This window comes from Petroclostridium sp. X23, from assembly GCF_030013905.1.
Classification (GTDB): Bacteria; Bacillota; Clostridia; order SK-Y3; family SK-Y3; genus X23.
This window is the reverse complement of record NZ_CP124862.1, coordinates 1,960,829-2,018,499: the sequence shown is the minus strand read 5'-3', so window position 1 is coordinate 2,018,499 and position 57,671 is coordinate 1,960,829. Positions and strand designations below refer to the sequence as shown.

Annotated in this window: 45 protein-coding genes and 1 pseudogene (2 of these 46 running past the window's edge); 39 read left to right on the top strand and 7 right to left on the bottom strand. The window is 39.4% G+C overall.

Annotated features, from left to right (window positions below; all coding sequences use genetic code 11):
• The 11 genes and pseudogenes from QKW49_RS09725 to QKW49_RS09675 all read left to right on the top strand — a co-directional run.
• Positions 1-4,925, top strand: the 3' portion of a protein-coding gene (locus QKW49_RS09725; RefSeq protein WP_282867352.1) for an S-layer homology domain-containing protein. The gene continues 3,691 nt to the left of window position 1, outside the view; only the last 4,925 of its 8,616 coding nucleotides appear in the window; the start codon falls outside the window, past its left edge; its stop codon occupies positions 4,923-4,925.
• Between the two features lie 367 nt (positions 4,926-5,292).
• On the top strand, positions 5,293-5,550 hold the full coding sequence (locus QKW49_RS09720; RefSeq protein ID WP_282867351.1) for a hypothetical protein: 258 nt from the start codon (positions 5,293-5,295) through the stop codon (positions 5,548-5,550).
• A gap of 21 nt (positions 5,551-5,571) precedes the next feature.
• A complete protein-coding gene (locus QKW49_RS09715; protein WP_282867350.1) occupies positions 5,572-5,769 on the top strand; it encodes a helix-turn-helix domain-containing protein in 198 nt (65 codons plus the stop codon).
• A gap of 49 nt (positions 5,770-5,818) precedes the next feature.
• Positions 5,819-6,457, top strand: a complete 639-nt coding sequence (locus tag QKW49_RS09710) for a class I SAM-dependent methyltransferase (RefSeq protein ID WP_282867349.1) — start codon at positions 5,819-5,821, stop codon at positions 6,455-6,457.
• A 25-nt stretch (positions 6,458-6,482) separates the two neighbouring features.
• Positions 6,483-6,770: a hypothetical protein gene (locus QKW49_RS09705; RefSeq protein ID WP_282867348.1), complete on the top strand. Its 288-nt coding sequence runs from the start codon at positions 6,483-6,485 to the stop codon at positions 6,768-6,770.
• Positions 6,771-6,814: 44 nt separating this feature from the next.
• Positions 6,815-7,279: pseudogene (locus QKW49_RS09700) on the top strand (GTP-binding protein); the annotation flags it as partial.
• Between the two features lie 41 nt (positions 7,280-7,320).
• The gene (locus QKW49_RS09695; RefSeq protein WP_282867347.1) at positions 7,321-7,557 is read left to right on the top strand and encodes a hypothetical protein; all 237 of its coding nucleotides are present in this window, start codon (positions 7,321-7,323) and stop codon (positions 7,555-7,557) included.
• A 50-nt stretch (positions 7,558-7,607) separates the two neighbouring features.
• Entirely contained in the window at positions 7,608-9,953 is a 2,346-nt protein-coding gene (locus QKW49_RS09690; RefSeq protein WP_282867346.1) for an anaerobic ribonucleoside triphosphate reductase, read from the top strand.
• Between the two features lie 99 nt (positions 9,954-10,052).
• Entirely contained in the window at positions 10,053-12,362 is a 2,310-nt protein-coding gene (helD, locus tag QKW49_RS09685) for an RNA polymerase recycling motor HelD (RefSeq protein ID WP_282867345.1), read from the top strand.
• A gap of 22 nt (positions 12,363-12,384) precedes the next feature.
• Entirely contained in the window at positions 12,385-14,043 is a 1,659-nt protein-coding gene (locus tag QKW49_RS09680; RefSeq protein WP_282867344.1) for a ribonuclease J, read from the top strand.
• A 28-nt stretch (positions 14,044-14,071) separates the two neighbouring features.
• The gene (locus tag QKW49_RS09675) at positions 14,072-15,352 is read left to right on the top strand and encodes an MFS transporter (RefSeq protein ID WP_282867343.1); all 1,281 of its coding nucleotides are present in this window, start codon (positions 14,072-14,074) and stop codon (positions 15,350-15,352) included.
• A 683-nt stretch (positions 15,353-16,035) separates the two neighbouring features.
• Here QKW49_RS09675 and QKW49_RS09670 read toward each other — a convergent pair.
• A complete protein-coding gene (locus QKW49_RS09670; RefSeq protein WP_282867342.1) occupies positions 16,036-16,755 on the bottom strand; it encodes a DUF554 domain-containing protein in 720 nt (239 codons plus the stop codon).
• Between the two features lie 542 nt (positions 16,756-17,297).
• On the opposite strand from QKW49_RS09670, the gene QKW49_RS09665 reads away from it, so the two are divergent.
• The 13 genes from QKW49_RS09665 to QKW49_RS09605 all read left to right on the top strand — a co-directional run bounded on the left by QKW49_RS09665 (position 17,298) and on the right by QKW49_RS09605 (position 33,188).
• Positions 17,298-17,825 (top strand): methylated-DNA--[protein]-cysteine S-methyltransferase, encoded by a 528-nt coding sequence (locus tag QKW49_RS09665; protein ID WP_282867341.1) that lies wholly within the window; start codon positions 17,298-17,300, stop codon positions 17,823-17,825.
• 824 nt (positions 17,826-18,649) lie between these two features.
• Positions 18,650-19,744 carry an ABC transporter substrate-binding protein gene (locus QKW49_RS09660; protein ID WP_282867340.1) on the top strand — a complete coding sequence of 365 codons (1,095 nt, stop codon included), beginning with the start codon at positions 18,650-18,652 and terminating at the stop codon, positions 19,742-19,744.
• Between the two features lie 43 nt (positions 19,745-19,787).
• On the top strand, positions 19,788-21,527 hold the full coding sequence (locus QKW49_RS09655) for a sensor histidine kinase (protein ID WP_282867339.1): 1,740 nt from the start codon (positions 19,788-19,790) through the stop codon (positions 21,525-21,527).
• A complete protein-coding gene (locus QKW49_RS09650) occupies positions 21,505-23,109 on the top strand; it encodes a response regulator (RefSeq protein ID WP_282867338.1) in 1,605 nt (534 codons plus the stop codon). Before QKW49_RS09655 ends, QKW49_RS09650 begins: the two co-directional genes overlap by 23 nt.
• Positions 23,110-23,806: 697 nt before the next feature.
• Positions 23,807-24,952 (top strand): ABC transporter substrate-binding protein, encoded by a 1,146-nt coding sequence (locus QKW49_RS09645; protein WP_282867337.1) that lies wholly within the window; start codon positions 23,807-23,809, stop codon positions 24,950-24,952.
• A gap of 179 nt (positions 24,953-25,131) precedes the next feature.
• A complete protein-coding gene (locus QKW49_RS09640; RefSeq protein WP_282868102.1) occupies positions 25,132-25,881 on the top strand; it encodes an ABC transporter permease in 750 nt (249 codons plus the stop codon).
• On the top strand, positions 25,878-26,693 hold the full coding sequence (locus QKW49_RS09635) for an ABC transporter permease (RefSeq protein ID WP_282867336.1): 816 nt from the start codon (positions 25,878-25,880) through the stop codon (positions 26,691-26,693). Before QKW49_RS09640 ends, QKW49_RS09635 begins: the two co-directional genes overlap by 4 nt.
• Complete coding sequence (locus tag QKW49_RS09630; protein WP_282867335.1) at positions 26,669-27,430, top strand: ABC transporter ATP-binding protein; 762 nt, start codon at positions 26,669-26,671, stop codon at positions 27,428-27,430. Before QKW49_RS09635 ends, QKW49_RS09630 begins: the two co-directional genes overlap by 25 nt.
• A gap of 17 nt (positions 27,431-27,447) precedes the next feature.
• Positions 27,448-28,200 carry an ABC transporter ATP-binding protein gene (locus QKW49_RS09625; RefSeq protein WP_282867334.1) on the top strand — a complete coding sequence of 251 codons (753 nt, stop codon included), beginning with the start codon at positions 27,448-27,450 and terminating at the stop codon, positions 28,198-28,200.
• Positions 28,201-28,260: 60 nt separating this feature from the next.
• On the top strand, positions 28,261-29,703 hold the full coding sequence (locus QKW49_RS09620; protein ID WP_282867333.1) for a lactate racemase domain-containing protein: 1,443 nt from the start codon (positions 28,261-28,263) through the stop codon (positions 29,701-29,703).
• Between the two features lie 13 nt (positions 29,704-29,716).
• Positions 29,717-30,592 (top strand): NAD(P)-dependent oxidoreductase, encoded by an 876-nt coding sequence (locus QKW49_RS09615; RefSeq protein WP_282867332.1) that lies wholly within the window; start codon positions 29,717-29,719, stop codon positions 30,590-30,592.
• Positions 30,593-30,791: 199 nt separating this feature from the next.
• Positions 30,792-31,499, top strand: a complete 708-nt coding sequence (locus tag QKW49_RS09610) for a sulfite exporter TauE/SafE family protein (RefSeq protein WP_282867331.1) — start codon at positions 30,792-30,794, stop codon at positions 31,497-31,499.
• Positions 31,500-32,021: 522 nt separating this feature from the next.
• Positions 32,022-33,188 (top strand): response regulator, encoded by a 1,167-nt coding sequence (locus tag QKW49_RS09605; protein WP_282867330.1) that lies wholly within the window; start codon positions 32,022-32,024, stop codon positions 33,186-33,188.
• Between the two features lie 92 nt (positions 33,189-33,280).
• Here QKW49_RS09605 and ilvC read toward each other — a convergent pair whose 3' ends face one another.
• Both ilvC and QKW49_RS09595 read right to left on the bottom strand, forming a co-directional pair.
• A complete protein-coding gene (gene ilvC, locus QKW49_RS09600; RefSeq protein ID WP_282867329.1) occupies positions 33,281-34,267 on the bottom strand; it encodes a ketol-acid reductoisomerase in 987 nt (328 codons plus the stop codon).
• A 415-nt stretch (positions 34,268-34,682) separates the two neighbouring features.
• Positions 34,683-35,393, bottom strand: coding sequence for a FadR/GntR family transcriptional regulator (locus QKW49_RS09595; protein ID WP_282867328.1), 711 nt, complete (start codon positions 35,391-35,393; stop codon positions 34,683-34,685).
• Between the two features lie 272 nt (positions 35,394-35,665).
• Between QKW49_RS09595 and QKW49_RS09590 the strand changes: the two genes are divergently transcribed.
• A complete protein-coding gene (locus tag QKW49_RS09590) occupies positions 35,666-36,556 on the top strand; it encodes a DMT family transporter (protein ID WP_282867327.1) in 891 nt (296 codons plus the stop codon).
• Position 36,557: 1 nt separating this feature from the next.
• Here QKW49_RS09590 and QKW49_RS09585 read toward each other — a convergent pair whose 3' ends face one another.
• Together QKW49_RS09585 and QKW49_RS09580 are read right to left on the bottom strand one after the other, a co-directional pair.
• Positions 36,558-38,195 (bottom strand): LuxR C-terminal-related transcriptional regulator, encoded by a 1,638-nt coding sequence (locus QKW49_RS09585; RefSeq protein ID WP_282867326.1) that lies wholly within the window; start codon positions 38,193-38,195, stop codon positions 36,558-36,560.
• Positions 38,196-38,220: 25 nt separating this feature from the next.
• The gene (locus QKW49_RS09580; RefSeq protein ID WP_282867325.1) at positions 38,221-39,612 is read right to left on the bottom strand and encodes an extracellular solute-binding protein; all 1,392 of its coding nucleotides are present in this window, start codon (positions 39,610-39,612) and stop codon (positions 38,221-38,223) included.
• Between the two features lie 365 nt (positions 39,613-39,977).
• On the opposite strand from QKW49_RS09580, the gene QKW49_RS09575 reads away from it, so the two are divergent.
• From QKW49_RS09575 to QKW49_RS09565, 3 genes are all read left to right on the top strand, one after another.
• Positions 39,978-40,382 (top strand): hypothetical protein, encoded by a 405-nt coding sequence (locus tag QKW49_RS09575; RefSeq protein ID WP_282867324.1) that lies wholly within the window; start codon positions 39,978-39,980, stop codon positions 40,380-40,382.
• A gap of 26 nt (positions 40,383-40,408) precedes the next feature.
• Positions 40,409-40,918, top strand: a complete 510-nt coding sequence (locus QKW49_RS09570) for a DUF6591 domain-containing protein (RefSeq protein ID WP_282867323.1) — start codon at positions 40,409-40,411, stop codon at positions 40,916-40,918.
• 165 nt (positions 40,919-41,083) lie between these two features.
• On the top strand, positions 41,084-41,254 hold the full coding sequence (locus QKW49_RS09565; protein WP_282867322.1) for a hypothetical protein: 171 nt from the start codon (positions 41,084-41,086) through the stop codon (positions 41,252-41,254).
• Between the two features lie 232 nt (positions 41,255-41,486).
• On the opposite strand, the gene QKW49_RS09560 is transcribed toward QKW49_RS09565, so the two are convergent.
• On the bottom strand, positions 41,487-42,386 hold the full coding sequence (locus tag QKW49_RS09560; RefSeq protein ID WP_282867321.1) for a LysR family transcriptional regulator: 900 nt from the start codon (positions 42,384-42,386) through the stop codon (positions 41,487-41,489).
• A 505-nt stretch (positions 42,387-42,891) separates the two neighbouring features.
• Here QKW49_RS09560 and QKW49_RS09555 point away from each other — a divergent pair.
• From QKW49_RS09555 to QKW49_RS09530, 6 genes are all read left to right on the top strand, one after another.
• Positions 42,892-44,490 (top strand): argininosuccinate lyase, encoded by a 1,599-nt coding sequence (locus tag QKW49_RS09555; protein ID WP_282867320.1) that lies wholly within the window; start codon positions 42,892-42,894, stop codon positions 44,488-44,490.
• A complete protein-coding gene (locus tag QKW49_RS09550) occupies positions 44,490-45,932 on the top strand; it encodes a lyase family protein (RefSeq protein WP_282867319.1) in 1,443 nt (480 codons plus the stop codon). Before QKW49_RS09555 ends, QKW49_RS09550 begins: the two co-directional genes overlap by 1 nt.
• A gap of 51 nt (positions 45,933-45,983) precedes the next feature.
• On the top strand, positions 45,984-47,339 hold the full coding sequence (locus QKW49_RS09545; protein WP_282867318.1) for an ABC transporter substrate-binding protein: 1,356 nt from the start codon (positions 45,984-45,986) through the stop codon (positions 47,337-47,339).
• Positions 47,340-47,421: 82 nt separating this feature from the next.
• Positions 47,422-48,306 (top strand): branched-chain amino acid ABC transporter permease, encoded by an 885-nt coding sequence (locus QKW49_RS09540; protein ID WP_282867317.1) that lies wholly within the window; start codon positions 47,422-47,424, stop codon positions 48,304-48,306.
• A gap of 4 nt (positions 48,307-48,310) precedes the next feature.
• A complete protein-coding gene (locus tag QKW49_RS09535) occupies positions 48,311-50,113 on the top strand; it encodes a branched-chain amino acid ABC transporter ATP-binding protein/permease (RefSeq protein WP_282867316.1) in 1,803 nt (600 codons plus the stop codon).
• Positions 50,106-50,822, top strand: coding sequence for an ABC transporter ATP-binding protein (locus QKW49_RS09530; protein WP_282867315.1), 717 nt, complete (start codon positions 50,106-50,108; stop codon positions 50,820-50,822). Before QKW49_RS09535 ends, QKW49_RS09530 begins: the two co-directional genes overlap by 8 nt.
• Before the next feature lie 181 nt (positions 50,823-51,003).
• Here the strand turns inward: QKW49_RS09530 and QKW49_RS09525 are convergent, their stop codons facing one another.
• Positions 51,004-52,293: an IS110 family transposase gene (locus tag QKW49_RS09525; RefSeq protein WP_282866218.1), complete on the bottom strand. Its 1,290-nt coding sequence runs from the start codon at positions 52,291-52,293 to the stop codon at positions 51,004-51,006.
• Positions 52,294-52,707: 414 nt separating this feature from the next.
• Here QKW49_RS09525 and QKW49_RS09520 point away from each other — a divergent pair, with 414 nt between their 5' ends.
• From QKW49_RS09520 to QKW49_RS09500, 5 genes are all read left to right on the top strand, one after another.
• The gene (locus QKW49_RS09520; protein ID WP_282867314.1) at positions 52,708-53,547 is read left to right on the top strand and encodes a phosphoenolpyruvate hydrolase family protein; all 840 of its coding nucleotides are present in this window, start codon (positions 52,708-52,710) and stop codon (positions 53,545-53,547) included.
• A 64-nt stretch (positions 53,548-53,611) separates the two neighbouring features.
• A complete protein-coding gene (locus QKW49_RS09515) occupies positions 53,612-54,439 on the top strand; it encodes a phosphoenolpyruvate hydrolase family protein (protein WP_282867313.1) in 828 nt (275 codons plus the stop codon).
• A gap of 1 nt (position 54,440) precedes the next feature.
• Positions 54,441-55,646 (top strand): Tm-1-like ATP-binding domain-containing protein, encoded by a 1,206-nt coding sequence (locus tag QKW49_RS09510; protein ID WP_282867312.1) that lies wholly within the window; start codon positions 54,441-54,443, stop codon positions 55,644-55,646.
• 3 nt (positions 55,647-55,649) lie between these two features.
• Positions 55,650-56,552, top strand: a complete 903-nt coding sequence (locus tag QKW49_RS09505) for an NAD(P)-dependent oxidoreductase (RefSeq protein ID WP_282867311.1) — start codon at positions 55,650-55,652, stop codon at positions 56,550-56,552.
• Positions 56,549-57,671 carry the 5' portion of an MFS transporter gene (locus QKW49_RS09500; protein ID WP_282867310.1) on the top strand. Its footprint extends 83 nt past the window's final position, so 1,123 of the gene's 1,206 nt are visible here — the first part of the coding sequence; the start codon lies at positions 56,549-56,551; its stop codon lies beyond the right edge, outside the window. Before QKW49_RS09505 ends, QKW49_RS09500 begins: the two co-directional genes overlap by 4 nt.

Sequence of the window (57,671 nt, the reverse complement as noted above, 5' to 3'; positions counted from 1 at the left end):
AGACTAAGACCGAATGGATTGTTGCCTTCGGATTTGAGGATAGCTGGGAAAAAAGCCTTTCCGACGGTAGTGATGTTGAAGAAGGTGAAGATGATTCCGGAAATTCTGCAGCTGAAAAACTCAAGGATGCCGCCAAGGAAGATGCCAGCGAAAGTGACATGGCAGGCACCAATGAAAAATCCATTAAAAAAGATGATAAGAAAAAGAAAAGTGCAAGTGTCACATCGGATATAAAGTTTGGGATTTCTACAGCCCTCTATCTTCGTATGATTGTGGATGAAGATCCGGACTCTGATGAGTTTGGGAATGCATACTTTGATGAAATGATTATGTCTGCAACCATTTCCGGAGGCTATCACAGAAGGGTCGAGAGGATGACACCCATAGGGGTTACGCTGGCTGTGGATATGACGCTGGATGGAACCATTACGGGGATTATCAATATCCAAAAATACAAAAAGAATTTCTATTTTGACGGAGAAGGTAAAATAGACTTTTCAAACGCCGGAACAGATAGTCTGGATCGTGATTTTACCACTTACGGAAAGCTTATTGTCAAACCGCACCTAGGGATATCCGCCTCGGCAAGTGTCGAAGGTGGTTCAGCAACGGTTGATGGTGATGCGTATTTTGACCTGGTATTTACTACCGGAGGATCAGGTAGGGGAGATGTTACAGTAACGTGCACAACCACACTTGAGATCATGTACTTTAGTTATGAGTGGCCTATTGTTGAAGAGAAATACAAGCTTTTCGGCGATGGCTTAACCAGCTTAAATACAGACAGCTTGCTTGGCGATATAAGCTACCTGTATGACAGTGCGGAGAAATACCAGGTCAGATCCAGGGAATATCTGGACAGCCGTGGAGGATGGCAGGGCAATAAAAAAGAAATGCTCATGAGTTCATCGGGCTATGGTCTGACGCCGTCCAATGAGCAAATACTCCAAAACGGTATTTATCCGTATCCCTATACTCTCCTTGCGACAATAGGAGAAAATCAGCAATTGCTGGTTTTCTTGGATGATGATGTAACTCATGACGACAGAAACAGTACCCATCTGTTTTATTCCATCTATAGTGGTTCTTCATGGAGTATGCCCCAAAGGGTTGATAACGATGACACACCGGATGGTCTTCCATGGATCAGTGATATGGGCGATAGGGTACTGGTAGCCTGGTCAAGTGCGGTTACGGCTATTGACGATGAGGACATGGTTATGGAGGTGCTGAACAACCGTAATATTAAAGCAAGGTTTTTTGATAAGGATGCTAAAGCCTTTGGTGAAGTACAGGAAGTAACCCATGAGACAGCACAGGACAGATACTCGGATTCCGAGCCTTGTATAGCATATCGAAAGGATGAAGCGGGTCAGGAAGACTTGATGATTGTATATAAGAAAACCGAGTACAGGGCAACAGGAAGTAACGACAACCAGGATGCAGTGGTCGGGGATGTTATAAATCCGTATTATTCCGCCTTTGCCTACCGCTTTTACGATTTTGACAGCAATACTTGGGATGAGAGCGGCGATACGGGGAACGGCTACTATGGACAGGGATTTCTTAGTGTTGCCGATTATGTGTATGCCGATGAAAGCGATATCCTTATAACGGGGGACGACCCCTGGGCAGGCTGCTGGTCAAGGACGCCATATGCGGATGAGGTAGGAATAGGGCAGTTGCCTGGCAATGATCCTCTTATTGTTGACAGCAAAGCAATCGGATATAAGGATTATGCAGTCCTTCCCTATATCCTGGACATGGATGAAAATCCCCAAACAACAGAGGACAGAGAGTTGTTTATTCACCTGTACAGCTTTAAGGATAAGGTTTTCTATCCTGCAATTCGCTGCACCGACGACGCTGCTGCACTGTATGATCTGGAGTTTGTAAAGGTGGGGGATGATGTCTTTTTATACTATATATCTAACGGCGATATTATATCCATGGATATTGGGATGCTTATACAGGAAGGCCTGCTGGAATATGAAATTGACGGCAAAAAGGTGTTTGTATTGAATAAGCTGGCAGGGGTGTACAGTGAGCCCGAAACGGTTGTCCATCACCGGTATGATTCCAGAACCGATGCACTCGGCAATGAAATAATAGAAAATGACATGCCCATTGACGAGTTTATGGTCAAGGCGGACGACCAGAATGTATATGTCATGTGGGGTGAAGGTGACGTGACTTATAGAGATGGGGTTGAACCAAATTCGGATGAAGCCGCCCACCCGGAAAATCGTTACAGGGAGCATCACATCTATGCAGCGCGTCAGACCATCGGTGAAGAGACAGCAACGCAGATTTACGAGGAAGACGGCGTTACGCCCATGACCTATCCTGCTGTGGATGAAGATGGGAATACAATTGATTATACACAAGTGAAGGATATGAACGGTGAATCCGGAAAGGTAAAAGCAGGTGACCCGATTATTATAAGGAAAAAGCCGGTTCAGTGGTCGGACCCAGTAAAGCTTACGGAGGGCAAGGGCGCCAACTATAATGACTTGGATTTTGAAATGCTGCCCGATGGAAACCTTAGAGCTGTTTTTGTAAAAGGATTCTCCGAGGTAGTGGATGTGGCAGGACAGTTGAAGGCGATGGAAAACGTCAACAAACGCAGCCTTATGACTGCTGATTTTGATGTGGATATAAAGAAAGCGGAGGTTGAAATGAAGCCTGTTCCGATGCCAAAGCCGTATGGAACCGTACCTGTTGAAATCAGTGTACGGAATCTGGGACTTAGCGCGTTGAAGGATGCTGTAGTTGAGGTTTGCCAGGTATCCGGCGGCGAGTCCATGAAGGTAATTGAAGAAGCGCTTCCCTTAAGAGGCGGTGAAGAAAGAGAGATATCACTGATTTGGCAGGCGCCGGACGACCCTTCCGACACCAGGCTTCAGGCAGTGGTGATGGACGGAGATGAAGAATTATGCAGAGCCGAGCAGGACATTACCGCAAAAAGCGCGGTAGATGTTCCGGAGGCATACGGGGAATTCATAGGCAGAAATAGGTTGAAAGTAACAGGGACTGCGGTAAATAACGGAAATATTGCCGCTGATGATGCGGAGATACTGGCAGAGGTATCGGGCAATGAGATCGGGTCCTTTGAGCTTGCAGGTTTGGACGTGGATGAAAAGAAGAATTTTGAGTTTTATGCCGACATAAGTTCCGACATGTTTGAGAAAATAGTGGGAGAAGACGGCTCCGCAGCCGAGATTCTGAAATTGACAGTACATTCGCCAAGCGGGACAGGTACGGTAATTGATTGCGGACGCTTTGCCGACAAGCAGGATATGGATGCCATAAACAATATCAGCAGCTTTGAGATCAGAAATGAAGGTGCAACCGTGTCGGACGGCGTATCCTTGAAAAGGGGGAGCAGTATGGAAATCGAGCCATACCTCACCTATGTGGATGAGAACCTGCAAAAGCCACGGATTGTCTACATTTCAAGCGATGAAGAGATTGCGAACGTCAGCGGCAGCCTGCTGACCGGCAGAAAGAAAGGTACGGCTACAATCACAGCTTATGCTCTTCCGCAGATCAGCGAGATCGTCTTATCACAAAACGGCATGAGGAATGTTGACAACCTGGAAACACTGCCTGAGGCGGCGATTAAGACCCGGAGTTTTGTAGTCAATGTAGTCCGGGAATCCAATAACGAAGGAAATTATGAAAACAGCGGAAACAACACTTCTTCCGCTGCTGAGCCGGCAGAAACGCCTGCGGCAGGCGAAGCCGTAACAATAGCAACAACGGCTGCAGCGGTAACGGATAGCTCAGGCAAAGCTGCAGCGGCAGTAACTGCCGCACAGATCAGCGAGGCTGTGGGCAAAGCGCTGAAGCAATCGGCAGAGCAAGGCCAAACCGGGAATGCAGGTATTGAAATAAAGGTAGAAGCACCTTCAGATGCCAAATCGGTTGAAATCGGCATCCCCGCCGCAGCACTAAAAGAAATATCGGAAAGCGGGATAAACGGTTTGAATATCTCGTCACCGGTTGCAAGTATTACCTTTGACCGCAAAGCACTCAGCGGGATAGCTGCGCAGGCTTCGCAGGATGTAAAGATAACGGCCTCAAAGGTGGATATGCCGGCTCTTACGGATGATGTAAAGCGGATTGTGGCCGGGCGTCCGGTGTTCGACTTCAGCGTGGCCATTGGAGGAAGAAAGATATCACAGTTTGACGGCAATGTGACAGTATCGGTACCATACACTCCAGGACAAAACGAGGATGTCAATGCCATTGTTATCTACTATATCAATGATAACGGAGAGCTGGAGATTGTCACCAACAGCACATATAATCCCCAAACAGGGATGGTTACCTTTAAGACAAACCATTTTTCGCAATATGCGGTAGGCTATAACAAAATAACCTTTCATGATGTGCCGGAATCGGCATGGTATGCGGAAGCGGTAAGCTTTATAGCTGCAAGGAGCATAACATCGGGTACGGAAAGCAGTAATTACAGTCCAGGGGATAAATTGACCCGCGGGCAGTTCTTAACCATGATGATGAGGGCTTACGGCATAGCTCCCGAGCGAAATCCTGCCGATAACTTCACCGATGCGGGCAATACCTACTATACCGGATACCTGGCAGCAGCCAAGCGTTTGGGAATATCCAACGGTACGGGAAACAACATGTTTGAACCGGAGAACGTAATCACCCGGCAGGAGATGTTTACCCTATTGTATAGTGCCCTAAAGACAATCGGTCAGCTTCCGGAAGGCAGCGGAGGGCAAACACTTAAAGATTTCGAAGATGCGGATCAAACAGCGTCATGGGCAAAGGATGCTGTAGCCTTGTTTGTCGAAGTCGGAATCATTAGAGGGAGCGACGGACGGCTTGACCCGGAGGTAGTTGTAGACAGGGCGCAGATGGCCCAGGTATTGTATAATCTGCTGACGGAGTAAAGCAAACATAGGGATGACACAGATTCTGTTTCATACAGAGAAATCCTTGGATTTTACCGTGTTCTGCCTGGAAAGCTATAAACAGGCACTTTGCAAAAAAAGTTCGACTAAAATCATCTTACTTGGAGATAGTTATCTCCAAGTAAGATGATTTTTTTTGGCTAAAAGAAAAAGAGGTTTTACAAAAGCGAAATATGAAAAGTGGCTAAAAGAAGGGAGAGAAAAAGGAAAAGGTGAACCTTTCAATATATATGATTATATATATTTATACTAAAATATAAATGGTTATAATAAACTTGACTATACTAATAGTGATAGGTTACAATTATAGCAGTTAATAGATCGTATAAAGCAAGGAGTATGTATTATGGATAAAGAGTATAATATTGTTGAAAAGATCCTTATAGAGAAAGAAAAGTTGAATAATGTAAATATTCAACATGTGGATTCGAAAATTAAGATGATTGTATTAGACCTCCTAAGAACACAAAATATATTGTGTGAGGCTGGTACAGTGGATTCACTGGACTGTGACCAAGTGATATATAAATTGCATAATATTGCTTGTATTATAAAAGCCGCTGTTGAAAGAGAGCAAAACTTTGCTATGAAAAGTCCAATTTGATTAAACAGGAGGAAAGATAAAATGGATAATTCTTTTATGGATAAGGAAATTTTAACGGTAAGTCAGGTGGCAGAATATTTACAGTTGAGTGAAATGACCACATATAAACTGGTTCAAGAAGGTAAGATACCGGCGTTTAAGATTGGTCGTCACTGGCGTGTAAAAAAAAGTGATTTGAATGCGTTTATCGAAAGATTGAAAAATGGTGAAAGATTATAACACTGGCATTTGAATTGTTTTGTTTCTGTTCTGCTATTTAGACGAGAGAATGAATAACAGAAAGGAAATAAAAATGGTACTAACAGATGAGCGAGTAATTCCCAAATTAATGAATCCTAAAAATGGGCTTTTGAAAGAGCACATTCAAAGATATAAATTTGCTTCCGGATTTGCAAAGGGTAAAGTGCTAGACATTGCATGCGGCGTGGGATACGGAAGTCATATTTTATTAAACGGAAAGAATAGAGAGTTGATAAAACATATTGTAGGCGTAGATATTGATGAAGATACTATCCAATATGCTAGAGAAAATTATGCCCATGATAAAGCGGCTTATTATAAAATGAATGCGTTGTCTCCTGATTTGGTAGACGAATTAGGTCAGTTTGATACTATTATTAGTTTTGAAACAGTAGAACACTTGGAAGAAGACATCATCTTTATTGATAATTTATATAGGCTTTTAAAGCTAAATGGAAAGCTAATCATTTCTACTCCCTTCGGAAGAGGGCGAGGAATTCAATGTTCCAATCCATTTCATATCCACCAATATAAAGAAGAAGAGTTCATTGAACTGTTAGAAATATTTGATAGCGTTAAAATGTATCATCAGCGGGATGAAACAATAGAAATACCCATAGAAGACAAGAAGTATTATTTGATGGTTGCTGTATGCAGCAAGCTTTAAATAGACAAGGAGGTAGAAATGGTATATGCAAGATGAAAGCGTAAAACAGTCCTTGTTATTATGGGCGGAATATATAAGACAAATGCAAGAAAGTAGAGAATGCCAAGAAACTCTCAAAAAAAATATCAAAAAGGTGGAAAGATATTTGGGAAAAGCAGGGGTAACCCAAGTAAAATTGCAGTCCACTATATTGAATTACTACACATTAAAGTATACACAAGATGATGAAGATAAAATCATTCAGTTTGATATAGAAGAATTGGAACAAGCCAGTTTCAAAAATACCCCGGATTTCATTGAGAATGAAAAATAGTTGATGATAATTTAGAAACATATATTAATGGAAAAAGGTTGAGTATAAATGTCGAAGATAAATGAGTTAGCAAATGAAGTGAAAGAAGAAAGACTTTTGCGATTATTTCTCACCCCGATGCAGGAAAAACAACTTTGACAGAAAAACTACTGCTGTATGGTGGAGCAATACGGCTGGCCGGAACAGTAAAAGGCAGAAAAACCAAGAAGTACGCTGCTTTCGATTGGATGGAGATTGAGAAGCAGAGAGGGATTTCGGTCACTTCCAGTATTATGCAGTTTGATTATAATGATTGCCGGATAAATATTTTGGATACACCGGGATATCAGGATTTCAGTGAGGACACCTATAGAACATTGGTGGCTGCCGATAGTGCAGTAATGTTGATTGATGGGGCGAAAGGGGTAGAGGAGCAGACTAAAAAACTCTTTCATGTATGCCGGATGAGAGGCATCCCCATTTTTACTTTTGTCAATAAACTGGACCGGTACTGCAAAAACCCTTTTGAATAGTTGATATTTAGGTTGGATTAAACGAAAGGAGCACACAAATGTCAGTGAGAGATAATTTGATACAATGGGTAAAATACAACTATATCATTCTTAACAATTTACCCTTTGATAATGAGTCTATTTTAAAATTTAAAAACGTTCGGGATGAACTGAAAAAACAGGGTGTAGAATCAATACTTATTAGTGAAATAAAAGAAGATAGTTACACTATCTCATATATTGAAAATTTCTCAAAAAAAGAATACATCATATATGTATCTGATTTTCAAATTTAAAAGTTTGATAAAGAATGCATAGAAAATGATAGAGAGGGGGACGAGATTCGATGATTGAAAAGATAAAAAAACGTGACGGAAGAATCGTGGATTTTCATCCCGATAAGATCACCAATGCCATCTTCCGGGCGGCTAAAAAGGTAGGCGGAAATAAGGTAGAGATAGCAAAACAGCTCACAGACAAGGTTGTTGAATATATAGAAAATAAACTAAAGGTTGAGATACCTGAAGTGGAGCAGATTCAGGATGCAGTAGAAAAGGTACTGATTGAAAACGGGCATGCGGCAACAGCGAAGGAATATATACTATACCGTGCCGAAAGAACTCGCATTAGAGAAAAAAATTCCCGTCTGATGCAATTATATAAAGGGATCACATATGAGGAAGTAAACGATGATCACATTAAAATAGAAAATACCAATGTAGACGGAGATACGGCCATGGGAACTATGCTTCGATATGGGTCGGAAGGTGCAAAAACATTCAATGAAATGTTTATATTAAAGCCGGAGCATACCAAAGCCCATAAGGCAGGAGACATTCATATACACGATATGGATTTTTTAACATTGACCATGAACTGCTGCCAGATTGATGTCCAGAAACTATTTAAAAACGGTTTTAGCACAGGCCATGGACATCTGCGGGAACCTAATGATGTAGCCAGTTATGCCACGCTGGCAGCGATAGCTATTCAGGCAAACCAAAATGACCAGCATGGAGGGCAAAGCATTCCTTTTTTTGATTTTGGTATTGCACCGGGAGTGGCTAAAACTTATATAAAACTATATAAAACCAATATGGCTAAATTTTTTTATACAAATAATTTATTTACAAAAGATAACTGTATGCAGATTGTAGAACAAGTGATAGACCAAACAGTAGCGCAGTCCGGTTTAAAACCTTCTATAGAGCCTGATTGGGAATATTATAAATCGGAAATGGAAAACTTTCTTCCATATATAAAAGATAAGAATGTCATTCAAGCAGCACAAATGTTTGCACGAAAATGGACACCAGAGGAAGTGGATAGAGAAACGTTTGAGGCTATGGAAGCCTTTATAAATATTTTGAACAGTATGCGTTCAAAGGCCGGGACACAAATCACTGTTTCTTCTATTAACTTTGGCACAGATACCTCTCCTGAAGGAAGAATGGTAAGCAAAAATCTGTTATTAGCCATTGAAAAAGGGTTAGGAAATGGTGAGACCCCCATATTTCCAATTTCCATATTTAAAGTGAAGGCAGGAGTTTCTTATCATCAGGGTGACCCAAACTATGATCTGTTTAAATTGGCATGCAAAGTGAGCGCTAAGAGATTGCTGCCTAATTTTAGTTTTATGGATGCTATATTTAATGGGCCATATAGTAAAAAGGGAATAGAATCCGAAGTAGCCTATATAGGCTGTCGAACAAGAGTGATTGAGAATATCTATGAACCTACTAAAGAAATTACTAGCGGCAGGGGAAATTTGACTTTTACTTCTATCAACCTGCCTCGAATCGCCCTTATGAGTAAAGGGAATGTTAATAACTTTTTTGCAGTGCTGGATGAAAAGATAGACCTCGTCATAGACCAGTTATTAGAGCGTATGGAAATACAGTCAAGAAAAAAAGTGAAGAATTTTCCATTTTTGATGGGACAAGGAGTATGGATAGATTCAGAGAAGTTGGAATGGGAAGACGAAGTAAGGGAAGTGATTAGACACGGTACACTTGCTCTTGGGTTTATAGGGTTGGCGGAAACGCTTACTTCTTTAATGGGCAAGCATCACGGTGAGTCAAAGGATGCGCAAGAATTAGGGCTGAAAATTGTAAAACATATGCGAAAAAGAATGGATGAAGCCAGTACCAGGTGTAGCCTTAACTTTTCACTATATGCCGTACCTACAGAAAGTCTATCACAAAGATTTGTAACAATGGATAGAGAGAGATTCGGGATTATTCCGGGCGTAACCGACAAAGCGTATTATACGGATTCATTTCATATTCCTGTGTCTTTCAATATATCGGTGTTTGATAAGATACAAAAAGAAGCGCCTTACCATACACTGACCAATGGTGGTCACATCGCCTATGTAGAAATGGATGGAGATTTTTCTAAGAATCTGAGTGCTTTTGAAACAGTAGTAAGGGCGATGTATGATGCGGGCATAGGCTATGGTTCCATTAACCATCCTGTAGACAGAGACCCTGTTTGCGGCTATACCGGTGTTGTTGGAGAGCAGTGTCCAAAATGCGGAAGAATGGATGGCGAACAGGGGATAAAGTTTGAAAGGATACGAAGAACCACTGGAGATCTCAGCGGAGATATATCCCGATGGAATGATGCCCAAAAGATAGAAATTAAGGATAGGGTAACGCATAGTTTGCGCAGGGAGTTTATTTTCCTATAGATTACTAAGAAAAATAAATACCTTTTATGTAATTAAATTTAAGTTGATTATCATTTATATTTATATTTATATTGCTGCACTTTGAAAGGAATGAAAACCATGCCGTTAAGAGAGCATCCGGCCTATCAACAAGAGGTAAAAAGGCTTGATGAAACCATAAAATATATAGAAGATGCGATTACCGCAACAGAAGAAAACAGAAAAACACATAAAGAAGAAATAAAAGATGCTTTTGTTAATTTAGACTATTTAGACAGCAGTCAAAGTTATGTCAGTATTCTTGTAAACGCAAAACTTTTAGATGAATTGGAAAAGAATTTTGATAGTCTTGTGAAATCAAGAAAGAAACCATATTTTGCCCGTATTGACTTTAAGCAGGAAGGACATTCGAAAACAGACAACTTCTACATTGGGAAAATGTCCTTATCCAGAGCAGAGTGGGATATTCCAATGATTGTGGACTGGCGGTCTCCTCTTGCCAGTGTGTATTACGATGGACGGTTGGGGGAGGTGTCCTACCAAACCAATGCCGGAACAGTAAAAGGTGAATTGTCTCTTAAAAGGCAGTATACCATAGAAAACGGTGAATTGGAAAATATCATGGACATTGATATAACTGCCACCGATGCTTTTTTGCAGGCATCCCTAGAAGGGAATAAGGACAATCGGTTAAAGGATATTGTATCTACTATTCAGGCAGAACAAAATGCCATTATTAGGGCAGATATTGATAAACCGTTAATTGTCCAGGGAGTTGCCGGAAGTGGTAAGACGACAATCGCCCTGCACCGTATTGCTTATTTGATATATACTTACGAAGAAAACTTTGACCCGGAAAACTTTATGATTATTGCTCCTAATAGGCTGTTTCTAAACTATATCTCCGAAGTGTTACCGGAATTGGGAGTAGACAAAGTAAAGCAGACTACTTACATTGATTATATTTTTGAACTAATAGGCGGTAAGTATAAACTAACCAATGCCGATGAAAAATTAGTATCCATTATTAATCATAGTCACGATGGAGAGACTGATGGTCGCCATCGGCTTTTGAAAAAAGCAGCAGCATTTAAGGGGTCAATGACCTTTAAAAATATCATTGAAAGATATATTCGAGATGTTGAGAGAAGTTTTGTTCCAGATGAAGATTTTTCCTTAGAAGGATATACGCTCATTAGTGCAAACGAAATCAAAAGGCTGTTTATTAAGGACTATGGTTATCTGCCCTTATATAAAAGAATTGATGAAATCAAGAAAAATTTAACCAATCGTGTGAAAGCCAACAAGCCTAAAATATTAGAAGAGATCGAACAGTATTATGATAAGCAGATAGAATATTTAAGAGACAATGAGCCGGAAACCGAAGAAAGACGCAAGAGAATTGTAAAGTTGATAGATACAAGAGACCATGCTCTTGAAGTCATAAAGAAAAGTGCAAGGACGGTTATAGCAAAATATATTGCAAAGTTTCCGAAAAGGGATTTGTTTGACTATTACAGAAACCTTATTACAAAGGAAGAAAGCCTCACAGAATATAGTAATGGGAAATTAAGTGCTGAGTTTATAGGGTATATATGCAAATACTCAGAAAATATTCTAAGCAAAAAGCATATGGAGCTGGAAGACTTGGCAGCATTAGCCTATTTGAAGCATAGAATCTTTGGTTTTGAGAAGAAGATTGATATTAAATATGTGGTCATTGATGAAGCGCAGGATTTCAGCCATTTTCAGTTTTATGCATTAAAAGAGATAGTAAATACTCAATTATTTACTATACTGGGTGATTTATCACAGGGCATACATGCGTATAGAGGTATTAAAAATTGGGACTTTGTCTTAACAAAAATATTCGACCCACAAAAGAGTCAGTATTTGACACTGGAGCAAAGTTATAGAACGACTGTCCAGATTATGGACATGGCCAATGAACTTATTAAAATGTGTCAGATTGAAGGCTTAATCTTGGCAAAGCCGGTAGTTCGTCATGGAAAAAAGCCGGAAGTTTTTCAGTTGGATTCGAGAAATGAAATTATAGACGGAGTATTGGGGAAAATAAAAGAATTGAAGAGTGAAGGATATCGCTCTATAGCAGTTATCGGGAAAACACTGAAAGAATGCATCAGTATTCAAAAGTACTTGAACAAAAACAAAGCGTTGGAAGTAAAACTCCTAGACGGAAAAGAAAACAGTTATGAGCATGATGTAGTGGTGGTACCGTCTTATCTGGCAAAAGGGCTTGAATTTGATGCGGTGATCATCGTAAATATCGAAGACACCTATACCGAAGATGAATTGGATTTAAAACTGTTGTATGTTGCAATGACAAGAGCGCTGCATAGAATGTATGTTTTTTGTAAGCAGGATACCATTCCTGTTCTTGGGAAAATAGAACCTAAAAAAGAAAAATGAAATTTGGAGGATTATAATTGTAATGGCAAACAGAAAAAAGAAACTAAAAATAATACCGCTTGGCGGTCTGGGCGAGGTAGGTAAGAATATAACGGTATTTGAATACGATGAAGATATCATTGTAGTGGACTGCGGAATTGCCTTTCCGGAAGATGAAATGATGGGGATTGATTTGGTGATTCCGGATGTCACCTATTTGAAGAATAAGAAGGATAAAATAAAAGGAATCATTTTAACCCATGGACATGAAGACCATATTGGTGCGCTTCCTTATGTTTTAAAAGAGATCAATGTGCCGGTGTTTGGTACAAAACTTACACTTGGACTACTGGAAAATAAACTGGAAGAACACGGCATGCGTTCTGATACTACACTGCAAACGGTTGAACAAGGGCAAACCATTCAACTAGGAGTATTTAATGTTGAATTTATTAATTCTTGTCATAGCATAGCGGACGCGGTAGCATTGGCAATACACACTCCTGTGGGTATTGTCGTGCATACATCAGACTTTAAAATAGACTATACCCCTATTCAAGGAGATCCCATTGATCTGGCACGGTTTGCCGTATTGGGTAGACAAGGGGTATTGCTCTTGATGTCTGATAGTACCAATGTAGAGCGTGAAGGATATACCATGTCTGAAAAGACGGTAGGCAAAGCCTTTGATAAGATATTTGCAGGAGCCGAAAGCCGGATCATCGTTGCTACTTTTGCATCCAATATTCATAGGGTACAGCAGGTTATAGATGGGGCAGTGAAATATGAAAGAAAAGTAGCCATCATTGGGAGAAGTATGGTCAATGTAGTAAATGTAGCACTGAAATTGGGATACCTAAACGCACCCGAAGGAACTATCATTGATACTAATGAACTCGGCGGATATCGGCCTGAGAAGTTGATGATTATTACAACAGGCAGTCAGGGAGAAACCATGTCTGCTTTAACCAGGATGGCAGCGTCAACCCACAGGCAGGTAGAAATTATGCCGGGTGACTTGGTAGTAATATCAGCAACGCCCATCCCTGGAAATGAAAAAACAGTTTCAAGGGTAATTAACCAGTTGTTTGAAAAAGGCGCGAATGTCATCTATAAGGCGCTTGCAGATATCCATGTATCAGGTCATGCTTGCCAGGAAGAATTAATGTTAATGCAAAGTTTGGTAAAACCCAAATTCTTCATGCCGGTGCACGGGGAATACAGGCACTTAAAACAGCATGCACTACTTGCACAGAAGGCAGGGCTAACGGAGGAGAATACTTTTGTTATGGGTATCGGGAAAGTATTGGAGTTGGATGAAGCCAGTGCAAAGATCACAGGCAGTGTGCCTTCAGGAAAGATTCTCATAGACGGTCTTGGTGTAGGAGATGTGGGAACGATCGTACTGCGGGACAGGAAACTTTTATCACAGGATGGCCTGGTCATTGTTGTGGTAACCATTGAAAAGGAAGGTGGAACTTTGATCGCCGAACCTGATATTATCTCCAGAGGGTTTGTCTATGTAAGAGAATCTGAACAATTAATTGAGCAAATGCGAAAGATTGCGTATGACGCCCTTTCACAGTATGAAGGTAAAGACTGGGGAACCATGAAGTTTATTGTAAAGAATGTGCTAAAGGAATATCTGTACAGTAATATAAAAAGAAGTCCGATGATACTGCCAATTGTTGTAGAGATATAAACAAAAATGAAAATAGGGGAAAGAACTGATGTATTTAGATAAATTAACTTTTGTACCAACGAAAAGATTTTATTATGGTTGGGTGATTGTTGCGGCCGCAGCAATTACAATGTTTTTTTCAGGACCGGGGCAGACCTATTCCATCTCGGTTTTTATTGATTCTTATATTAAGGATTTTGGATGGAGCCGTTCGCTTGTTTCTAGTATATATTCGACTGCTACATTGATAGCCGGATCATTATTATTTATAGTAGGAAGATTTATAGATAAGTATGGGCATAAATACATGGGGGTTGTGATAGCATCCTTGCTAGGGATTGCTTGTATGTGGAGCAGTTTTGTCATAAATCCGGTTATGTTATTTATCGGATTCTTTATGCTGAGGTTATTCGGACAAGGGTCAATGACACTTCTGTCTTCTACACTGGTACCACAGTGGTTTGTCAAAAAGAGAGGATTGGCACTAAGCCTTATGGCGTTAGGATCTGTTACCAGTTCTGCCGTACTGCCACCGCTTAATACCTATATCATTGATACTTGGGGATGGAGTGTGGCATGGAGGTTTTGGGCTGTACTTTTATGGCTTGTATTTGTACCCATATCTTTTTTCTTTATTCATAGCAGGCCTGAAAATATCGGATTATTACCGGATAACAGAATTAAAAAACCCGACAATAAAGATACAGCAGTAGATACTGAAAGAAGTGAAGTGAAAAAACATAAGGAAATATCATGGACACTTCAAGAGGCGATGAAAACAAGGGCATTCTGGTTCATGATGTTTTGCCAGATGGTTCCTTCCATGATTAATACAGGAATTACTTTTCATTTCATCTCCATATTAGGTGAAAAAGGATTGTCCCATACGCTTTCAGCACTAATATTAAGTATAGTAGCTATTATAGGATTTCCTGCAACTTTTTTTGCAGGATATATGCTCGACCGCATACACGTTCATTTTGTTGAGGTATCTGTATTTGTTATTCACCTGATAAGTCTGTTAGTGTTAGTATATGGGCAGTCATCACAGATGGCAGTGCTTTTTGGAATATTAATGGGCGTAGTATCAGGCCTTCAGGGTGTAACCAATAATGTAGTATGGGCAAGCTATTTTGGAAGAAAGTATTTAGGAAGTATCCGGGGATTTTCCATGTCTTCTATTATTATTGGGTCGGCTTTTGGACCATTGCCTTTCGGTATTGCCTTTGACGTGTTTGGGGGATATACCGGAATTATTATGATAATGATGATTTTCCCCGTGTTGGGTGCGATAGCCGCAATGGTTTCACCTGCCCCAAAGAAAAAGTAGGATGTATTTAATATTTGCAGTTAAAAAAACTAGACTAGCATACAATATTATGTTAATATACATTGGTGTTATATATTAAGTAAAAGGAGACGATACATGACAGCATTTTTAAACAAAAGATTATTAGAAAATACGAAGATTGAGTTGCTTTCTTATCAACTGATCAATAACTCAAAACAGATTGTCGAAGTTAATATAATACAAGATCCGAAGTATCATATTGCGGATGATATTTTAGATTAAATATAAGGTGTTATTTTATAATACAGCAGTTTACAAGTTTATTAAGCAACCTCCTCTAAACCAAGGAAGGTGTTAACAGCATTTTTAACAGTAGAATAAATTTTGTGATTTTCGAGTCGTTTGACGAAACTCTCAAAAATTAATTCCTGCGTTAGTTGGTCGGCAACAGCGTGTTTCACTACTTGGGGACTTTGGAATTTATAGTCATGGAACCGTGAGTGAAAAAACGGTAATATCGGCATAAAAGCAAAGGCAATAGCAAGCAAATTCGCATACCGTTCTATCGCTTTTTGGTTCCGTACCATATAGTTGCCAAAAGACCAAAAGAATTTATGTTTATAAAAATTATTCATCACAAAAATGTTTGTATGTTAATGATTATATATTTTCAGAATATTAAGGTTAGGCTTTGAATGATTTACATCCTTCAGAGCCTTTGTTTATACGATGAAAGCAGTCCAAAGATAGGATACGGGCATCACAATCAATACTGCAGGCAACATGTTCCCGATAGGGAAAGCCTTAATCCCGCTGATACGAAAACCTGTCGCCAGCATGATGATGCCCCCTAAAGCCATAAAGTCGGCAATCATCTCCGATGTAATCATGGGCAGTATAAATGAAGCACTGAAGAACAAACATATCATTATGATAAATTGGGGTATACAAATAGTCATAACAATATATCCAAGGGCAGCTGCAAAAATCCCGGCTGTGAATAAGTCCAGCAGTGCCTTGGTAACCAATATCGAATGATCACCGGTTATTCCTTCTGTTAGCGCTCCAAATATGCCTGTTCCACTAACACAAAATATGACCACTATTGCAACAAACTTTTCCATAAACTCATCTTGATTGTCTATGTTTCCCTTAGTGGGAAACAACCGCTCAATGGGTTTCCGTATACGGTGGGCACACCATTCAATTCTTTCTTCCAATTTTATTAGCTCGCCGATAACACTGCCAAGGATTAATGAGAGTACCACTGCAGACAATGTATTTACTTTCCCAATATAGATCACTCCCATGGCCATTGCCGCAGCACCAAAGGTTAAAGGCAGTGCTGTACGTATTCGCTCCGGAATCTTATTTCCTAGAAACGCCCCAAGAAGACCTCCAAAAAACACTGCCAGGCTATTTAATATAATTCCTATAGGCATTTTTGCCCTCTCCTTTCATCCTCTAAAGCGTATATTTCCAAAAATCGCTTATCTAATATTATAACGAGAACTATCTTATCAAAAATAAGCAAGCTATTCAACCGTTAACTTATATTTTCATTATCAGAAGATCACTATAGTACTAAATTTTATGGAACGATTAAAGTTCCCAAAATTGAATGCTGAACCATAATATTAAGAACATATAATGTGCTATGCCGAAATTTTGAAAAGGATTTTAGGGATGGAGATATTAAGGCAGGCAGCAGATCTACGTGCATGACTTTGTGAAGCGTGTGGTTATGAAAAATTAAGTGATTTGGCTGCTGTGGATATTTATGCTAAGGAGTTTGCTGGTCATATTGATAAGCTCATCAATATGTTGGAATTGGGTTAGGATCTTCATAATGTGTTGTTATAATTGATAAGGACCTATATAAGTTGAATTAAATAATTGGACTATTAGTCTAATATTCATGTTGAATTTATATATAAATGCGATAAAATATATATAAATAGGGAAAGGATAAGAGGTAGGAATAATGAAAACGGAATACATTTATAAACATCATTCCCCTATCGGTATGCTCACGGTTTCAAGTGATGGGGAAAATATCACAGGGCTTTGGATAAAGAATATGAGATACGGTGAAAACGTCGAAATAATAGAGGTTAATGCAGATGATTTATCTGTTTTTGAAAAAACTCGGAAATGGCTTGACTGTTATTTTGATGGAAAAGGACCGGATTTTATGCCTCCTGTAAAAACTGAAGGGACTGAATTTCGTCAATCTGTTTGGAAGATACTTTGTGAAATACCGTATGGAAAGGTGATAACATATGGTGATATTGCCAAGAAGATAGCATTGCAAAAAGGCAAAACAAAAATGTCCGCGCAGGCGGTGGGAGGTGCTGTCGGAAGTAATCCCATTTCCATACTTATTCCATGTCATCGTGTTGTCGGGGCAAAGGGGAACCTTACGGGGTATGGCGGTGGACTTGACATAAAGGTACATCTGCTGCAATTGGAAGGTATGGATATGAGCAAATTTCACATGCCGTCAAAGTAAAAAAACATAGAAAATAAATAAGAGCTCTTTAATATCAGGAATTTAAAAAGTGGCTCGTTATAGTTTTAAAGCTATGACGAGCTATATTTTATAGCATTTGATTTTTAATATGACAACACAATACAATAACTATAATTTGAGTTTATTGTATCAATTTATAGAATATCTTTAATATTTAATATTTATATGTTATAATGTATAAAAATTTAGATGTTTTTCTAAACAATTTATAATAAATGACGATTTTAAAATTGTCTGCATCAATAAATTCAATGATGCTAATTATCCTAGCAAAAGTATGACTACTTAAAATAAGGTCAACTAGTTATTATCGTGTCTTTTTGAAAGAAGGATGATAAAAACGGATAACAATCAGAATTTCCTCAATTTAACAATAAGATTCTGTATAATATAGTAATGTAGTAATCAATTCCAGAGTTGAAAATATGATAGTGCGAAGGTGACCTTATCAAAAGTCTTAGAGCATGTATGCGAAGTGGAGGGTCAGCGGCTTCAACTGTTTGAGCGAAGCGGGTTTTGAAGCATTTTTTGGGGACATCCCTCGACAAAGGAGAGGTATGTCCCCTGACCTTAAACACGAGCAGTACAAGCTTTTAGGCTCGGAATACCGGTTACCGGAACACTATAATATTTGCAATTTTAATTTGGTTAGATATAGTCCATCGCAAAGAGAGATTACAATAAAGCTCATTTGTGGTTTGAGTCAAAAATTACTCACATCTTTCGTATTGCTAGAACATGATTAATCTAGTTAAAAGTGATAATTTGATTACAACTACATGATGCAAGGAGGATTAGACCAGATGAAAAAATGGTATTCATTGCTAGGGGTCGTTGTATTAATTCTGATTTTTGGCTTTAGCAAATTAAGTACAGCGATAGGAACCAATCGTAATAATACCTCAGAGGTGACTGCTACAAATCGACCTAAAACCAGAACGTTGGTTTCTAGTTATCAACCTTATCTGCACGCATTACCGCAGTATATGGGCATAAAGAATGGATGGTATGAAAAAGAAGGGATAGACCTGGTATTAAAACATTATCCATCAGGTTTGACACAAAATGAAGATTTGCTTTCCGATATTTGGGAGGTGGGTGATGAAGGAGGTACTGGTGCCCTGTTGGCATCAATGAGATATGGATTGCATATTATTGGTATTTCAAACGATGAATCACAAACTAACAGTCTATGGGTTCGTCCGAATAGTGATATTCTAAGTGTAAAAGGATATAACCCTAAATACCCGGAGATCTATGGATCACCAGAGCTATTCAAAGGCAAAACAATCATTACTACCAGTGCATCTACCGGACACTATGCTGTCATTGCAACTTTAAGAACTTTAGGACTCACCGAAAAAGACGTTAATACGATCCATCTTGAGCAAGAAGATGCATTAAAAGCATTTGAGGAAGGTGAAGGAGATATTGTTCAATTGTGGGCTCCATATAGTTATATTGCGGAAGAAAATGGATGGATAGAAATAGCTTCAGGGAAAAAGGCAGGAGTTACTATACCTGGCGTATTAGTGGCTAGTAAGAAAGCTGTACAAGAAAAGCCCGATTTAGTTTCAAAATGGCTGGAGTTGTATTTTGAAGGGATTCAGGTAATGAAAGAAGATCCTGATGGAAGTGCGGATTTGCTTAGAGAGTTTTATGAAGAACACGGGATGGAAATAAGTGAGAATGGATTGAAAAAGGAATTTAGTCTAAGGCCATTATCTACCGCGGAAGAGCAACTGGAAAACTTTAATGATTTTAAGCAAGCTATGATAGAATTGGCAGATTACTTTGTTCAGCAAGGGAGAATTGAAAAAGCGGACAGAGATCGATTTGTTAATCAAAGTTATGTTACAGATAGATTTCTAAAAGATGTTGTCCAAAGTAAAAGATAAAAAATAGTTAGAATACGGTTATTACTAAAATAGGAGATAATTTATGCTTCAATTCAAATTTAGCGGTTTGAAGTCCAAGATACTTTTAATCGTATTGGTCATTATGGTATTTGGGTCCTCAATAATTTCTTTTACTGTTTACTTAAATTCAAAAAAAATCATTAGAGAAGATATTGAGAAATTAAGCCAGATAAAAGTTGAGAAAATGGTAACGTTGATTGAAGGCAAACTCCTAAAATGGAAGTCTGAAATTGAAATACTGAGCAAGACAGATGAAGCGCAACAGAGAGATATTGAAAAATTAAAGGAATATATCTTAGAAAGAAAAGATATTTATGATGATTATGAAATGTTTATGGTCTCTGATGTGAGGGGGCAATACAAAGGAACAACAGGGTTTGATGCCAGTATTTCGGAAAGAGATTATTTTCACGCTGTGATGCAAGGCAGAACAGTTGTTTCAGATCCGGTTATATCAAAAGCCACAGGGATACCGGTCATAGAAGTTGCTGCACCAATACGAAATTCAAGAGAGCAAGTGATAGGAGCAATTATAGGAACTGTAAAAATGACCTATCTAACGCAAATCGTCATGGCTGAAAAATTCGGAAAAACAGGTTTTCCTTACATGATTAATCAGGATGGATTGATAATGATTCATCCTGATAAAGAAAAAATATTTAAAGAAAATTTGCTTCAAAGTCAAAGCAAATCCTTAGTATCTGTTGTAAATAAAATGATAAAAGGAGGAACGGGAGTAGATTATTACACATCGTCGGATGGAGTAGAGAATATTGTTACTTATTCCATTGTAAATTCTACGGGATGGCCTATCGCGATCAGTATAGAAAATAACGAAGTCAGTCAACCTGTTGTTCATTTGGCGAATAGGACTGTTGGGATCGGATTGGCCATAACAATTTTTATGCTGATAATTTTGACTGTGGCAATTGATTATTTAGTGAAACCTTTACTAGAGATTGCTGCTGTTACAAAGCTTGTTGCAGGAGGAAATCTATCAGTACGTGCAAATAGTGGCTATAAAGATGAGATTGGTGAACTGGCACGAGGGTTTAATAATATGTTGGATAAAATCAATAATTTGATCGCAAAGGTTTACCAAGAAGAAGACAAGAAAAGAGAAGCTGAATTAAAAGCATTACAAGCTCAGATTAATCCCCATTTTTTATATAATACATTGAATACCATACGATGGATGGCTGTAATACAAAAGGCGGACAATATCAGTAAGATGATCGTTTCTTTGATAAAACTACTTGAACTAAGCGGTAAAAGAGTTGGCAAATTCATTTCAATTGAGCAAGAATTAGAACACGCTCAGAATTATATATACTTGCAAAAAATAAGATACAACGACAAGTTTGAAGTGGAATATGATATTGATGAAAACCTATTGAAATATAAAATCATAAAATTTGTTTTGCAGCCAATCATTGAAAACGCTATTTTCCATGGTATTGAGCCTAAAGACGGTTCAGGGACAATAAAGATTATTATTTCTAAAGTGGAAGACATGATTAGATTTCAAGTAGTTGACAATGGAGTAGGAATGGATGAAAAAATAGATGTGGATAAAAATAGAAGTTTTAGCGGCTTAGGAATAGAAAATGTGAATGAAAGATTGATCCGGAATTTCGGTGAGGATTCGAAACTAATAATTACCAGTCATATAGAAAAGGGAACCAAAGTAGAGTTTTATTTACCGATGTTTATTGATGAAGAAGGAATGGTGAATAAAAATGTACAAAGTAATGATTGTTGACGATGAATCGATGGTTAGAATTGGTGTGAAATCTTGTATCGATTGGGAGTCTAATAGTTTTATGGTGGTTGGAGAAGCTTCGAACGGTAGAGAAGCTCTTGACTTGTTTGAAAAATTAAAACCTGAAATTATATTAACGGATATAAAAATGCCGGTACTTGATGGGTTGCAGTTAATAAAAAAAGTCATGAATCAAGCACCGGATACAAAAATTATTGTATTAAGTTGTTTGAATGAATACGATTATGTAAGAGAAGCGATGAAAGATGGAGCTGTTGATTATCTATTTAAACCAACCATGTCTCCGGAGGATATTCTAAATATTTTGAATGATGTAAAAGAAAAGATAGCATTGGAAGAAAGTAAAAACATAGAATATAACCGCCTAAAAGATGAAGCACAAAGAAGCCAGAAGATTATGAGAGAAAAGTATTTAATGAGCTTAATCAATACTGAGGTCAGGCAAGATCATAATATAGAGGCAGATTTGGAAAAATACAACACAAAACTTAGCGATAAAAAGATTATTTGCATGATGATAGAAATAGACGAGCATGAAACGCTAAAAAATAAGTATCCCTATGATGCTTTACAGTTACAATATACTTCCATCATTAATGCAATTAATGATGTGATAAATCAATATAATAACGGTGCTGCTATCATGCTTGAAACAAAAGAAGTCGTTGTTTTATACAATATTCATACGTATAGCCAAATGAATATGGATACAGAAATATTAAATTTTGCGAAAAAAATAAAAAACACAATAAAAAATTATGTTGGTATATCTACAACGATAGGTATTAGCAAATTGTTTAATCATTTTTGTAATTGTAAGCAAGCAGTTAAACAAGCAGAAAAAGCTAAAAGTCAAAAGTTTATACTTGGAAGAGGTCAAATAATAAAGTATGGGGATATTCATGATGATCATAGTGATTTAAAAGAACTATTTTCAATAGAAATTAAGAAAGTATATGAGTTAGCAAAATCAAAAAAATATGAAGAAACATTGAAGCAATTGGAAGGATTATTCTGTAAGATGAAGGAAGAACGAAATTTAGCAAGGGAGGCTATCAATGAATTGGCCATTGAAATCATTGTTGAGTTTCTCAGAATTTTTAGAGATGAGATAAGCTTAGACAAAAAATTAGTTGATAAATATAGCAATATATTTGAAAAAAAACTTAAAACATTTGACGAAGTATTCGATGCTCTCAAGATGATTATTCAAGAGATATTTGAACGTATTCAGGAGAAAGAAGCTGCCCAATACTCCCATACCATCAACAAAGCAATTAATTATATATCCGAAAATTATGCACAAGATATTACCTTGGATAGTATTTCTTCATATGTGCATATTAGCAAGAACTATTTCAGTAAATTGTTTAAGGAAGAAACAGGGATAAATTTTGTTCAATATTTGGCTGACGTCAGAGTAAAACATGCTGTAGAACTTCTGAAGAATGAAAATATAAAAACTTATGAAGCTGCTAAGTTGGTGGGATATGATAATTATAGATATTTTTGTAAGATATTTAAAAATATTACCGGACGCACGCCGAGTGAAGTAAAATGAATGATCAGGAAAGTAAAATTTGATAAAATCTCTTAAAAATGTATTTGTTTCTAAAGCAAATACATTTTTTTAATAATCATATCATAATCTATCTTAGGTAGTAATGTTTCGTTTATTTAACCAAAAAATACTATTCAAAGTATAATATTTTATACACATTATTAAAAAATATGACGGTTCTAAAAGGGACAATGAACGCAATATTGTCTCCTTTTTTCATTTGTTAGAAAATAGCACACTTTCATAATATAGTGACATTGTTCGGAAAAACACGCTATGTTATTCTTGTATTAGTTAATAACAACATCACATAGCCGAATCGTTTATAAACAGAATCGACTATGAATATGAACGTCTCTATGAATTCCACTTATAGGCAACCAAATTCAAAACTGAGAATATGATAGTGTTTCGGCAGCCGGTATTAAAAGTTTAAGAGCTTGTACTGCTCGTGTTAAGGTCAGGGGGCACTCTTCTCCTTTGCTGGGGAATGCTCCAAAGAATGCTTCAAAACCCGCTTCGCTCAAACGGTTAAAGATGCTGATTCTTCCCTTGGCAGACAAGCTCTAAAACTCTCTATAAGATCGCTTGCACACGATAATATCTCTAATGCTGAATTTGATTATCTATATTCCAAAGATGATGTAAAACATGAATTCATAAATAAGAGGCGTTCTCATTAGAAAAGGAGGATAATATGAAAAGACGTTTGTTAAGTATGTTCATGGTTCTTGTGTTAGGGGTGTCATTATTTGCCGGTTGCAGTTCAAGTCAGAGCAATTTATCTGATAAGAACGAATCGGTAGCTCCCGTGTCCGCAAAAGACACTACTTTTGGAATTGAGCCATTTAGTAGCCGGCAAGAATTGCGTGTTGGTTATTTTGCCGGTTCAGCGCTTTCAATCCCATTCTATATTGCAGATAATGAAGGTTTCTTTGATGAACTAAATATTGATATAAAATATGAAACATTCACAAATGGACCGGGAATGATGGAAGCCAATGCAGACTGGGATGTCGCAGGTGCGGGTTCGGCAGGAGTATTAGTCGGACAAATAGGATATGATACACCGATGATTGGAATAAGCGATTATGAAACAAATCAAGGACTTTTTGTAAGAGCAGATAGTCCTATCGCGAAAGATCCGGATAATCCGGAAAACTGGAAAGGAACGACATGGTTATACCCGGTAGGAACAACAGCCCATTTTACTTTATCAACAATGCTAGGAAAATTAGGGTTGGATGATTCCGATATAAAATCAATAAACATGGATGTATCAAGTGCGCTTAATGCCTTTATAGGCGGTGAGGGTGACGGACTTGCTGTGTGGAATGCCTTTGCTTTTAGAGCTGAAGATGAAGGGTTTGTGAGAGTGGCGGATGCCGGGACATTGGACATCGTAAATAGCAGCGGTACGGTAGCTACTAAAGATGCACTAGAAAATAAGAGAGAGTTATTAAAAAAATCATTTGCTGTATTTTATAAAACTGTAGAGTGGATCAATGAGAATGAAGAAAACAAAGAAAAGGCTATTAAGTATTACTTAGAATCAGCAGAAGATGAAGGAATCGCTGTTGATAGAAAAATTGCGGAAGGAATTATCGACTACTTTAAATGCCCTGGCCTTGATGAATCCATTAAATTGATGACAGAAACAAGTAAAGATCCGAAAGGCTTATATACGGATAGAGAATTGCTTCAAGCAGAAATTGACCTGTTGGTTACGATGGATTTCTTTATTGAGCAAGGTAAGTTTAAGCCTGAAGACAGAGTTAAAATATTAAGCCAGAAACTAGTGGACCCTTCCATAGCCACTGAAGTGAAAGCGATGCTTAAATAATAAAATCATTTGCATATTTTCCTATGCAGCAAATCGCCGCATAGGAAAATATTAAATTCATAACTGAAAGGAAGGTTAAAAGGTTGCAAATTGCAAATGGATTAAATCATAACGTTAATGATCATGAACGAATTGTATTGGCAAAGAAAAAAAGGAAAAAAGAGCAATATACACTGACGATGCTTTCTATTATCGGAGTCTTAGGTTTTATTCTTATTTGGCAAATTGCAGTAATGATAGGTTTGGTATCCAGCAAATATGTTACGACACCGCTTAATATATTCAATTTATTTATTGTTAAGTTAGCAGATCCTAAACCCGATGGCGCTGTATTGGGTGTGAATATTTTAGCAAGTCTAAAAGTTTCATTAACAGGTTTTTTATTAGCAATTGTAGTAGGTATTCCCTTAGGCTTGGTGATGGGATGGTATAAAGCGATAGACAGGTTTATGAGGCCGATATTTGAAATCATCCGTCCTATTCCTCCTGTTTCTTGGATACCATTAACGATTGTTTGGTTAGGAATAGGATTGAACGCAAAAGCTTTCATCGTTTTTTTCTCAGCATTTGTACCATGTGTCATAAATTCTTATACAGGGATTAAGCAGACGAGCCCGGTATTAATCAACGTTTCAAAAACTTTCGGCGCATCAAACAATACTATTTTTTGGAAAATAGGAATACCGTCAGCTATGACAATGACTTTTGCGGGATTAAAAGTAGCGTTAGGAAATGCATGGGCAACTTTGGTAGCTGCTGAAATGCTGGCAGCATCTGCGGGACTTGGTTATATGATATTAATGGGAAGACAGTTTGCACGGCCCGACATTATTATTTTAGGAATTGTTCTCATTGGGGTGATTGGAACATTATTTACAGCTATTTTAAATAGAATTGAACATAAAGTGCTGGGGTGGAAACAGTTATGACGAATGAAACTATTGTTTTAAGTAAATCCGAAAAAAGAGAGATACAGATGAATAGAATCTATTCAGTATTACCGGTTTTATCAATACTGTTATTGATAACGATATGGGTATTGGTGTCAAAAGGGGATACCGCCGGTTTTCCGTCACCGGCTGAGACATGGGAAAGATTTATAAAACTGCTCGAAAGACCAATAAAAAATCTAAGCCTGTTAGGTCATATCCTTGTTAGTTTACAAAGAGTCTTTATTGCACTTTTATTGTCTTGGATCATCGGGATTACATTAGGTGTAGTGCTTGGGTGGAGTAAAAAGTGCAATGCGGTCATTAATCCGCTTTTTACGGCTTTTAGAGCTGTACCGCCGCTTGCATGGATACCGCTGATCACCATCTGGTTTGGAACCGGTGAAGGACCTAAAATTCTTTTGGTTTTTATTGGAGCGTTAATGCCTGTAGTTGTAAATACACAAGCAGGTATCAGCAATGTAAGTAAAATATATTTAAATGTAGGTACGATATTTAACGCAAATAATAAGCAAAAATTATTCCAAATAGCAATTCCTTCTGCCTTGGACGCAATATTTGCCGGTATTAAAACCTCAGCAAGTGCGGGGTGGATGGTTGTATTGGCAGCAGAAATGTTAGGAGCAAGAGCCGGAGTTGGTTTTCTGATTGTGAGGGGCATGGAGTCTAGCGACGAATCATTGGTGCTCTTATCTATGATTTGTATAGGTATAGTTGGAGCAATACTTGCTATCCTTACTCAGATAATGGAAGGAGTGCTATGTCCATGGACAAGAAAAAGATCAAGCTAAGTTTAAAGAATATATCGCAAAGTTATATTGTCAACGATAGTATATTTGACGCAGTGAAAGACATTTCTCTGGATATCTATGATAACGAGTTTTTAGTACTGTTAGGCCCCGGCCAATGCGGGAAAAGTGTATTGTTAAATATAATAGGCGGTTTGGAGCAGCCTGTTGAAGGAAGCAAGTATCTGGATGAGAAAAAATATACGGGAAGTGATAAGCGCATCAGTATGGTGTTCCAAAAGCTGGCGCTTATGCCTTGGAAAACCGTAATGGCGAATGTTGAGTTCGGATTACAAATGGAGGGTGTAAAAAAAGCCAAGCGCCGTGAAATATCACAAAAATATATTGATCTTGTTGGGTTAAACGGTTTTGAAAAATCATACCCTAATGAACTGTCCGGCGGCATGAAGCAAAGAGTGGGCATTGCACGTGCGTACTCGAATGATCCTGAAATCCTGTTAATGGATGAACCTTTCGGACAATTAGATGCGCAAACACGAATTGTAATGCAAGAGGAAATACAGAGGATATGGCAGCACGAAAAAAGGACAATCGTTTTTGTTACAAACAATATTGAGGAAGCGATTTACTTAGGAGACCGAATCGTGCTTTTGAGCAATCGGCCTGCTACAATTAAGAAAATTTACAATATAGACTTGCCAAGACCTCGTAATACGATTGACCCAGAATTCCTAAGTATTAGAAGAGAAATATCTGAAAACACGGATCTGGCGTTATAAGATTAGGAGGGAAAACGATGAATGCAAGCAAACATGAAAATCATGTAGAAGTAAAAGGTTTATCAAAGTATTTTGGCAAATTGCATGTGTTAGATAACATTTCGTTTAATATTAAAAAAGGAGAATTCATTTGTGTTGTTGGACCTACGGGATGTGGGAAAACAACATTTTTAAACCTATTGACCAGGATTTATTCGCCGACAAAAGGTGATCTGTTTATTGAAGGGGAATCGGCAGATCCACGCAAGCACAATTTGTCTTTTGTATTCCAGGAACCTTCAGCGATACCATGGTTGACGGTTGAAAAAAATCTTAGATATGGTCTTGAAATCAAGAAAGTAGAGAAAAAAATTATAGATGAAAGAGTAGAAAAAATTATAAATTTATTGGGATTGGACGAATTCAGGAATGCTTATCCTCATCAACTGTCTGTAAGTACCGAGCAAAGAATCATTATCGGCAGAAGTTTTGCGATGAATCCCGACTTATTATTAATGGATGAACCTTACGGCCAAATGGATGTCAAGCTTAGATTCTATCTTGAGGACGAAGTAATTCGTTTGTGGAAAGAATTGGGAAGCACAGTTGTATTCATTACGCATAATATTGAAGAAGCAGTCTATCTGGCTGAAAGAATTCTTATACTCTCCAATAAGCCTACAACAATAAAAGAGGAAGTGGTTGTAGACTTGCCAAGACCCCGGGATGTCACAGATCCCAATTTCATAGACATAAGAAAGTACGTCACCGATCAAATCAAATGGTGGTAGCATCATAAAAAGTTAGAACTATATAAATAACACCACAATAATAACATTGGAGGAGATATCATGAAACTGAATTTTGAATATGGCAATGGACTAATGGAAGCAAATCTTCCGGATAATACAGATGTTTTTGTGCCAGGAGAAACAGTAGCCGATCCACCACTATTACAGAATATCGAAGAAGAAACTAGAAAATCCATATTAAACCCAATAGGATTACCTCCTATTGCTGAACAGGTAAGAAAAGGCTCAAAGGTAACTATCGTTTTCCCTGATAAAGTAAAAGGTGGTTTTCAAGAAACTTCTCATAGAAAAACATCTATTCCTATTATAATAGAAGAATGTTTGAAAGCCGGAGTAGAAAAGAAGGATATCAAGCTAATTTGCAGTAATGGCCTTCATAGGAAAAATACTAAAGACGAAATCAAATCTTTACTTGGTGAAAAAGTATTCAATGAATTCTGGTGGAGTAACCAGATTGTAAATCATGACAGTGAAGATTGGGATAATCTGGTAGATTTAGGAACAGATGAATGTGGTAGTCATGTTATCATGAATAAGGAAGTATTTGAGTCTGATTTAGCAGTACTGATCGGGCATACTTTGGGTAATCCGTATGGCGGATATTCCGGCGGATATAAGCATTGTTCAACAGGAATTACCCACTGGAGATGTATAGGGGCACACCATATACCACATGTTATGCATCGGGATGATTTTACTCCGGTAAACAATCATAGCTTAATGCGTAAAAAGTTTGATGCTATAGGGCAGCATATGGAAAAGTGCATGGGGAAGAAGTTCTTTACTTGTGATGCTGTGCTGGATACATGTCAGAGACAGATTGCTGTATTTACAGGATATGCACAAGAGATTCAACCTTTATCATGGGGAGTAGCAGATAAAAGAACCTATATTCCGTGGGCTGACAAGAAATATGATATAGTGGTTTTTGGTATGCCACAGGCATTCCACTATGGAAATGGACACGGAACAAATCCATTACTGATGTTACAAGCTATTTCAGCTCAGATTATAAGACACAAGAGAATATTAAGCGATAATTGTGTAATTATATGTTCATCTGTCTGTAATGGATATTTCCATGATGAAGAGTTTCCATCCTATAGGGAGGTTTATGAATTATTCCAGAAGGATTATAATAACGTATTACCCGATGTAGAAAGGTATGGAGAATACTTATCAATGAACAAAGAATATATTGACAAATATCGATACAACTTTGGCTATCATCCGTACCATGCTTTTTCAATGATCTCTTGCGGACATATCGCAGAGAAGCATTGCTCCGCTATATATATTGTAGGAGCACAGGAACCGGGTTATGCAAGAGGAATGGGTATGAAAACAAGAGCAACTTTTGAAGAAGCACTAAAGGATGCGAAAAGATACGTTGGAGAAAATCCCAATATCCTTGCATTGCCTAGAACATTCAAAACAGCAGCAGTTCATTTGATGATGAAAAATCAAGAAAATAAAAAATAGGAGAATAGATTCTATGAGTAAAATTGGTGTAGTAGGCATAGGTACGATGGGAAAGTGTATACTTGATAAGCTAATTGAAAATGGATATGATGTTGTTGCTACTGATAAATCCAGTTATGCAAAAGAATATATTAAAAACAAAGGAGCAACGTTGCTGGAAACACCTTTTGAAATCGCCCAAGAGACAAAGATTATAATAATGTCATTGCCTACGCCGCAAGTAGTACTGACAGTAGTTGGAGGAGAAGATGGGCTGTGCGGGGCTTTAACGGAAGAACATATTGTAGTGGATACCAGTACGGTAGCACCTGAAACGTCTAAACAAGCAAAAGAAATGGTTGAAACCAAAGGTGCTCAATACGTGGATGCACCAATCCTTGGAAGGCCTGCGGCTGTGGGAAATTGGCTTATGCCGGCAGGCGGTAATGGGGATGCCATTGAAAAAGTGACTCCTATACTAAGAACAGTTGCAAAGGCTGTAGTGAATGTAGGGGAAACCGGCTCAGGAAATGCTTTGAAACTTCTAAATCAACTGATGTTTTCTACAATAAATGCAATTTCATCGGAAGTGATGGTTTTGGCGGAAAAGGTTGGAATTGATAAGAAAACATTCTATGAATCAGTGGCGAACAGTGGAGCGGCAACTGTTAATGGGTTGTTCTGTGAGGTTGGGAAAAGAATTGTTGATGACCGGTACCAAGATCCAACATTTACAGTGGCATTATTGTGCAAGGATGCGCAATTAGGTATCGACATGGCTAAAAGTAATGGCATAACGCCATTGATAGCCGAGTATGTGCAAATGTATAATTTAAACGCTAAAAGACGGCACGGAGATGAAGATACAAGCGCATTAGCCAAATTATTTAAAGAAATATACGAGCATTAGAATTATGAAAACTATGGGTAAATGTTGCCTATGTAAAGAATATAGTAACGATGCGCCAAAAAGGCTGAGCCTTTTTTGGCGTATCGTTATGTCATTGCCTAAGTGGATTATATTTAAACCACCTTCTATGAAGGTGAGAATGGAAAGGCTCTGCCTGTAAACAGAAACACTAACTAAAAAGACATGGATGGAATACGATATGGAATATATAGCAATTATAATAACGTGCTTTTTAGCAAGTTATGTTCACTCAGCGACCGGATTTGGTAACGCACTTATCATTATGTCTGTACTACCAATGTTTTTACCAATAAAGCTGGCAGCTTTAATTTCTGTTGTATGCGGTTGTTTTATAAGTTTTGAAACACTTTTTTTATTGAGAAAGCATTTTGACATAAAAGAAGTCTTATTTCAATTCACAGTTTATTTTCTTTCAACGACCATAGGCGTACTTTTAATTACAGATATATCATTAAAGTATTTTTCGAAATTGCTTGGAGGATTGTTACTTTTGCTGGTTTTTCTACCCTTTATTCAAAAAAATGTTGTGAAAAATACGTTTTGGGATTTTTTCTATTGTATATTTGGAGGGTTATTAGGTGGAATGTTCGCAATGGGAGGCCCGATAATGATACATTATTTTATGAATACAACGGACAAAAAGGAGAAATTTAAAACTAATTTAGATTTTATATTCGGAGTTTCCGGTTTATATAATATCATATTACATTTAATATATGGAAATATCAACAAATATAATATTGGCTATATAGGAATTGCATTACTAGCTGCTGTTGTTGCATCGTATTTTGGATATTTATCTTTTAAAAAAATAAATTTCGTTTTAATTCGAAAAAGTGTATACATTGGAATGTTTATAATGGGCATAAAAATGGTAATTCAGTAAATGTTTTATAATTTTCTATTAGATTAGGATTTTGATTGTGAAACACATATCAATTTCTATCAAAACACATGTTGAGGCGGTAGAATACTATTTATTTCATACTAATGAGAAAAATAGATTATTATAATTATTTTTGATACCCCATAAACTATTTGCAATAAATAGATTATGGGGTATAGTATTATTAATGATAAAATCAATTGTTAATTTTTTTTACATTTTCACAATTTGAGATGACTTATGTAGAAAATTAGCCATGATAATAGGTCAAGTAGTAAGCATTAGTTACGCTATTCCTAAAACTATACTGCTGAGATGATTTTATGGTTTAAATCTATTCACAAAAGAAGTAGAATCTAATATAATGGATTTACAATTTGATTATAAACAGAGTTCTTAGCTTCAGCGGGGTTTTTTTTACCCCCCGCTGAAGGTTAGTCATCGGATAAATATAATTAAAATTTATATATAGACTCATTGGGCAGCTTTCTAATAGAAAGTCACAACTAAGGAGGAATACACGTGAGCGGCAAAATCCTTTTAATCATGCAGAATTATCAATTTACCGATGGATTGATTCAATTGTTTTCAGACAATGGATATCAGGTCCATACAACGAGTGATGAACAAGAAGCATGGACGTTAATGCAAAACGGAAAAATCGATCTCGTTGTGGCAGATGTAAATATGACTCTTTCAAAAGGTGTCAAGCTATTATCTTCCATAAAAGAAAATTTTCCTGATATCATTAGAATCGCATCAGGAACCGTGGTAGATGAAAAACAGATTGCAAATATTCTACAGCAGAATATTGCAAAGACATTTATATATAAACCTTTTGTAATTGAAAAGCTGTTGCAGCTTGTGAATCAAGTTATTGAAGTAAATAATCGGTTAAAAAAATCAGGACTGCTTCCGCTGATTATTAATACTCAGGAACTTCCCACTATTAAAGTAAGCTATCAAAGAATTCTGAATTTAATTGATGATGATAGGGATATGAATCAAATTGCAATAGCCATTGAATCTGACCAATCGATAGCGGCAAAAATATTACGTATTGCCAATTCTGCATATTATGGCGCAAGAACGGGCTCTATCAGACAAGCTGTGACTTATCTGGGGCTGAGGAATATCCGCGATTTGATTTTATCAACTTCTGTCTTCGACCTGTTTCATGCAGAAGGTACTTTATTTCAAGTGTTCCAACCGCTATGGGAGCAAGCTTTTGCAAGCAGCAAGTTGGTACATATTATTTACCGTATAATGAAAAAGAAGCTGCCTGACATGGCAACAACTGCGGGATTGTTAATGAATATCGGTACAGTCTTTTATTTGAAATGCTACCGGGAGCAATACCTTCAAATGATTGTTGCCGCAGGACAAGAAGATAAATCTCTGGAAGATATGGAAAATGAAATCTTCGGAGTCACTCATGCAGTTGTGGGGGCATATCTCCTGGAGTGGTGGAACATGCCGTATGCTATCGTAGAATCAGCACTTTATCACCATTGTCCACTTGACGAAAGAGTCATAAATAAAGAATTGTTATGTGTTATACATATTGCAGAATATTATGCAGCGAAGATGTCAAATCGGCCGGCACATGGAAGATTGAATCAGGAGATTCCCCTGTTTCTAGGTCTTAATGAGTTAGATCTGCAGAATAAAATTTTAGAGGCGATGTGAACTAAAGAAAAATGGGGACGATGGTGTTGATTCCAATAAGGACAGAATCAACACCATCGTCCGAAATCACTGATAAAGTCTGTTTTGGAAGCTCATTTCAATCTCTCTTTTAGGCGGTCCTCTGCTTTTGTAAATTCACTGTTCAAAGCAGATTCCTCCAACTTTTCCAAGGTTGCCAAGCTATTGGCATTTTGCTCTTTATCCCATTCATCAGCGAATATGCCGGATTTAATTCTGTCGTATCTATTCTTTAAGAATTGGCGAATGATGGTGGTGTCAAGCGCATTGAAGCCGACCAATTGACCGTACTGGCTGGTATGAGAGTGATAAGGAAGCTGACGGAAGAAACCAACATCAGCAGCCTTTTCCATCATGAAGGCAGGCTCCTTAGACAGGTACATTTCCATTAAAACCGCCTCTTCCGGATGGCCCATCTCAACCTGTAACTTAAACGCTTCAGTAAATACATTGTAAATAATGGGCCATATGCCCTGTTCCGCCATCAAATCAAGGCAGGTTTCGTCGTCAAAAGTCACCTCGATTGCACCTTTTTTTGTAGAACCGATTGCCTTGCAGAGCGCTTTTGCATATTCAAAAGCCATGCCGGAAGCGTCCTGATTTATGGCAATAAAGGCCGGGAAGCCCTCGCCGCTCTCATAAAGCTCGCGTACGCCTTTGCCAATCATACGTGGGGCTGCCATTACAACATCCACAAAATCAGGCGGGGTGATTTTTTTGAATGTAATATTATAACCGGAAGAAAAATTGATGATGTTACCTTTTTCCAAATTGGGCTCAATCTGCTCTTTGAAAATCTCAGGAGCCACCTCATCAGGGAGCAGCATGAAAATAACGTCGGCCTTCTTGCAGGCTTCGGAAATGGAATAAACAGGGAATCCATCCTCGTTTGCCTGATTATAGGAAGAATCCTTTCTGCTGCCCACAATTATATTTTTAATCCCTGAATCTCTCATATTCAAGGCTTGGGCGCGTCCCTGATTTCCATAACCAATAATCGCTATTGTTTTTTCGATTAAAAAATCAAGATTTGCATCTCCATCATAATAAATTTTTGCCATAATAGTTCCCCCTCTTTTTTTATTATCAGATATCAGATATCTGATATGTTTAATTAATAATAGCACACTCCAAATGCAAAATCAATGGTTTTTATAAATTTATAAAATTCCTTTTGTAAAAGAGATTGGAGACAAGAAAGTATATAAATTTTAAAAAATATCTACAATTGGCAGTATGATAAAACGGAGTAGTAATGGAAAGGGAAGAAGGTTGTCCACAAAGGGAGATGTACTAGTGCCTATCTGAGCAATTTATATCGACGCTATGTTTTGGATTTATGGTTTGAAAAATCTATAAAATAAAAGTGATATGTGCGCTTAGTTCGGTGAGGGGACTGGGTTGTGTGTTGCGCCAGTCCTTCAAACCGGAAATGTTGAATAAAATGATTATTCAGGTCATACACGATTGTGCTAACTATTCTTTCGCATTTAATGCAAACAAATCCCATCGATCTAAAGACTGAGTAATTGCTTTCTTTAACGCTTCCTCATCTTTTGCAATGATGGCGTTTAATATATTCTTATGATCTTCCAAAACCACCTGAGAATAATCTCGGTTTGAAATCTTAAGAGAAGGACGGAACAGGTTGATGACCGTATTGCCGATATGGACGATAAAAGGATTGTGGGTTGATCTATATAATGCTCTGTGGAACGCCATATCGTTATCCTGTGAAGTTATCCCGGCTGCAAAATCTTTTTCCATTTTCTCATTCAGCGACTTTAGCAGCACAATATCTTCTTCCGTTGCGTTCTGCATAGCAACAACGCTTGCAGAGGTTTCGAACATTTTCCGAAATTCCAGCAACTTCTTATTATTATCACTGTTCTGTAAAATCAACTGAAATATAAGCGGGTTCAGTATATCGGCATCTACACTTGTTCGGATTCTACTTCTCTGTCCCTTGGAGATTTCCACAACGCCCATGGCCTCCAGCATTTTTACTGCTTCCCGTACGCTGGATTTTCCGACTCCGAGGCGGTCAGCCAATTCGTTTTCGGACGGCAAGTCATCCCCAGGCTTTAATGCACCGTCTATCATAGCCTCTTTTATCTTTTCAACAACGACCCTGGAGAGAGGTTTATTGGGAACAGGGCTCAGCCAGTTCTGCGCATTTTTTTTCATAATCATAATCCTTCCGAAAATCTTTTATGTCTTACCGGAATTTGAAAATATTTGTATTACATTATTTGATAGTATATTATAAAAAAATTATAGATCATTGTCAACTCTAATATAATAGAAAATATTATAAGTCATTAGAGTATCTTCGGGATTATAACAGAATTGATATGGTTACTATTTTAACAATGTATTGTAATTATGATGAATACAGACTATAATCTACATATTGGATAAAGCTTTCATTCATTTTTCAAGCAAGATAGGAGTACATTATGACTGCACTTATTTTAAAATATAAAAATATAATTGTTGAAGATAAGAAACTATTGGGGAACATTCTTATATTTATGGCTGCAATTTTTACGGCAGTGGTCAGTATTTTTGTGAAGGGTCTATCCGCTGAGGTCCCTGCTCCATATATTACATTCGCACGCTTCTTTGTTGGATTTCTTTACGTATTTATAGGTCAAAAAATCGGCAAGATAGAGAAGACCGTAAATAATAGAAAGAATCTATTAATATTTGGAGTATTCGGTGCATCAGCTGCAACTTTTTTCTTTTTAGCTATTTCTGCGGACATGGTAGGCCGAGCTACATTGTTAAATAGCCTTCAACCGGTATTCAGTGCTATTTTTGCAATGCTGTTATTTAAAGAAAAAACACCTAAACTCGTATGGGTGTTTGCCATTTTATCCTTTTTTGGTGTGTATCTTGTGACTTCCCCGAGTCTATCTAATATCAATATCGGTATAATATATGGGTTGATTACAGGTGTCATGGCAGGGCTAGCCGTGATGTATATGAATATTGCGCGAAGAACAGAAACCACTTCTATTACGTTCTTGTATTTTTGCAAAGCAGGAATGGTTTTTAGTTTGATTATGTGCCTAAAAACCACTGCGCTTCCTCCTGCTTCAGCATTGCTGTACTTACTTATTATGGGGATTTTTAGTACGATAGCGCAGCTTTTGGCAACCTATGCTTATAAATACACTTCTGCCACAGAAGGTGGGATTGTATTTATGTCACAGATATTTTTTGCCATGCTGCTAGGGTATATTGTATTCGGAGAAACGCTTTCCTCGAAGGGGATTGTCGGTGCGATACTTATTCTGATATCCGGCGGCCTTGTGACCTGGCTGAGGAGAAATCCGTGCAAGTAACTTATTCAAATTCCTTACCAATATCTCTTAACATATTGACATACAGGAGCAACTCTTCTCTTGAAGTAACATTAAGCTTCATATAGATCCGCTTAGTATGTGTCTTGATTGTATTAATGCTGAGACAAAGTATTTCTGTGATTTCTTTAGCTGCGTAGCCTTGTGTGTAGAGATTGAAGACCAGGCGTTCTGCAGGGGAAAGTGTTTTGGCATTATTCATGAATTCCTCAAGAATTGCAGAAGAAATTTTTTCTTGATCAGCTTTTTGCTGTAATTCCTCAATATGCGTTGAGAGAAAATCGATTAAATCGTTTATTTCCGGGATGCTGGATCGTGGCGCACCGCTTAGATTTTGGGATTTAATGATGTCAATGGCTTGTGCGATTGGCTTGGTAAATTCCTTGCTTAGAATATACGAGATCATTATTCCCACAAGAACAATCAGCGTTAATAGCGATGATAATAGTATATTTAGATGGGCAATAGACCTGATAAGGTCTTCTTCCGGAACCATAATAGCCGTAATCCATTTCTCATCAGAAAATGCAGAGCCTTCAGGATATAATTGTATAGGTTGGTGAAACCCCAAAAATGAGAGCCCATCATCCCAACGGTATGAGTAAAGAGAATCCCGACTCTTTGTTACTTGAAGAGAAGAACGATTCGCTGACCTGTTTTTTGCCGAATATCCTCCTGCAAACATAGATTGCTCAATATGTAAGATATCACCTGACAGTGGTGAGAGAATACAAAATGCACGGTTATAAATATTAGTATTTGGCATGTTAGACAATTTGAAAAGCATGGCGCTGATTTCGAATCCACATACACCAAAAACATTACCACTAGAATCAATGAGAGGGACAGAACAAAGCATCACTTCTTCGCTGGTACCTGGAAGAGTGAGTGCCGGACTCCAATAATATAATCGGGATAACGGTCGGTTAAGCAGTTGATTATTAGCCGCTTTAACAGGAAGATGATAGTAAGGGGCCTCCTTAATATCAAACTCCATACTCCACTGTGTATGGAGTGATAGTGAATTTTTACGGCTAATACTGGGAAAGCCGCGCAAAACAACAAAGGTTGGAGTAGAAGAGCTAAGAATATTAGGCTCCATATTTTTAATATATAATCCTGCTCTGGAATTTTCAGCATTATCTAAATTCGGGTTAACGGTTGCATTTAATATAATAAAGACTCCACTGCTCTTAGATTTCTCCAGAGAGAACAATGCACGTTCGTATTCATTGGAAATAAGCTTTTCCAATAATTCTGGACAATTCTGTAGATCAGAGGGGTATTTTTCTTGTTCACGGCATGTGTTTTCCATACTTTGTGATAAGTTTTTTGAGAATTCTACTGCCTGCGCTGAAAGTTGACCGTACTGAACGGAAATGTTGCGTGATGCATGGAGAAGTTCATTTTTAATAAGGCTTTCACTTTCTTTTAAACCGGCAGTAAAGGCTCCTGTAACGAGGAGAATGACAAAAATACCAAGAAGCATAGTAAGTACAAGAATGATTAGAAACAGAAAAAGCCTAAGGCGCATAGACATGCTGAATGTGCCAGATCTTTGCAACACTTGTTTTAGCGTATTAAATTTATTTAATTTTTTTATTCCGTTAGTAAAAGACACATTGTACACCACACTTCTGAAAAATTTATTGGGATGATAATTCTGTTATAAAATCTTCGTATTTTCCTTTAGATACTGATTCGAATGCAGTCTTTGGGTCAGTATTTGTCAATAGTTTGAAATATGCTTCTTTTGATTGGGCAGTTACCTTTTTAAAGTGGCTTTCATATTTTTTTTCAAGCTTGTCTACTTCGTCAAAGAGCGGCGGAATATAGAAATGATATTCCATTTGCATTTGTCTTGCCGTATGAAGCAGCTTTTTAATATTTTCATCTAAAGTAATATCAATTTCTTTGGACATTAGCTCGCCAAAAGCTTCGTTCGTTACAGGAAGATAACCGGTTGAGGAGACAAAACGAAGATTATTTTGGGGCGCTGTAAACCATTTTAAAAAAATACTAGCTAAAGACTCTTTTTCGTTCGTAGATTTTACAATACACATACCTGCGCCGCGTTGAACAGCGATTCGTTCACCGCCTTCAAATATCGGATAAGGCAGTATGGCAAGTTCTGCCGGTTCAGAAGTATTATCTGTGTAGGTAACGGTGGGAGAAAAGAATACTACACCGGCGGTTGAACCTGTAGAACATACAATGTCTCCGGTCTTAGCGAGATCCGATGCGTATCCGTTAAAAACAGCAATTCTACCTTGAACAGCAGAATCGTAAAAAGATTTCCATACTTTTAAAGATATCGGTGTTAGAAAGTTTATTTGTCCATTATTAATAAAATCAAATCCCAGCTGCTTATAGCCGATTTGAGAGTAGTTAAAAAGAGAATCGGGTACATAAAACATTTTACCGTCATTTGGAATAGCAGGAGTCTGTTTATCTGTCCAATCATAATAGAGGGCAGAAGTGTTCATGATTCCTTCGAAGGTTTGCAAATCTTCAAGGTTAGCACCTGTGTCCTTTGCAAATCTGTTAAATATGGTTGTATTTACAAACAGAACTTCAGTGGATTTTGCAATAGGAAATACATAAAGTTTATCCCTCTTTAATTTGCCTTCTTCAAGAAATTCAGGAATATAGTCGGAAAGTTCTTGTTGGGTGAAGTATTCATCTAAATTCGCAAGCAGTTGCTTTTCTGCAAGAATAAGTGCAGTTTTAGGATAGGAAGTGGTAATGTCAGGGAGGGCCGGAGCACCGGGGTCATCATTTGCTGCCATTGTCAACTTTTCATGAAGGGTTGCGGAGCCTGATATAGAAGTAACATTAATAATAATTCCTTTTTCTACACCTATGGTTTCATTGAATTCATCAATCATCTCATCCATGGTGTTTTTCATCTGTCCCCCATAATTATGCCAAAGAGTAAGGGTCACAGGCTCTTTTGAATTTAATCCCGTAAGTTTTTTGCAGCCACTTAATATTATAAGTAACATTACAATTAAGACTATAGAAATATGTTTCCTCATAGCGCTCCTCCCACTGCTGCGAAAATGTCAGTACAATTATATCATAGAGTACATATTCTTCCAATCTATAAAATTACAAAATATTCTAAAGATGATCTCACGTTATTTACAATCATCATTAAATCATCCCATAATCACCCGGTTTTTTAGGCCTATATCACCCTAAGGGTGATTACATTTAGCACAATAAAATATAAAATAGTTTCATTCGGTAACATAGAATGGGGTTAATGCTGATTCTTAATACGTAAACAGGATCATATCATCGAGAATGGATTGATACATAAGTTCTAGGAAGACGAGATCCGGTATTTAAAGAATTATAACAGGCATTAACAAATAACAAATATTAAGGAGGTTTTATTATGACAGAACAAAACAATGTAAACAAAAATGAGGAGGTTAATATTACCGCAGAAAAAACTAGTACCGCTAGTCAAATGGTTAGTGATGCAGTGCCGGCTTTTGATCCGGAAGATATTGCAAAGAATAAAACGATGGCCGGACTAGCGTATCTTATCTTTTTTCTCCCTCTTATAGTCTGCCCGCAATCCAAATTTGCAAGATTTCATGCTAATCAAGGACTACTATTGCTGATACTGGGCTTTGCCGGTAACATCGTCTTAAGTATGATCCCGATTATCGGATGGCTGCTTATGCCGATATTTGCAATTTTTATCCTGGTACTGGGTGTGATGGGTCTTATAAATGGTTTGAATGGCAAGGTTAAAGAGCTACCGTTAATTGGGAAATTTAAGCTATTACAATAATGTTATTCATAGAGAGGATGAGTTTTTTGTCACATAGATTTATTCCATTATTAGTTATTATATCAATATTTATTTCATTAGTAGGATGTGGTGTCAAGGAGAAACTTGAGAAGAAAGTATCTGAAAAGATCACAGAAGGTGTTGTTAATAAAGTAATTGGCGATGAAGGGAAAGTAGATATTGACGGTGATAAGGTGACTATTAAAGGTAAAGATGGAGAAGAAGTTACTATTGGAAGTACTGAATGGCCGAAGGATAAAGCTGCAAAATTGATTCCTGAGTTTAGCAAGGGTAAAATAGTATCCGTGATGAATTCTGAAGAGGGAGCCTGGGTGGTTATTCAAGAAGCAGAGGAAAGTGATTTCGATAAATATGTCCAAGCTGTAAAAGATAAGGGTTTTGTAAATGAGCCTATGGAACTGACTGATCAAGACATGAAAGTATATCAAGGTTCTTTAGATGAAAAAGCCGCTATTGCTTTATCATATGATAAAGAATCAAAAGAGGCTACGATAACATTAACTGTTACACAATAGGAGGTTTGAGAATATTACAGCGCAAAGACTACTTGTATAACGATAGTTTTTGCGCATAATTTTTATTAAGGATTTCAACTGTATTAATCTACATGATTTCATCCTTTTTTACCTGTAGCAAATGAACGCAATCTTTTTCATCCCTGTTGACAACATAATATCAATATGATATTGGTCAGCGTCAGGATCAATCCTGACGGCAATTATGACCTGGTAAAAGAAATTCATGGAGACAGCGTAGCGGACGTACTATCTTATGTTGAATTTGACCCGAAAGATATGCTGGTAAGTTTCCGCGAGAAAGCAGAAGAAGTGGTCCGTACCGGATTATTTTAAGGGAAAAGAGCCGGATTTTTTATTTAATATGCCAAAACAACAACATAATAATATCTACTTGTAAGCACTTCAAAATATATCGTTGTGTAATCGTCAATAAATTCTGGTATGCTTTCTGATAGAAATACTACTCATAGAGATAAGAGGTATTTAAAGTGGCTGACATGTATCCTGTGTTATGGATAACTATGTTCATTTACTACTACGTAACGAGGTAGGAAAGAAAGCCAGATTATTCTTCATCCTCTTGAAAGGATTCTTTGAGCATTGATATGACTTTAGTCCTTGAACTTGAAAGAGGCCGGGAGATATTCCAAATTACTCCAACATCAACTTGTATATTATCCTTAAGGCTGACATAAGTAAGTTCGCTGTTTTCTATATACATATCAGATCGTATCAGAGTGACACCGATGTTATTGCAAAGCAGATTGACCATTGTGCTGGTCTGTGAGAATGAGTATTTAAAGTTTGGAGTGCGGCCGTATTTTCCGAACCAATCTGAGATCAGTTGATGTGTAAGACCCTCCCTATTGTAAGAGGTTATAAGGGGTTCATTATGTATATCGTTGATACTTATCAAGTCCTTTTTTGCAAGAGGATGGCTTTTATGTGCACAGAACAATAGCGATGTTTTCCAGAGTATTTCACGTCCGCAGGTATTGAGAAAATTGTTTCCGCTCAGACCAAGTATTGCCAGATCAATTTCACCATTCTCAAGCATTCTGACGATTCTTAAAGCGTCGATTTCCATCACTTGTATTGTAGTGTTATTGTTTGAACGTTCGAACTTTTCTTTTACGCGAAGCAACTTATGCACAGTGAACGATGCCAGCATAGGGGGGACGCCTATGATTAGATTCTTCTTGTTTTGAGCCATTCTTTGGACTGCAATGATTGCCTTATCCAAATCTGAGAGTATCTGTTGTGCGTGTAAATAGAACAATTCACCTTCAGTAGTCAATGTGAGTTTGTTTCGGCTGCGCGCAAATAGCGAAACATCAAGTTCTGCCTCCAGATCCTTTAGTGCTACTGAGATTGAAGGTTGTGATACATGTAAGCACTCAGCTGCTTTGCTTACGCATTTGTATTTACATACAGAGCAAAAATACTGCAACTGAAATAATTTCATTATATACCACCTCTATATTTCAATTATATACGTAGCAAACACGACTGTCAATAATATCCATAGTCATTTCTTATAGTGGTAATTATTATAGATTTCCATGATTGTAGAAAATAATAATGCAGAGTATAGACAATAACTATAGATGTAAACAAGTGATTAAGATTATGTATTGTACAAAATGGAAGAGATAGTATATTATAAAGCTAAGTTCAAAAAATACTATATTTTTTCAAAATAAGTAAATAAAAGGAAATATCACATCTTTATTATCCCGAATGAAGGATTCGGAAAGGTCAAGACGCATATTAAAACCACAGGCATATAACATTTACAGTAGCTGCGTTTGACAAGAAGAAATTCTCCCTGGACTAGGTAATGACAAATACAGAGTATAAGCAATAACTATAGATATAACTGATTAACTAACATTATGCATTGTACAAAACGGAAGCGGCAGTATATTACAAAAAAGTCTATAAAAAGCTGCTGCCAGACGTTTTGTCAAATGAAGTTGTTTAGGAGGAGACAGAACATGTTTGAAATTTCAAATGAAGGACACGACAAGGTCAAGACGCATACTGCAACGGAAGGCAATATGCCGTTTACCGTAGCTAGGCTTGGCAAGCCGATGGATGATGTATTGCTTGATAACATGATGAGGCCGCGTTTAAACCGTGAGAGACAGAGCCTGTATGCGTTCCTGTATGTGGATATGTCCCATACGGTTATGATTGCCGAACAAGGAATCATAACGCCTTTGCATGCAAAAAAGATCCTTATGTTATTTCGTGAAATGCAGGCATTAGGAGATGATTTCCCAATCAACCCGAAATTCGACGGCATGGTACTTCAGTTTGAGCGTTATCTTATCAGTAAGCTTGGCGAAGAAATCGGAGGAAGGATGCATACCGGACGAAGCCGTCCTGGACACGCAAATGCCGTTAACCGTGTTATTTTTCGTGATAAACTTTTGAAAATCCACGAAAATTTGCTTGAACTGGTTGACACGATTCGGACAATTGCTCCACGCTATGCCGAAACGATCATGCCGGGATATACTCACGGTCAGCATGCACAACCTTGGACTTTTGCCCATTATCTTATGAGGTGGGCATATATGTTTGAACGTGACCTGGAAAGGATAGAGGGGAGTTTCAGTCGTGTGAACCGTTCTGCACTTGAGGGAGTTGCGCTTGCGGGTACTTCCTGGCCGCTTAACAGGTCACGTACCTGTGAACTGCTCGGCCATGACGGGCTCGTGCTGAATTCTCACGATGCGGCAACCCAATGTGCAGATTATAATGAAGAAAACGCTGCGGTGCTTGCAATGCTAATGAACCATATCGGAAGGCTTGCTTCTGACATGTATTTGTGGTCCTCCAAAGAGTTTGGTATGGTTAAAATTGCAGATGAATACTGTGAATACTCGGATGTGTTGCCGCAGCAAAGGAACCCTCATGCGCTTGAACGTCTCAAGGGTATGACCTCACTGGCACATGGCTGGGTGCCAGGAATTCTTGGTGTACTCAGGCCTACCGCCACTACTGACGTAGATATGAGTTACGGCGGAGATGGAAACCACACAATGTGGAGCAGCACATCATTGGCAATTGAGCTTATGAAAGGTATAATTGAAACTCTGACATTGAATGAGCCTCTCATGAGAGAGCGGGCTGATATATATTGGACCACTTCCAGTCATCTCTCCGATGTTATTTCAAAAGAAGCGAAAATTTCTTTCCGTACGGCGCATCAAGTGATCGCCCGTGTTGTAAAGCTTGGCCTTGAACGTAATATTAAACCGCAGGAAGTTACCACAGAGTTGATGGACGAAGTGGCTCTGCAGACAATCGGCTATGAACTGCATGTGCCGCAAGAAGTTATAACCCGTGCAATGAGTGCGAAGGAATTTTTGGCAACCAGGGTTACCCCCGGCAGTCCAAATCCGGTTCACTTACCTGCGCAGCTTTCTGAAATTGATGAATGGCTTTCCGAAAGAAGAAAATGGCAGGAGGGCAAGAAATATCAGCTTGCAAATGCTCTGAAAAAGCTTAATGATGCAGTGGATTACTATATTAGTCTTTCCGGAGGTGACGAAGAATAATGGGTTCCGAGGTAATGAGTTCTGATACAATGCACAGGTGTGCCTGGAGGCCTGAACTTGAAAAGGAAATGGAGTACTTTGAACAGTACATAAAGGTTTGCCGTGCGCATGTCAAGATGTTGAACAAGCAGGGGATCTTTGATAAGACAACCGAAGAAAAGCTGATTGATGCGCTTGATGGTATCCAAAAAAACGGTGACAAGCTAGAAAAGGATGCTAAGCTTGACTCCCAGATTTATAAGCTTTTATCTGAAGAGGCGGGCCCTGTTGCTGCCGGCTATATGCGCATTGGTTGTTCGCAGCTTGATAAATCTGCAACCGCAGACCGCCTTAAGACCAGAGAATACATTATAGAAGTTTTCAATAGGGTACTTGATTTCGCTGAAATGCTTTGCAAACATGCAGACACTGAGAGAAATATCATGCTTCCGGGATATATGCATTTTCAGCACACCCAGCCGACAACGCTTGGTCAGTATTACTTGAGATTCATCTATCGTTTTGAACGCGATATGCAGCGTCTGCGCCTGTGTTACGAGCATACTAATTTGTGTCCGCTCGGCGGAGTAGCCGGAAGCGGTACTGCGTGGAATATTGACCGCCGGGAATCAGCCAGGCTGCTAGGTATGGATGGTATCATAGTAAACGCAATGGATTGCTGCATGGTGGGTGATGATTACACGGCTGAGACAGCAATGGCATTTGCACTTATTACACAGACTCTTTCAAAAATCGCTGCGGACATCTTCGAATGGTGTTCCTATGAGTTTCGCATTGCGGAAGTCAGTGACTCTCTTGCAGGATCATCAACGCTAATGCCTCAAAAGAAAAATCCGACCGCTTTTGAGGCGGTCAGGGCATTTTGCGGTCAGGGCAATGGCTGGGTAGCAAGCATTATGGGTGCGCTTAAGACCGGCAATAGTGGGGATCTCGACCTGTTCTACGGAGGGAATAGAATCAGTGATGCTGCAGATATAACGATCCGTGCACTGAAACTTATGCAACCCAGTATAGATACACTTGAAATATACACCAACCGTATGTCGGATTTTGCCCTGAACGATTGGTCAACATCCATCGCGCTGGTCGATGAAATGGTGAGCAGAGGCTGGAGCCATGCAGATGCATTCAAAACTGTATCTGAATTTGTGTCTTGGGCAAATGATTCTCAGATATCCCCTCTGGATGCGTCTATTGAAAAACTCGATGAAATAGCGATCAGCCTATATGGCATTAAAACCGGATTTACACACCAGGACCTTGTACTTCTGCTCAATGCAAGAACCTATATTATGAAGTTTAAGAGTGAAGGAAGCGCACATCCAAACCGTATAGAAGAGCAGCTCAACAATGTAATTAAGCTTTTGGCCGGCCATAGGGCATGGGTGGAAAATGCCGTCCAACACATGCTTATAGCTGATCAGATGCTTTATGCAAAATAAAGACCCTGGTAGGATCAAATTACGAACAAAAAAATGAATGGAGGGAAAACAATGATCAAAAAGAGGTTATTGGCATTCATGGTTGTATGTGCAATGCTGTTCGGCATGACAGCGTGCGGCACAAGTGGTACAAACGATACAGGTGGTACAAACGGCGCGGGTGGAACAACCGGTACAAACAATACAGGTGGTACAAATGTTGCAAGCGAAGAACTTCAAAAATTCGATGGCGAATACAAGATCGGTGTCATTCTGCCCATGACCGGTCCTAGAGCATCCGGAGGGCAGGACTTCAAGAAGGGCATGGAAATCGGTATCGAAATGATTAATGAGAAAGGCGGGGTTCAGGGGAAAAAACTTGTAGCCATATACTGTGATGGCAAAGATGCTAATGCAGGTATCTCTGAGGCGCAGCGCCTTATGCAGATTGAGAAGGTTGCTGTTATTACCGGTACCTATGATTCTACTGTTTCATATGCTGTTTCCGCGCTTTGTGAGCAAAACAAGACCTTTTTCATGGAAATGGCATCTCCTGCTGACTCTCTGCTTGAGCGAGGCTTCAAGTACATGTTCCGTATGAACCCGACTGCCAGTGCCGAAGGTGCATTTGGAGTTGATTTCATTCTTGACAAATACAAGGAGCTTGGCGTCAACAGTCCCAATGAGCTCAAGATCGCACTTGTCGGTGTAGACACGGTTTACGGTGCCAGTTACTATAATGGCGTTAAGAATCGCTTGGAAGAAAAGGGCATTAAGCCGGTTTATACCGAGTTGTATGCTCCTGACGTAACCGACCTGTCATCTATGATCATGAAATTGAAAGATGCGAAACCTGACGCCACTATCTGTGCTTCTTCGCTGGAAGACTCAGCGCTGTTATATCGTCAGGCTTATGAACTGGGCTTCAATTGCAAGGTTTTACTGGGAAATGGCGCGGGTTTCGGCAGTTATACTTTCTATAACCGTTTTAACGATTTGGCTGAATATCTCTACTGCACAAATTATACCATTAAGAGCAGCCCGCCCAGTACCGCACCAGGATTGCAGTCTTTCTTTGAGAGATATCATAACACCTATGGGCAGGATCCGGTGTATGTACATATGACAGCACAGGTTTGCCAAGGCACGCTTGTTCTTGGCGAGATCCTGAATGCTGCGAAAGACATGAATAATCCGGACAGCTTGGTAGAATCGGCTTTGTCCATAGATATTGAATCCGGCACTATGGTTAACGGTTGGGGTGCTAAGTTTGCCGGACCCGGTTCTAAACTGCCGGGCCAGAACATTTGTGCCAACAATCTGATTATTTCACAGTGGCAAAATAAAGAACTTTGGCAAGTCTATCCTATTGAGAGTGAAGGTATTAAAATAAAAATTCCGCTGCCCAGCTGGGATGAGCGCCGATAAGGACAATTGTGGAATCAACAAATTTATGCTACTGGCCTGGTTTTGCCAGGCCGGTATTTATCAGGATGGAGGATGCTGAAAAATGTCAATTATGACAATATTCCAACTATTGATAAATGGTATATTGAGAGGAGGCGTTTATGGTCTCCTTGCTATCGGACTTACCATAACATACGGAGTTGCTAGAGTTTTGAACTTTGCCCATGGCGAATTTGTTGTACTGGGTATGTATTCAGCTTATTTTATGTATATGCTTTACAATATCCATCCATTTGTCAGCACGATTTTCATTATTCCGATTTTTTTCATTTTCGGGTTGCTGATGTATGGGATTATGTTCAAGCACCTGACTAAAAAAAGCGGATTTGTTCAAATATTTACAACGGCCGGTGTTTCAATGGTTTTGCAAAATCTGTGTCAGTTTTTCTTTTCCACCGACCCTAGATACATTCCAATGACTGCAATTAGATCTGTTATCCGCATTGGCCAGCTTAACATTAATATGTCTGACTTGCTTGGTTTCATCATTGCAGTCTTTCTGATGGTTATTTTATTTACATTCCTGCAGTACTCCTTCAAAGGAAAAGGTATTCGAGCTGTTATAGACCAGCAGCGTGGCGCACTTCTGGTTGGTTTGAATGTAGACCTAATGTACCGTATTGCAATCGCACTTGCATTTGCATGTATTGGTGCAGCAGGTGCCGTGCTCGCAACCTCTTATAATACTGCGCCTGCAGTTGGCGGGACATGGAAATCGATTGCGTTTATTGCAGTAGTACTTGGCGGACATAGCAGCCTCCCCGGTTCTCTGATTGCCGGCCTAGTAATAGGGCTTATAGAATCCTTTGTAGGTTATTTTGGTGCTGTTCAGCTTAAAGAAGTTGCGTATTTTCTTTTGTTTTTCTTTGTGCTTGTAGTAAAACCACAAGGCTTGTTTGGCCGCAAGACTATTCGTATAGGGAGGTAATTGCATGAAAAATAAAGAAAACATCAAAATCAAGATTCTCAGTATTATTGTTATTATCATCGTGCTTCTTTGCCCTATCGTATTTGGCAGCAGTGGTTACTTCATGCATATTTTGTTTCTTATTGCATTTAAAGCATATATGGCAACCAGCTGGAACATTCTTTCAGGATACTCCGGACAAATTTCCCTTGGACACGCCATGTATCTCGGTATTGGAGCATATTGCGGAACCATTCTGTTTACCCGGCTTAATATAAACCCATGGATGGCAATGATAGCTTCCGGCACTATGGTCAGTGCACTCAGCGTCATTATAGGGTTGCCTCTTTTTCGCCTTAGAAATGCGTTCTTTGCTATTTCGACCAATGCACTGATAAAAGTTGCTTCGTTATTGGCAATTTACTTCCGAGGACTGACCGGCGGAAGCATGGGTACCAGCATACCCATCCATAAAATGGGTTTTGCCTATCAGACCTTTGAGGATAAGGTGCCTTATGTATATATTGCATATGGGATGCTTGCTCTTGTGCTGTGTGTAGCCTGGCGTGTATACAAATCAAAGCTCGGTTACCAGCTGTTTGCGCTTCGTGACGATCATGACGCAGCTGCGAGCCTTGGTGTAAATACCCTCGCTGCAAAGCTGAAAATAATGGCAATTAGTACGTTTATGGTGGCGATGGGCGGCTCATTCTACGCGCACTATATCCTATATGTTGACCCTATCGGCATGTTTGACCCGCAGCTTAGCATGGATATGACCATTATGGCTAATCTCGGCGGTATCGGAACCATGTTCGGACCTGTACTCGGTGCTATTTTGCTTGTTCCTATTGATGCGCTGCTTCGTTCCGTCTTTGGCGGCGGTGCTACCAGCGGATTGGATATTGTAATCTATGGATGCATCCTAATTGTCATTGTTTGGTTTTGTCCTGGAGGCTTGTGGCCGTTATTCAACAAGCTGCTTTACAAGCTCAACAATAAGAAAGAAGAAATACAGACTTTCGCCTACAATGCGCTCAGAACCAAAGCAGAATTGGAACATGCGAAGCATATCGGGCATGATTTAGGTGAAAAGAGTGGGAAGCCTATACTTGAAATCCGTAACGTATGTATGCAATTTGGCGGTCTTAAAGCGGTTAACGATGTCAGCTTCGATGTTATGCCGGGACAGATTTTCGGTATTATTGGTCCGAACGGCGCCGGAAAAACGACGCTATTTAATGCGATTACCGGATATGTTAAGGCCGATAGCGGAACTATCAAATATAGCAAAAAGGTTCTTAGTAAGAATATTCGTCCGCATCAACTCGCAGGCATGGGGCTTACACGGACTTTCCAGTCGGTTCGTCCCTTCACCAGAATGACCATTGCCGATAACGTGATGATAGGTGCGGTTAAAAATCAACCCAACATTGAGAAGGCGAAAGAAATTACGAATGAGATCCTAAAAATTGTTGGTCTTGAGGTTTATGCAAACAGATTGCCGGACGGCTTGACAGTTGCGGAGCAGAAGCGCCTTGATATGGCGCGTACGCTCGCAATGAATCCTAAGATCCTGATGCTTGACGAACCTATGGCCGGTCTTACTGAGAATGAGGTGAACGATCTTATTGAGATTGTGCGTGGTATTGCCAAGCGCGGTATCACGATAATCATCATTGAACATGTGATGCACGCCGTCATGAAGCTATGTGAGCGGATTATCGTTCTTGACCATGGTGTGAAGATCAGTGAGGGTACACCAAAGGAAGTAACGTCCAATGAGAAGGTAATAGAAGTATATCTGGGGGAAAAGTATAATGGTTAAAGTAATATTAGATATCAAAAACCTATCTGTTAGTTATGGACCTCTTAATGTTGTGCACGATGTGAACTTATCCGTTCAGGAAGGTGAAATCATGGCCTTCATCGGCTCAAACGGTGCGGGTAAAAGTTCAATTATCAATGCTATTTGCGGTGTTGTTCCAGGAAGAAGCGGTGCAGTGACATTCAACGGCGAAAGGATTGATGCACTTAAGCCAAACGAGCGTGTAGAGAGAGGACTTGTTCAGATTCCTGAAGGACGTCTTATTTTCAGCAGCCTTACGGTGCTTGAAAACCTTCAAATGGGCGCAACGCTTCCGGGTGCCAGAGCTAAGCTAAAAGAATCTCTCGAATTCGTATGTGAGATTTTTCCAAGGCTTGCGGAAAGAAAGAAACAGTTTGCCGGGACGCTGTCCGGCGGTGAACAGCAAATGGTGGCTATCGGACGTGGACTTATGAGTTGTCCGAAACTATTGATTCTTGATGAACCATCGTGGGGGCTTGCTCCAAAAATCACAAGTGAGGTATTTGAAGCTGTCCGCAAGATCAACAGGGAAGGTGTTACAATCATTTTGGTTGAGCAACATATTCAACAATGCTTGCGCGTAGCAGAGCGCGCCTGTGTTATTGAAAACGGCATAATGACCAAGGAGGGTTTAAGCGCTGATTTGCTCAATGATGATCATGTTCGTTGTGCATATTTAGGCTTGTAATAATACTTTGGTTTAAATAAAGACCAGCTAATTGTTGTCAATAGGTTTTAAGAAATTTTCTTTAAAAATATTTTAAAGCAAGTGCCTTGAATATAGGCATGACAACAAAACCACCTACTTTTGGTAAACATAAAATAGCCGGTCTCTGGACATTGAAAACTAAACATTGAGCATGTATGTATTAAGCCGCTGAATTCTTTGCTATAAGCATTTTTGCATGTTCTTCAGGCATTCTTAAAACAAATGGTTTTCTATCTCTGAGAACAGCAAAGATGATTGAAACCAGCTTATGCATTACTGCACCTAGTGCTACTTTTTTAGGCTTACTTAGGCATTTTTTTCGGTAGTATTCATACAATACCGGATTGTGTTCCTGGCCATTACGTTTCTTACGTACATTAGCCAGAGCGGTCGTGAAAACTACTCGTCTAAGCAATCTAGGACCCCGTTTGGACATCTTGTTTTCAGTACCTTCAAATTGACCTGATTGAGTAACAGAGGGGTCTACACCGAAGTAAGCAACCAGCTTGTCCGGCTTGGAGAAAGCACTAAAATCTCCGATTTCAGCTATAATAGTAGCTGCAGTCAGTAGTCCGATACCGGGGATGGAGCACAGTAGTTCGATCGTCAAAGATAGAACCGGCATATCCTTTGAAGCATCCTTGTCCAAAAGCTCGTGGATAGCTTCAACGGCTGCATCCAGAGATTGCATCAAGGTTTTAATCATGACAATATTGGCTTTAAGCATTGCAGCATTGGCAATGGAATTAATGCTCAAAGGCTTGAAGTTGCTGGCCTTGGAACAAAGTGATTCGTATTTACCTGTAGCCCATTTAATGTTTTTCCTGGCGGTCTTTTGTATAAGAGAAATCAATTTCTGTCTATCGGCTTTGAGGATATCCTCAGGTGTAGGATATTTTTCAAGAATCGCTAGTGCAGTGCAGGAGGAAACATCCTTGAAGACTTCGGTAAAGCTTAAGAAAAGCTGGTCAACAATACCCAAGAGCCTGTTCTTATAGGCAGTAAGCTGGTCAGAAAGCTTGTAGTAGTGGCGGCAAAGGCTTCTTAGGCAATCTATGTCTTCGTGAGGAATATTGGTGGTTTTAAGCTGTCCGAAACGGTACAGTAAGGCAATCCTCTTAGCATCCACTTTATCATTTTTTACTTTCCTAACCCGAATATTTTTGATAGAATCAGATTGGATGGGGTTTATGACGCAAACCTCATATCCATTCTTCGTGAGGGTTTGGAAAAGGATTTTGTGGTAATGGCCGGTGGATTCCATGATGACGACAGGCTTTGCTTCAAACTCCTTTTCTGCTTTTCTAAGGAGCTCAAAGGCTCTGTCAAAGTTGGAATAGGCATCATGGTTAATCCGGATGCGGGCATACACCTGATTTGAAGGTGAGAGAATTGCCATCTCTGAGAACCGCTTACCCACATCGATCCCGGTAACAGGAACCTGGTTCATAAAAAAGCCTCCTTCATTTTTTTGTATTGTGGACAATGGAGCATCCATTCCTACTCCTGTAAGTATGCAACCTAGCATGTGACACGAGGAACCAGCTAAAAAGCCGGCCTCAACCAGCCAAATCATGTAAACTTACCGGAATGGATAGACAGTCTTAATTACGGGTAGTCGTCTCCATGAGGAGCCGTCCCAGGAGGAATTCCATCAACCCTCCGAGTCCGAAAAGCATTATACATGATTGTCAAGGTACAGGCCAGCCAAATACTGGCAGTAGGCTAAGGTGAGAAGCCTATTGATTTGCTTAAGGTTTAGATACGATATGTTCAAAGTTATGTTAAGTATTAAGATTTGGTAATTCCAGCAACTAAAGTGTTGCTGATTGATTACAACTATATTGTACTAGGAGGAGTATTTATGGGTAAAGTATTTTCTCGTCTCGAAATTATTGAACGTTTGAAAGCGACGGTTAGAAGCAATTTTCCTATTATTGCTGCGGGACCTTGCAACGGCATCGCTGCTAAATGCTCCGCCCTTGGCGGAGCAGATCTAATCATCTATTCCACCATGGGGATCAGCAGGAGCATGGGGTTCCCGACTAGAGTAATCGAAGACTTCCATGGTGACAGATCTATGAAAATGCACGAAACCTTCTGGCAGGTTGTACATAACGTTCCGCTTATTGCAGGTCTTGATCCTAACGATATTGAGAGTCTTGATCACAACCGTTTGATTGATAGGTTTATTGCAGCCGGTGTATCCGGTATCGCGAACTTCCCACCGGTACAGAGGTATGGGGATGCGTTCAGAACGCGTGCGACAAAGACGAAGCATGGATTTAATCAAGAAGTAAACCTTATTAACACCGCTCATGCAAAAGGGCTGTTTACTGCTGCGATCGTTTACTATCCCGCTGATGCCTGCTCAATGATTGAGGTTGGGGCAGATATGATTATCGCAACCTGCGGTGATACGTATGGCGGAATGGGGGGTTATCCCTACCGGTCATATGAAGAGGCGCTTGCTAAGATCAATCCCATTATTGATGCTGCTAAGGAAAAAAGGCCGGATGTCCTATGTCTTGGGCATGGAGGGCCGTTTAATTGCCCCGAAGCTACTGCGGTTCTTTATGAAAAGTCCAAGGCGGATGGCTTTTATGGCTGTTCCGCAATTGACAGAATTCCCATAGAAATCGGTGTCAAGAAGATTGTTGAAGAGTATAAGGCCCCCGTATTTGAAGAGCTTCGGATAAAATGATTGTTTGGATAGACAGAGTTTTTCACATATTTAAATATAAATAAGGAATATAGGAGGGAACATAATGGGACGTACTTTTAGTGTGGAAGAAATCAATACACGTGTTCGGAATACGATTCAAAGCAGACACCCCGTCATTGGTGTGAGTGCAAGCTCCGGACTTGTTGGTAAGGCATCTGAAGCAGGCGGTGCAGACTTTATTGTTCTGTACAGTACGGGTAGAAGCCGCGTGATGGGGCAGGGTACCCGCCTGATTGGCGATGCGAATACGGTAACTTATAATATGCATGAAGAATTATGGGCGGTTGTTGATGATACTCCTATTATTGTCGGCGTGGATGCAAACGACATATTCAACTGGGATTTGCATAAGCTGCTTAAGAAGTTTCAGGCGGTTGGTGTATCCGGGATCATTCATAATCCTATGATCGGCATCTATGGCGGCGAATATGTCAAAATTCGTACTGCGATTGGCCATGGGTTTGACAGGGAAATCCTGCTTACCGAGATGGCAAAGGATATGGGCATGTACTGCATGGCTTATACCTGGACGAAAGAAGAGACTGTCGCCATGACTAAGGCAGGCTCCCATTGTATCATTCCGCATGTGGGAGGTACTGGTGGTGGTCTTACAGCAATTCCTCATAAGTCCGTGGAAGATTGTGTAAAGATCATAAATTCGTTGATTGCAACGGCTAAGTCGGTAAACCCTGATGTTTTGTGCCTTGCTCACGGCGGCCCCTTCAAGGATCCTGAATCGGTGCTGGATATCTACCGCTATACCGATGCACAGGGATATATAGGTGCTTCGAGTGTTGAAAGGACGCCGGTTGAAAATGCCGTTATGGGTGCGGTAAAGGCATTCAAAAGTGTTCCATTGAGGAGGATGTAAAGTGGAAAAAAGTAAACCACGTGTTTTGGTTATTGGAACGCTCGACACAAAAGGCGAAGAATTCGCATTTTTGCGGAATGAGATCATCAGACGGGGATGCGACTGCATCGTCATGGATCTTGGCATTATGGGTACTCCGTTGTTTGAGGGTGATATTAAGAGGGAAGAGGTGGTCGAAAAGTCGGGTTGCTCTTTGGATGAATTGCGTTCCGGAAATAAACGCGGAGAAGCCATCAATGCGGTTATCGAAGGGGGCACATTGATTACTCGCGAGCTCTACGCCAGAGGCGAATTTGACGGTATTATCGCGATGGGAGGAGGCTCCGGTACCAGTATCGGTAATACCATCATGAAGTCTTTACCATTCGGTGTGCCGAAGGTGCTTGTTACTACTCTTACCAATACTAACCCGCTTTTCCAATTCACAGATATGGTCATCGTCCGAACCATGGTAGACCTTGTTGGCTTGAATAGCATTACCCGAACCTATATTCAGCACGCTGCAGGTGTGATTACAGGTATGGTGCGCATCAAGCCTGCAGTTGATACCCACAGGAAAAGCATTGTTATAACCTGTCTGGGTGTTACAACCCCCGGTGTTATGAAAATTAGACAAAAATTACTGGATATTGGCAAAGAAGTTATCGTGCTTCACAGGCGTACGTCCGTAGTCAAGAGTATGGTAGAATCCGGTCTTGTTGAAGCAATGCTCGACATTACGCCCAATGAGATAACGGAGAACATGGTCTATCCTGTGGGTGAGGATAACTTTGATAGGCTAAAGGTCGTCCGGGAGGCTGGCATACCTCTTATGACATCAGCCGGCGCAATGGATATGATTTTACACTTTACTCCTGCTGAGATGAGGCCTGAAGAACTTAAGGACCGTCCTTATGTTATACATTCTCCCACTACGACTCTTATTAGGACCACGATTGATGAACAGAGGCGTCTTGGCGCGGTTCTTGGAAAGCAGCTAAGCGAGGCAAAAGGACCTGCAATGGTAATCATTCCTATGGATGGTTTCTCCATGTGGGATTGTGAGGGCAAAGCCTTCTATCAGCCTGAAGCCAGGAAGGCTTTTATAGAAGGTATGACAGAGAATGCACCCGATATACCCATCGTCAGGGTCAATGCCAATATCAATGATGAATCTTTCGCAGTTGCAGTAGTTGAGGTGCTTGTGAAGCTTCTGAAAGGAGAATAAAAGATGGATAGGATAAAAAAAGTATTGATTACAGGCGGCTGCGGACGAATTGGCCGCCGTGTAACCGCAAAGCTAATGTCTCTGGGTATGCAGGTCAGGGTTGCAGACATGATTACGGGTGCGATTTCGGAAGTTGAATATGTAAAGGGCGATATCATCAATTATGACGAGATGCTCGCGGCTACTTCCGGTGTAGATTATGTCATTCACCTTGCGGCGATTCCTGTAGAGAATGGCAAGTCTCAAGAACTCTTCAAGAGCAATGTTGAAGGTGTATTTAATGTGATTGACTCGGCCGCCAAGAACGGTGTAAAGGGTTTTGTGTTTGCCAGTACCGTTTCAACATATGCTCTGCTCCGCCCTTCCTTGCCTTTTAATCCGGCGTATTTTCCGGTAGATGAGGAAATACCCCGGATTCCTGACCGTAACTACGGCAGCATGAAAATTATAGGGGAAAATTTTTTGCAGGCATATAGCCGTCTTTATAATATGGATTGCATTGCTTTGCGCATTGCAACTGTAATGAATCCCGGAACTGAAAACTGGAAGAAACTTTACGACAATATTCACAATCCTGAGCATGTTTTCGTTGGCAATATGACCATGCGGGATTTTATGTGGCAGTATGTACATGTATACGATGTTGCACAGGCATTTGCAAAGTCGGTCCAGTATATCGCTGAACAGCCCGGATTCGGATTTGAGCCATTCAATATTGGAGCAAAAGAATGTGCATGCTCTGTACCGTCTCTGGAGCTGATTAGGCGTTATTTCCCGGATGTTCCGATACTGAAGTACCCGGCAGTGTTTGTAGAAAATCCAAATGCTGCGCTTTACGGCATCGAAAAGGCACGGAGAGTGCTTGGTTATGAACCGCAGTATTCGTGGAGGGATCAACAGGAATGACAGGGGCAGAAATGAGCGGAGAATTTATTCGTCGTCATGGTATCACATTGCTGCTGTTTGCTTCTTGTGTTGCCCAAATGCTTTGCCTTATGGCAATGAAAAGTACCATCTCATTGTTCATCCTCTATTTGGGAGGTACTACTTTTATGGCTGGTATCTTATCAACAGTTCTGGTAATATGTGGTCTGGTGGTTAAACCTGCAGTAGGTTTTGCACTGGATAAAGTTGGTCCGAAGCCGATGTATTTCTATACGGCAATACTTACAATACTTTCTTCTTTTGCACATTTTGTCAGTGCAGGCAGTTCAATTCTGGGAATTGGAATCCTTGGCATAGTACTAACAGGTATTGGCTATTCAACCATGAGTACAATAAGTGTACCGATTTTCCTGCTTCGTTCGCAGATGCATGAGCAAAATAAATATATGATCAATCTTGCCGGATTCAAAACCGTACTTGTTACGGCGGTGGCTCCGACGATGAGCCAGGAAATACTTTACCGATGGGGTTTTCAGCCACTCTATCTTACGCTTATTGCAATCAGCATCGGGGGAATTTTACTGAATGCCTGTATAATGTCAAAACTGCCCAGAAGACAGGAGATTTCTGCTCCGGACTGCATTAAAGCGGTTTGTAACAGCGTTTGGAAAGTGATTTTTACTGCGCCGTTTCTTCTATTGTTTTTTGCCAATGTTGCTTGGGGAATGACAAATGGGCTGCTGCTTACATTCCTCATCCCTTTTGGGGTTGAGAAGGGGCTAAATAATGCCGGCCTGTTCTTTACGATCTATTCCGCAACGAATATCGCTCTACGAGGATTTGTGCCGCGATATATGGATAAGATCGGTCGTAAGTGGCTTTTGATTAGCTCCTTTGCATTTATGGTACCGGGCACAATGGGACTTGCACTTCTTAACCAACAGACGGATTTGATTCTTCCTGCTCTGCTCAACGGTATCGGAACCTGTGCGGTATATACTCCGCTTGTAAGTTTAGTGCTGGATTATCTGCCGGAAGAGGGAAAAATGTCGGGCCTTGGGATTTTTCTGGCAGCGTTTGAGGTTGGTCACGGGTTGACTTCACTTCTTGTTGGAATTATGTCTACTCTCTGGGGATATG

What these genes read in the sequence shown, in the direction of transcription:
- QKW49_RS09720 (WP_282867351.1), top strand. Translation starts at nt 5,293, where the DNA reads ATGGATAAAGAGTATAATATTGTTGAAAAGATCCTTATAGAGAAAGAA.
- QKW49_RS09715 (WP_282867350.1), top strand. Translation starts at nt 5,572, where the DNA reads ATGGATAATTCTTTTATGGATAAGGAAATTTTAACGGTAAGTCAGGTG.
- QKW49_RS09710 (WP_282867349.1), top strand. Translation starts at nt 5,819, where the DNA reads ATGAATAACAGAAAGGAAATAAAAATGGTACTAACAGATGAGCGAGTA.
- QKW49_RS09705 (WP_282867348.1), top strand. Translation starts at nt 6,483, where the DNA reads ATGCAAGATGAAAGCGTAAAACAGTCCTTGTTATTATGGGCGGAATAT.
- QKW49_RS09695 (WP_282867347.1), top strand. Translation starts at nt 7,321, where the DNA reads ATGTCAGTGAGAGATAATTTGATACAATGGGTAAAATACAACTATATC.
- QKW49_RS09690 (WP_282867346.1), top strand. Translation starts at nt 7,608, where the DNA reads ATGATTGAAAAGATAAAAAAACGTGACGGAAGAATCGTGGATTTTCAT.
- helD (WP_282867345.1), top strand. Translation starts at nt 10,053, where the DNA reads ATGCCGTTAAGAGAGCATCCGGCCTATCAACAAGAGGTAAAAAGGCTT.
- QKW49_RS09680 (WP_282867344.1), top strand. Translation starts at nt 12,385, where the DNA reads ATGGCAAACAGAAAAAAGAAACTAAAAATAATACCGCTTGGCGGTCTG.
- QKW49_RS09675 (WP_282867343.1), top strand. Translation starts at nt 14,072, where the DNA reads ATGTATTTAGATAAATTAACTTTTGTACCAACGAAAAGATTTTATTAT.
- QKW49_RS09670 (WP_282867342.1), bottom strand. Translation starts at nt 16,755, where the DNA reads ATGCCTATAGGAATTATATTAAATAGCCTGGCAGTGTTTTTTGGAGGT.
- QKW49_RS09665 (WP_282867341.1), top strand. Translation starts at nt 17,298, where the DNA reads ATGAAAACGGAATACATTTATAAACATCATTCCCCTATCGGTATGCTC.
- QKW49_RS09660 (WP_282867340.1), top strand. Translation starts at nt 18,650, where the DNA reads ATGAAAAAATGGTATTCATTGCTAGGGGTCGTTGTATTAATTCTGATT.
- QKW49_RS09655 (WP_282867339.1), top strand. Translation starts at nt 19,788, where the DNA reads ATGCTTCAATTCAAATTTAGCGGTTTGAAGTCCAAGATACTTTTAATC.
- QKW49_RS09650 (WP_282867338.1), top strand. Translation starts at nt 21,505, where the DNA reads ATGTACAAAGTAATGATTGTTGACGATGAATCGATGGTTAGAATTGGT.
- QKW49_RS09645 (WP_282867337.1), top strand. Translation starts at nt 23,807, where the DNA reads ATGAAAAGACGTTTGTTAAGTATGTTCATGGTTCTTGTGTTAGGGGTG.
- QKW49_RS09640 (WP_282868102.1), top strand. Translation starts at nt 25,132, where the DNA reads ATGCTTTCTATTATCGGAGTCTTAGGTTTTATTCTTATTTGGCAAATT.
- QKW49_RS09635 (WP_282867336.1), top strand. Translation starts at nt 25,878, where the DNA reads ATGACGAATGAAACTATTGTTTTAAGTAAATCCGAAAAAAGAGAGATA.
- QKW49_RS09630 (WP_282867335.1), top strand. Translation starts at nt 26,669, where the DNA reads ATGGACAAGAAAAAGATCAAGCTAAGTTTAAAGAATATATCGCAAAGT.
- QKW49_RS09625 (WP_282867334.1), top strand. Translation starts at nt 27,448, where the DNA reads ATGAATGCAAGCAAACATGAAAATCATGTAGAAGTAAAAGGTTTATCA.
- QKW49_RS09620 (WP_282867333.1), top strand. Translation starts at nt 28,261, where the DNA reads ATGAAACTGAATTTTGAATATGGCAATGGACTAATGGAAGCAAATCTT.
- QKW49_RS09615 (WP_282867332.1), top strand. Translation starts at nt 29,717, where the DNA reads ATGAGTAAAATTGGTGTAGTAGGCATAGGTACGATGGGAAAGTGTATA.
- QKW49_RS09610 (WP_282867331.1), top strand. Translation starts at nt 30,792, where the DNA reads ATGGAATATATAGCAATTATAATAACGTGCTTTTTAGCAAGTTATGTT.
- ilvC (WP_282867329.1), bottom strand. Translation starts at nt 34,267, where the DNA reads ATGGCAAAAATTTATTATGATGGAGATGCAAATCTTGATTTTTTAATC.
- QKW49_RS09595 (WP_282867328.1), bottom strand. Translation starts at nt 35,393, where the DNA reads ATGAAAAAAAATGCGCAGAACTGGCTGAGCCCTGTTCCCAATAAACCT.
- QKW49_RS09590 (WP_282867327.1), top strand. Translation starts at nt 35,666, where the DNA reads ATGACTGCACTTATTTTAAAATATAAAAATATAATTGTTGAAGATAAG.
- QKW49_RS09580 (WP_282867325.1), bottom strand. Translation starts at nt 39,612, where the DNA reads ATGAGGAAACATATTTCTATAGTCTTAATTGTAATGTTACTTATAATA.
- QKW49_RS09575 (WP_282867324.1), top strand. Translation starts at nt 39,978, where the DNA reads ATGACAGAACAAAACAATGTAAACAAAAATGAGGAGGTTAATATTACC.
- QKW49_RS09565 (WP_282867322.1), top strand. Translation starts at nt 41,084, where the DNA reads ATGATATTGGTCAGCGTCAGGATCAATCCTGACGGCAATTATGACCTG.
- QKW49_RS09560 (WP_282867321.1), bottom strand. Translation starts at nt 42,386, where the DNA reads ATGAAATTATTTCAGTTGCAGTATTTTTGCTCTGTATGTAAATACAAA.
- QKW49_RS09555 (WP_282867320.1), top strand. Translation starts at nt 42,892, where the DNA reads ATGAAGTTGTTTAGGAGGAGACAGAACATGTTTGAAATTTCAAATGAA.
- QKW49_RS09550 (WP_282867319.1), top strand. Translation starts at nt 44,490, where the DNA reads ATGGGTTCCGAGGTAATGAGTTCTGATACAATGCACAGGTGTGCCTGG.
- QKW49_RS09545 (WP_282867318.1), top strand. Translation starts at nt 45,984, where the DNA reads ATGATCAAAAAGAGGTTATTGGCATTCATGGTTGTATGTGCAATGCTG.
- QKW49_RS09540 (WP_282867317.1), top strand. Translation starts at nt 47,422, where the DNA reads ATGTCAATTATGACAATATTCCAACTATTGATAAATGGTATATTGAGA.
- QKW49_RS09535 (WP_282867316.1), top strand. Translation starts at nt 48,311, where the DNA reads ATGAAAAATAAAGAAAACATCAAAATCAAGATTCTCAGTATTATTGTT.
- QKW49_RS09530 (WP_282867315.1), top strand. Translation starts at nt 50,106, where the DNA reads ATGGTTAAAGTAATATTAGATATCAAAAACCTATCTGTTAGTTATGGA.
- QKW49_RS09525 (WP_282866218.1), bottom strand. Translation starts at nt 52,293, where the DNA reads ATGAACCAGGTTCCTGTTACCGGGATCGATGTGGGTAAGCGGTTCTCA.
- QKW49_RS09520 (WP_282867314.1), top strand. Translation starts at nt 52,708, where the DNA reads ATGGGTAAAGTATTTTCTCGTCTCGAAATTATTGAACGTTTGAAAGCG.
- QKW49_RS09515 (WP_282867313.1), top strand. Translation starts at nt 53,612, where the DNA reads ATGGGACGTACTTTTAGTGTGGAAGAAATCAATACACGTGTTCGGAAT.
- QKW49_RS09505 (WP_282867311.1), top strand. Translation starts at nt 55,650, where the DNA reads ATGGATAGGATAAAAAAAGTATTGATTACAGGCGGCTGCGGACGAATT.